The organism is Neorhizobium sp. SOG26 (assembly GCF_003491345.1).
GTDB lineage: Bacteria > Pseudomonadota > Alphaproteobacteria > Rhizobiales > Rhizobiaceae > Neorhizobium > Neorhizobium turbinariae.
The window spans coordinates 1,110,836-1,168,307 of the sequence record NZ_CP025513.1; the positions used below are offsets into that span (position 1 = coordinate 1,110,836).

A 57,472-nucleotide genomic window follows, 5' to 3' on the forward strand; every position below is an offset into this window, starting at 1 on the left:
AGCGCCAGTTCAAGGTTGTCCCAGACCGTATGGCTTTCGAAGACCGTCGGCTTCTGAAACTTGCGCCCGATACCTAACTGGGAGATGTCAGCTTCGTCCTTCTTGGTGAGGTCGACTGAATCTTCGAACAGCACGGCGCCGGTATCCGGACGCGTCTTGCCCGTGATGATGTCCATCATCGTTGTCTTGCCGGCGCCATTCGGCCCGATAATCGCGCGAAGCTCACCGGGCTCCACCACGAAGGAGAGCGCATTCAATGCCTTGAAGCCGTCGAATGAGACGGAAACGTTGTCGAGATAAAGCAGGCTCTTGGTACGGGTTTCGGCAATCGTCGTCATGATCCTACTCCGCCGCCTGCGGCAGGAGGGCGGTGCCCCTGCCCTTTTCTTGATCCGCTGCAGCTCTCAAAGTCTTTCGCGATGTCCAGCCCTGCCGGATCGTGCCGACGATACCCTTGGGTAGGAACAGCGTGACCGCAATAAATAGCCCGCCCAGTGCGAACAGCCAGATTTCCGGAAATGCGCCGGTAAAGAAGCTCTTGCCGGCATTCACAAGAATCGCACCGATGATCGGGCCGATCAGCGTGCCGCGCCCACCGACGGCCGTCCAGACGACGACTTCGATCGAGTTGGCCGGCGCGAACTCACCGGGGTTGATGATACCGACCTGTGGCACGAACAGCGCCCCCGCAATTCCCGCAAACATCGCCGAGACGACGAAGGTGAAGAGCTTGATGTTTTCCACCCGGAAGCCGAGGAAGCGGACCCGACTTTCGGCATCACGAACACCCACCAGCACCTTGCCGAACTTGGAGTGGGTGATGGCGGAGGCGACGAGAAGGCAGAGCGACAACATGATCGCCGACATGGCAAAGAGGACCGCGCGCGTTCCATCAGCCTGGACCGGGAAGCCGAGGATGTCCTTGAAGTCGGTCAGGCCGTTATTTCCGCCGAACCCCATGTCGTTGCGGAAGAAGGCAAGCATCAGCGCGTAGGTCATCGCCTGGGTGATGATCGACAGATAGACGCCGTTGACGCGGGAGCGGAAAGCGAACCAGCCAAACACGAAGGCAAGCAGACCAGGCACGACAAGCACCATCAGCATGGCGAAGGGGAACCAGTCGAAGCCGTACCAAAACCACGGCAGTTCCTTCCAGTTAAGGAAGACCATGAAGTCCGGCAGTTCCGGATTGCCATAAACGCCGCGCGAGCCGATCTGCCGCATCAGGTACATGCCCATCGCATAACCGCCGAGAGCGAAGAAGGCGCCATGGCCAAGCGAGAGTATTCCGCAGTAACCCCAGACGAGGTCGAGAGCCAAGGCCAGGAGCGCGTAGCAGAGATATTTTCCCATCAGCGACATGGCATAGGTGGGGATGTGGAGGGCACTATCCGGCGTGGTCAGGAGATTGAGCGCCGGCACCAGGGCTGCGACGACAAGCAGGATTGCGACGGTAAGGGTGATCTTGCCGTCCAGCGCGCGCAGAATGAAGTTGGTGATCATGCTTCCACCGCCCTTCCCTTGAGCGCGAAGAGGCCGCGCGGACGTTTCTGGATGAAAAGGATGATGAGGACCAGCACCAGGATCTTTCCGAGCACGGCGCCGACCGATGGTTCGAGGAACTTGTTGAGGACGCCGAGCGAGAGGGCGCCCACGAGCGTACCCCAGAGGTTGCCGACCCCGCCGAAGACTACCACCATGAAGCTGTCGATGATGTAACTCTGCCCAAGGTTGGGCGAGACGTTGTCGATCTGCGACAGTGCGACGCCCGCAATACCCGCGATCCCCGAACCGAGCGCGAAGGTGAGCGCATCGACCCAGGGTGTTCTAATCCCCATGGAGGACGCCATGCGGCGGTTCTGGGTGACGGCGCGCATGTTGAGCCCGTAGGCCGACTTCTTCATCAGGAAGAGAAGCGCAAAGAAGATCGAAAGCGAGAAGAGGATGATCCACATCCGGTTCCAGGTGATCGTCATGCCGCCGAGCGGGAACGATCCGGTCATCCAGGACGGGTTGCCGACCTCCTGGTTCGTCGGGCCGAAGATTGAGCGGATCGCCTGCTGAAGGATGAGGGAGACGCCCCAGGTGGCGAGAAGTGTTTCAAGCGGGCGTCCATAAAGGAAACGGATCACGCCGCGTTCAATGAGGAAGCCAACGGCGCCAGTGACGAGAAAGGCGACAGGCAAGGCGATTGCAAGCGACCACTCAAAGAGGGCGGGCGCGCTGTCGCGTATCACCTGCTGCACCACGAAGGTCGAGTAGGCTCCGAGCATGACCATCTCGCCGTGGGCCATGTTGATGATGCCCATGACGCCAAAGGTGATCGCAAGGCCGATCGCAGCCAGGAGAAGGACAGACCCCAAGGACAGGCCGTACCAGATATTCTGGGCCATATCCCAGAGCTGCTGCTCGCTTTGCAACGCTGCGACGGCGGCCTCCACATCGGCCGTGAGTGCCGGATCAATGCTGCCGGAGATCGTGTTCAGGATGCCCAGCGCGTTGCGTCCACCCAGATCCTTGATCGTCTGGATGGCATCGCGTTTCTCCTCGACGGACCGATCTGAGGAGAGGACTGAGACGGCGCGCGCCTCCTCCATCCGGGCCTTCACCTCGGCATCTGTTTCTTTGGCAAGTGCGGCTTCGATGAGTTCCAGGTTTTCAGAACTTGGAGAGCGCATTACGGCATCTGCCGCCTGCAGTCGCACGCTCCGGTCGGGGCTCAGAAGCGTGAGACCGCCCATTGCGGAACGGATGGCGCGACGCAGGCTGTTGTTGACCTTGATCTTGGTGACGGCATTCTTGGCTACCTGGCCAGCGCTCTCGCCGGTGAGCGGCTCGACGAGTTCGAAGCCGTTTCCCGCGGTCTTTCCGATGAACACAAGATTATCTGTCTTGCGCACATAAAGATCACCGTCGGTAAAAGCCTGAAGCACCGGCACGACACGAGCGTCACCGGCCGCCGCCATCTTGCCGATCAGATCCTCCGCCTGGCTGAAGTTCGCCTTGGCGAGTTGATCGATCAACGGCTTCGGATCGACCGGCTGCTGGGCGAAGGACGGCGCGGCAAGGGAGACAAGGAGAAGAGCGAAGAATGCTGCGAACAAGCTTGTTATTCTCATAACCTCGCCTCCTGGTGGTTGGTGCTTCTGAGTGAGAGACGGTTTTCGGACTGACCCCTTTGCCTCGCACATGCGACGCTGCGGGACCCTGCGGTGCGCGCAGGGATAAGGGAGGAGGATGGCCATCCCCCTCCCTCAAAAGATACGCGTGATCAGCTACCCTTGCCGCCGCACTTGCCGGTGTCGACGTTGAAGTTGCCGCACGACATGGGTTTGCGCCAATCGGAGATCAGGTTCTTGGAGTCCGGCAGGTAGTCGGACCACTCGTCGCCAACCACCGACGGCGTCTGCTGTACAATCTCGAACTGACCGTCGGCCTGGATCTCGCCGATCAGCACCGGCTTGGTGATGTGGTGGTTCGGCATTACGGTCGAGGTGCCGCCCGAAAGGTTCGGGACGGAGACGCCGATGATGGAGTCGAGCACCGCGTCGGTGTCCGTGGTGCCGGCGGCCTCGACCGCCTTCACCCAGGCGTTGAAGCCGATATAGGCGGCTTCCATCGGGTCGTTGGTGACGCGCTTGTCGTTCTTGGTGAAGGCATGCCACTCCTTGATGAACTCTGCGTTCACTTCGGAATCGACAGACTGGAAGTAGTTCCAGGCGGCCAGATGCCCTACGAGCGGCTTGGTATCGAGCCCGGCAAGCTCTTCTTCGCCAACGGAGAAGGCGACGACCGGGATGTCTTCAGCCTTGACGCCCTGGTTGCCGAGTTCCTTGTAGAACGGCACGTTGGCATCGCCGTTGATGGTGGAAACGACGGCCGTCTTCTTGCCGGCGGAGCCGAACTTCTTGATGTCGGAAACGATCGTCTGCCAGTCGGAATGGCCGAACGGCGTGTAGTTCACCATGATGTCGGATTCGGCCACGCCCTTCGACATCAGGTAGGCTTTGAGGATCTTGTTGGTCGTCTGCGGATAAACGTAGTCGGTGCCCGCCAGCACCCAGCGCTCAACGCCTTCTTCGTTCGCCAGGTAATCTACAGCAGGGATGGCCTGCTGGTTCGGGGCAGCTCCGGTGTAGAAGATGTTGCGCGAGGATTCTTCGCCCTCATACTGGACCGGGTAGAAGAGGATCGAGTTCAGCTCTTCGAAGACCGGCAGGACCGACTTGCGGGATGACGACGTCCAGCAGCCGAACACCGCGGCGACCTTGTCCTGGGAGATCAGCTGGCGGGCCTTTTCGGCAAACAGCGGCCAGTCGGAGGCCGGATCAACCACGACCGCCTCGAGCTTCTTGCCAAGAAGGCCGCCCTTCTTGTTCTGCTGCTCGACGAGCATCAGCATGGCGTCCTTGAGCGTCGTCTCGGAGATCGCCATCGTGCCGGAGAGCGAATGCAGGACGCCGATCTTGATCGTGTCGTCGGCGGCAAAGGCGCCGGAAAGCGCCGTGGCGGACATGGCAGCAGCCAGCAGCGCGCCGCCCAGTTTGGAGCTAAATTTCATCGTGCGGACCCCTCTTGTGTTTGGTGCAACGAAGATTTGGCCGTTGCTGAGGGAACTATCCTGCGCTGCAGTGCAAAACCACATACGCAAAATGACGTATGACGCGGGGGCAAACGCCCCCACCAACGCTTCGGATAACGCGGCAACTCCGTTACACGCGCATCGCTTCACCACTTGCAAAACATCGAGCCACGGTAGAGACTGCTTAATCTAAAGACGGTCCTCTTGAGTGCTGAAAATATAGGCATGGCAGCGCGCCAACGCATCATCCCCGTCCGGCGAGATTATAATCGCTGGGTGGCAAACCAGACGCTGGAAGATTATGCCTTGCGCTTCACCGCCAAGAGCGCCCGTCGATTCTCGTCAAGCCGTATCTCGCATACCGCGATTGGCGCCATCTCGTTCCTGGCTTTGGAAGCCATTGGGGGAGCAATCACGCTTTCCTATGGCACCACCAATGCGTTCTTCGCGATCATCGCTGCTGCCGTGTCAATGCTCGTCATCGGACTGCCGATCAGCCGATATGCGATCCGCCATGGCGTCGACATCGACCTGCTCACCCGCGGCGCAAGCTTCGGCTATATCGGCTCGACCATCACCTCGCTGATCTATGCCGCCTTCACCTTCATGCTGTTTGCGATCGAAGCCTCGATCATGACCGGCGCGCTGGAACTCGTTTTCGGCATCCCGCCCTGGATCGGCTATATCATCAGCGCAGTGGTGGTGATCCCGCTCGTCATCTACGGCATTCGGTTGATCTCGCGTTTCCAGCTCGCCACCCAGCCTTTCTGGATCGTGCTCAACATCCTGCCCTTCGTGTTCATCGCCTTCCTCGACTGGGAAAAGTTCGATCTCTGGCGTGCGTTTGCGGGCATAGACCATTCCAATGCTGAAGTGGCGGGTGCGGCGCCATTCGATCTCCTTGAGTTCGGCGCCGCTTCCGCGGTCATCCTTGCGCTGATGCCGCAGATCGGCGAGCAGGTCGATTTCCTGCGTTTCCTTCCGCCAGACGGCGTGCAGAAATGGAGGCACAGGATTTCGGTTTTCCTGGCCGGCCCTGGTTGGGTGATTGTCGGGGTACCTAAGTTGCTTGCGGGTTCCTTCCTCGCCGTGCTGACGCTTGCGACGGGTACGCCGGCGCGCGAAGCCGCCGATCCGGCGCATATGTACCTCACAGCCTTCGGCTACATGATCCCGAACGAGACGGCAGCGCTGTTGCTGATGGCTGCCTTCGTGGTGATCTCGCAGCTCAAGATCAACGTGATGAACGCGTATGCCGGGTCGCTCGCCTGGTCGAACTTCTTCTCCCGTCTCACCCACAGTCACCCGGGTCGCGTCGTCTGGCTCGTCTTTAACGTGGCGATCGCGCTGCTGTTGATGGAGCTCGGCATCTATCGCTTGCTCGAAGCCACACTTGGTATCTTCTCGATCATTGCCATGGCCTGGCTCTGCACGATCTCGGCGGACCTGTTCATCAACAAGCCGCTCGGCTGGTCGCCGGAGGGAATCGAGTTCAAGCGGGCGCATCTCTACGACATCAACCCGGTCGGTCTTGGCGCGATGTTCGGGTCCGCCTCGGTAGCGCTTGCCGCCCATTTCGGGCTGTTCGGCCCGACAATGGCGTCGCTTGCGACTTATGTAACGCTGATCGCATTCCTGCTTTCGCCGGCCATCGCCTTCGCAACCAAGGGCAAGTTTTACCTCGCCCGCAAGCCGCGCGAGGCCTGGAAGCTGCGCAAATCGATCACATGCTCGATCTGCGAACATCCCTTCGAGCATGAGGACATGGCCTGGTGCCCGGCTTATGCAGCCCCGATCTGTTCGCTCTGCTGCACACTCGACAGCCGTTGCCATGACATGTGCAAGCCTCATGCGCGGCTGAACAATCAACTGGCCGTCATCGCGGGAACAGTCTTGCCAGATACGGTCATGGCGCGGTTGCGCACACGGCTTGGGCGCTATGGGTTGACCGCGCTCCTGTCGATCTCGCTCATTGGGGCGATCCTGGGGATGATCGCCCACCAGGTTGGACGGGCAACACCGGCGAACGCCGAGGTGATCTACGGCACGGTGCTGATCGTCTTTTTCGTTTTCGCGATCATCGCGGGCGTCGTGTCCTGGTTCTACGTACTTGCCCATGACAGCCGCGTCGTGGCGGAAGAAGAGTCTTCGCGCCAGAACACGCTTTTGCTGAAGGAGATTGCCGCACACAAGAAGACGGATGCGGCCCTGCAGGAAGCCAAGGAAACAGCTGAGGCCGCAAACCGCGCCAAGAGCCGCTACGTTGTCGGCCTGTCTCACGAGTTGCGCACGCCGCTCAATGCCGTCCTGGGTTACGCTCAGATCCTGGAGCGTGACGAAACGATTCCGGCACCTCGCCAGCCCGCGATCAAGGTAATCAAGCGGTCGGCCGATCATCTCTCAGGCCTGATCGATGGACTCCTCGATATCTCGAAAATCGAGGCCGGGCGGCTTCAGGTTTATTCCAACGAGATCAACATCCAGGATTTCCTCGACCAGATTGTAGAAATGTTCCGGCTTCAGGCGCAGGCGAAGGGGCTCGTCTTCGAGCACGAACGTGCCCACGCCCTGCCCCAATATGTCCGTACGGACGAAAAACGCCTGAGGCAGATCCTCGTGAACCTGCTGTCCAACGCGATCAAGTTCACCGACGAAGGCAAGGTCCGGTTTGACGTCTCTTATCGCAGCCAGGTGGCGACCTTCACGGTCTCTGACACTGGCCGCGGAATTGCGGAGAAAGATCTTGGCCGCATCTACGAACCTTTCCAGCGTGGCGAGGCAGATAGCATTCGGCCGATGCCCGGGCTCGGGCTAGGCCTCACGATCACTCAACTGCTGACGAACACGCTTGGCGGCGAGATCGCTGTTGCCAGTACCAAGGGTGAAGGCTCGGTCTTCAAGGTGCGACTGATGCTTTCCGCCGTCGAACGGCCCAATACTGCACCGGCGCCTGAAAAAACGATCATCACCTATAGCGGCCCGCGCCGCACGATCGTTGTCGTGGATGACAACGAGGATCACCGTGACCTGATGCGCGAGGTCCTGGTGCCGATGGATTTCGTGGTGCTGACTGCAAGCAGCGGGACGGACTGCCTGACGTTGATCGAGGGCGTGGTGCCGGACCTTTTCCTCATCGACATCTCGATGCCCGGCATGAACGGGTGGCAGTTGGTGGAAAAGCTACGTGATCTCGGCCAGACCGCGCCCATCGTCATGCTTTCTGCCAATATCGGTGACGGAGTGGTGAGCAATCCGGGCACGGACGGCCATAACGATGCGATCGCCAAGCCCGTGGATCTTCGCAGGCTCTCCGACAAGCTCGCCGTACATCTCGGGCTCTCCTGGATCTATGAAAGTGACGCGGCGCCTCCCGTTGCAACGGATCCGCGACCGGCGGTAAAGGCGCCTGCGCCGGACCATCTGCAGGATCTCTTGCGGCTCGGTGAGATCGGTTATGTTCGCGGAATCGAGGCCAAGCTTCACGATCTGGCGCAGAGCGATGATACCCGCGCCTTTGCCGAAGAAGCGAGCACATACGTCAAGGCATTCGACCTGGCGGGTTACATGAAATTCGTGAGTGACACTGACATGCAAAGGGCAAGCGATGCCTGAACGTCCCCTGCCCCGCGACATCGTTCTTCTGGTGGACGACAGCCCCGACGCGCTGGGTTTTCTCACCGAGGCGCTCGAGGCGTCCGGGTTTTCCGTGCTGATCGCGACGTCCGGCAAAGCAGCGCTGAGCATCGTCGAGCGCATCACCCCGGACATCATTCTGCTCGATGCGGTGATGCCTGGCATGGATGGTTTTGCGACCTGCCGAAAGCTGAAGTCGAACACCACCGTGCCGCAGGTCCCGGTTATCTTCATGACGGGGCTCACGGATACCGAACATGTGGTCCATGCGCTCGATTCCGGCGGCGTTGATTACCTGACTAAGCCGATCAATATCGATGAACTGCGGGCGCGCATCCGCGTTCACCTGTCCAACGCCCGCTCGACACAGAGTGCGCGGGTGGCTCTTGATGCTGCGGGCCGTCATCTTCTGGCCGTGAGGGGTGATGGCACGATCCGGTGGTCGACGCCCCAGGCAACGCGCCTCATTGAGACGAACGATCTCGATCACCTGTCCCGGCAGATCTCCGCATGGCTTAAAAGCTTCGACAGGAGTGGCTCGGGCAGTGACGTGCCTTTGTCCTACAGGCTTTCGGACGCCAATGTTCTGCGATTCAGCTTCGTGGGAAGCATCGGTGCTGACGAAATTCTGCTCCGGGTGACGGGCTCCAGCGAGCGCTCCGCAGCTGAAATTCTTAGACAGCATTTTGCGCTGACGCTGCGGGAATCGGAGGTTCTCGAGTGGATCGCCAAGGGCAAGTCAAACCGCGATATTGGCGATATCCTTGGCCTTTCCGCACGTACCGTGAACAAGCACCTCGAGCAGATCTATGTGAAGCTCGGCGTCGAGAACCGCGCCTCGGCTGCGGTGCGTGCCATGCATGTCGTTCATGCGATCTGACACACAGCCGAACGTCCTCATCCTCCATCGGGCTTGCGAGTCATTGAGTTATCAGTTCTCTGTCTGGCCTCGCGCCTGGCTTTAGAAGCCGGGGAAAGCAGTCGTAAGCTTGAGGAGTGAAGCATGAAGGCCATCCAGTATAGCGAGCACGGCACGACAGACGTGATGCAGTATGTCGACCTGCCGGATCCGGTTGCCGGTGCGGGCCAGATCCTCGTCAAGCTGGAGGCCGCAAGCGTCACGCCGTTCGACTGGAAGCTGCGCGCCGGCCATCTGCAGAATCATTTCACGCTTCCGATGCCGAGCGTGCCGGGACGCGATGGCGGCGGCACAGTCGTTGCGGTGGATGAGGACGTCAGCGAGTTCCAGGTCGGGGATCGGGTTGCCGTCATGGCTTCCGTTTTCGCCCAGGGTGGGTACGCCGAAATGATCGCCGTGGGTGAAAAGAATGCGGTGAAGATCCCGGAACGGCTTTCGACGGTTGAAGCCGTTGCGCTCACCAATGCGGGCTTGAGCGCCTGGCTTTCGGTGCAGACGGCGGAGGTCAAATCGGGCGAGAAGGTGCTGGTGCATTCCGGCGCCGGTGCCGTGGGCGGGCTCCTGATCCAACTCTGCCATCATCTTGGCGCCGAAGTGGCGACGACCTGCCGTTCAACCAATCAGGACTATGTGAAGAGCCTCGGCGCCGACCACGTCATCGCCTATGACGAGGAAGACTTTTCAGGTCTGCTGAAGGACCACGACGTGGTCTTCGATCTGATGGGCGGTGAGGTTCACGACAGGTCATACCAAGTCCTGAAGCGGGGCGGACGCTTGGCTTGGCTGGTTGCCGATCCGATCACCGATCGAGGTGCGGAGTTCGGTGTTACCGTAACACGCGTCATGGTCTCCGATGACAAGGTTGCGCTGCAAGCCATGATGGATCTGGCCGGCGGCGGCGTGATCAAGCCGCAGGTTGCGCGCACGATGCCGCTCTCGGAAGCTGCCGAGGCGCACCGGCTCATGGAGAAGGGCGCGGTATCGCGCGGACGGCTGATCCTGACGATGTGACGCTCGGGCGTCGGGTGTCAGGTGCCGCTTGGGAAAAGCGGCGCACCTCGACCGTTGGCGACAAAGTTTCGGAAATCCTCAACCGCATGTTCATTGGCGAGCGAGCAGAAGGGGCCGCGGCTGACTTCGATGCCGTCGATCTTCTGAAGCCGCACATCCATCTCAGCGCTTTTCAAGGCAACGGCCGCCGTGTTGATTACCGGGGCGTGCAGCACCTTGAAGCCGTATTCGCCGCCGACCAAGAGCCCTGGCAGCACACCCGCAGGCACGACCACGTCGGCTCCATCCCGAACCAGCGGCTCGGCGCACGCTGTGAAACCCGCCAACATCCGCTGGCGCGCCTCGCTATCACCCGCGAAGGCCGCGCTGAAATCGGACGGTTCGCAGTTCATGCCAACAACGTGTCGCACCCGGCTGCCGAGACCGTAAAGGTCGGCCTGCTCATAGTGCCAGACCTGGAAAACATCATCGAGGGTGACAAGCGCCAGCCGTCGACCAAGGCGGGCGGCATAGTGCATGCACACCTCTCCGGTGCCGATGACGGGAATCTTGACCGACGACTTCAGTTCGTAGAGGCCCGGGTCCTGGAAATGCCCAATCACGACGGCATCGTACCCGCGCGCGGCAGCCTCCAGTCCGTTGTCAATGGCGATTGCAGCACAGCGAAATTCGGCGAGGCGCCCGAAGTGGCGGTCGGGCGGGCTTATGCCGAAGACATCGACCGTCGTGCCAGGCTCGGCAATGCCGTTCAGGTATTCCGAAAGCCGCGCCATGTACGCCGCACTTGCGGTTGCGTCGATGAAGCTTTGCCAGAAGATGCGCATTGAACCCTCGTTTGCTCTATTTGCGCGTGAAATTTGCGCTCGCCATGATTAGAATTTAAGGCTTTACTCTCGCCTTAGATGCGTGACCGGAGAGCCTGATGACCATGACCGAGACACCCTTGAGTGACGCCTCCGTTGAAATTTCGGAAGCGGCGCTGACTGAATTCGAATGGTCCCTCTGGCGCATTTCAGCAGCCTTTCTACGCTGGCAATCAGAATGTTCGAGCGAGCTTGCGGGCGCGGGCCTGAGCGGTCTCGACACCGCAATCCTGCACACGATTCGCTATCGCAACAAGCCGAAAGGGTTGAGCGAAATCTCCCGCCTGCTCGGCCGCGACGACACGGCCAATATCCAGTACGCGATCAAGAAGCTGCAAACGCTGCAGCTTATCGAACGTGTCAAGGGACGTTCGCGGAAGGACACGCTCTACACCCCGAGCCGCAAAGGCACGAAGCTGACCCAGGATTACCGCGCGCTGCGCCGGCACCTGCTTGTCTCGCTGATCCAGAAGATGGAGCAGGCTGAGAAGGGGCTTGGCGGCGCGACCGAGATGCTGGAACTGCTGACCAGCTTCTACGATACCGCCGCCCGACGCGTCGTCAGTGGTGCTCATTCAGTTGAACGTTCCTGAGCAAGCCATTTCAGGCGACGGTCAGCTTCACGTCCACATTGCCACGCGTTGCGTTGGAATAAGGGCAACGCTCGTGAGCGCCCGCAACTATCTCTTCAGCCTGAGCGCGCCCCATGCCCGGCAGGGACACCACCAGTTCGACGGCCAGCGCATATCCAACGGGGACAGGGCCGATCCCGACCTTGGCGGTGACTGATATATCATCGGACAGCGCGACTTTCCTGTTCCGGGCAACGAGTTTTACCGCTCCGAGAAAACAGGCTGCGTAGCCAGCCGCGAAAAGCTGCTCCGGGTTGGTGCCCTCGCCGCCCGGCCCACCAAGGCCTTTCGGCACCGAGAGGTTGACGGAGAAGCTGCCATCCGTGCTTTGCGCCTTCCCGTCACGCCCTCCCTGAGCCGTGACGGCAGTCTCGTAAAGTATTTTCTCGGGTGTCATTCCGTCTCTCCCTTTGTCATTTGGCAATCCGTCTTTGATCCGACTGGCGGATCAACCTGTCTTCGGATCGATGCCTTGAGTTTTCGCAGGTCGATCGACGACCCCTCGGCCACCACCTTCGCCGCCATCGCCTTGATCTCGCCGCGCTGCAGCTTCTGCGTCGAACTGACGGGAAGCTTTTCGATGAAGGCGATGAAGCCTGGCAGCTTGTGGTACGCGATGTGCTGAGCGGCTGCCTCGACGAGGCGTTTTGCCCTCTCTTCAGGAACTGCCGTTCCCGCCGCTTCGTTCTCGACCACGAACGCGAAAACTTCCTCGCCACGCAGATCGTCGGGCACGGGTGTGACAGCAGATGCCTTGACGGCTGGATCCTTGGCAAGTGCCGCCTCTACCTCCAGCACCGCGATGTTCTCGCCGCTGCGTCGCACGATGCTCTTTTTGCGGTCGAAGAAGTAGAGGAGACCTTTCTCGTCGGCGTAGACGACATCGCCGGTATGGAACCAGCAGCCTTCCCAAGCCTCCTCCGTCGCCTTCTCGTCCTTGAGATAGCCGCTGAAGAAGCCGTTGCGCGGGTTCGGACCCTCGGCACGCACCAGAAGCTCGCCAGGCTTGCCGAATTCGGCATCATTGCCGGCGTCATCGACGATCCGGAACTGCATCCCCTTGCGCGGCCGCCCGATGCAGCGCTGGCCGGGTGCATAGTCGTCAGCAGCGGTTGTCGTCACCGCGCGACCACCGGTTTCCGTCATGGCCCACGCTTCAACGATCGGGATGCGGTAACGCTTCTCGAACTCGATCTTGTGGCGCGCGTCGACACCAGGTCCTAGCGCAAACTTCACCTGATGCTGCCGTTCGGCCTCTTCCACAGGCAACTGCAGCAGGATGGCTGGAATAACGCCCAAGCAATGGATGATGGTTGCACCGGAATCCGCGATCGATGCCCACCAGGAACTGGAATGAAACCGGTCAAGCGGAACGATGGCCCCGCCCTTCATCATCATGCCAACGGCGGTGCATCCGAGCGCGTTCATGTGGAACATCGGCAGTGGCGTGAGCGCCACCTCCTCACCCTCGACCATTTCGGCGATGCCCCCCTGGGTGGTGTACCACTCGGCGAGGCAGAGGAAGTAGGCATTGGAGAGGATGCAGCCTTTCGGCTTGCCCGTACTACCGGAGGTGAAAAGCAGCGCGCATTCGGCATCCGGCTCGCCCGGGCGCGCTTCCCATGCCTTTGGTGATGGCGGGATATCATCGCCCGGCGCGACGACAACCAGCGTCTCCGGCTTGATATTGCGCAGCTCCTCCAGCCGCTCGGCAATCACCACCATCAACGACGCCTCTGCCATATCGAGCTGGAAGAGCAGTTCATCGCGCCGCAGGTCCGGGTTGATCGGAACGATCGAGACGCCGATGGCATTCAAAGCGAGCCAATACTCGAAGAACTCCGGCCGGTTCTCGAGCAACAGGGCCACCCGGGCGCCAACGCCATAGCGCGCCTTCGCGAACGCCTGCTTCAGAAGCTCCACCCGCGCATGCACATCCCCGTAGCTGTAGCGGAAGCCTTCCGGAGCATAGGGCAACTTGGCGCTCTTCGGGGCGATCAACATCGGCGCTTGCGGGTTCTTCAGAGCCTGATGCTCGAAAAGCAGATATGGAGAATGCATTTGCCTACCTATTCCCGCTCGAGCAGGCCCTTCATCAGGAGCATGAAGCCAACGTTATGTCCGGAGCAGTTCAAAAGACGTTTTAAGAGTAAAATAATGTTAAACCGCGTCAACCCGTTTTTCGTGACACGTTGGCACGAAAACTCCAGCGTGACGGCAGAAATGCAACCAGGAGGTTCGGTTTACTGGCTCGTTGACTGCCTTCCGCAACTCAGCATCAGGCCTTCATTTTTCCGATCAGCAGAAAAATTTTAGGCTTGAAGTAACCTATGCCTCGAATTACCATCCGCTCAATGTCAAGGGGACGACCGCAAAAGCGGGACTGAAAACCGAAGCTCCTGGCAGGATTGCAGGCTTGCGTTCAACAACCGCCGCAAGCCCGTCGCGTGCATCGACGGGTGAACCAGAGGGATCGTCATGACTTTTGAAATCGACCGCAGAAATCTCTTGCAGATGCTCGGCCTCGCCGCGGTCAGCGGCTCCGTGCTGTCGCACGCCAGTTTCGCCTTTGCCCAGGATTCCGACAGTGTCACCATCGGCTGGCCGTCCGACGTGCCGTCCTGGGACCCTAACCTGCGCTTCAACCCTGATGCGCAGCCGATCTTCAAGCTCGTCTTTGACCAGCCGCTCGACCAGTCGCCTGACCTGAAGCTGATCCCGAACCTCATCACTAAATGGGAGCTGAAGCCGCACGGTCTTTCCATGCCGTTCGAGATCCGCGACGACGTAAAGTTCCACAATGGCGACCCGATGACGATGGAGGACTTCCAGTACACCTTCATCGACCGTGTGAAGTCAGGCTTGAAGCTCGACATCGCCAACTCCTGGCGCACGCTGACGGAAATCGAGGTTCTGTCGCCGACCTCCGGTGTGATGAAGTTCTCCGCTCCGACCCCGACCGCGCCGCAATGGCTGGCCTTCCTTGGCAGTTATGTGGTGCCGAAGAAGTATGTCGAATCTGTCGGTGCGGAGGAGTTCGCCAAGAAGCCTATCGGCTCCGGCCCATACAAGCTCGTTGACTACCAGATGAACTCCCGCATCGTGCTGGAGCGCAATGACGACTACTTCGGCGAGAAGCCGAAGATCAAGCAGGTCACGATCGACATCATCAAGGACCCGTCGGCACGTACCGCGGCGATCCAGTCCGGCCAGGTCGACATCACTGTCAACTTGCCCGTTCGCGAAACGGAACGGTTAGGCAAGACCGAAGGCCTGACCTCCGAAATCAACCCCTTCACCCGCATCATCATCCTGCAGATGCGCAACGACAAGGGCTTCGAGGACAAGGCCGTGCGCCTTGCCGCCCACCATGCCATCGACAAGGCCGCGCTTTCGAAGGCCTTTTATGGCGGCGCGGCCGTGCCGCTTTCGGTGCCCGCAACGCCGGGAACGCCTGGCTTCGTGGAAGACTATAAGTTCCCGTATGATCCGGAGCTTGCAAAGAAACTTCTGGCCGACGCGGGCTACACCGCTGACAAGCCGGCCACCTTTACGCTCGCAGCAACCAACGGCCAGTTCCCGAGCGACTTCGATATCGCGCGTGCGCTCGTGCAGATGTGGCAGAAGGTTGGCCTGAAGGTCGAGCTGCAGCAGATTGAGTATTCGAAATATTTCGAGTTGAACCGCGGCGGCCAACTGCCGGAGGCGACCCTCTACAGCTTCGACAACGCGACCGGCGACCCGGAAATTTTCGCCGGTTACCTCATGAACCCGAAGATGCCGTTCGGCGCCTGGAAGGGTCAGGAAATTGGCGACAAGATCCTCCAGCTCTTCACGGAGCCGGTGTATGAGAAGCGGGTCAAGGGGTATCAGGATCTCGCCAAGGAGATTGTCGACACCGGTGCAAACATTCCGCTGCTGCAGAGCGTGCAGACCGTCGTTCGCAAGAAGAACCTCAACTACGTGAAGTACGGCAACGCTTGGGTTCTCGGCAAGACCATGTCCTGGTCTTAGAGCGTAGGATACTGCTTTGGGGGTTCGGGTACGCCCGGCCCCTCTTCCTGACATTTCTCATACGGGGCATGCGCATGTTTGCGACCATTGCCAAGCTGTTGGTAAAGCGCGTGCTGACCGCGATACCGATCCTGCTCGTTGTGTCCGCGCTTCTCTTCTGCATCCTGCGCATCCTGCCGGTGGATCCGGCCGCGATGTCGCTGCCGCCCAACGCGACCCTGGAGGAGATCGAGACGATGCGGTCGGAGATGGGACTCGACCGGCCGCTCTACGAACAGTACGGCATCTGGCTGAACCAGCTTCTGCACGGCAATATCGGACGTTCCATCCACTTTCGCCAGGATGTGACATCGCTGATCGGTAATACCTTGCCCGCCACGATCGAACTGGCTGTGATTGCGATGATGGTCGCGACCGTCTTCGGGCTCGCAGGCGGGCTGTTCCTCTTTTATGTGCGCGGCACCCGCCTTGAGGCCGTTACCGACTTTTTCTCGATCCTGCTTCTCTCCTTGCCCGAGTTTCTCTGGAGCCTCTTCCTTCTCCTCATCTTCGGTGTCTTCTTTGAGGTTCTCCCCTTCACGGGACGCCTGAGCCCAGGCTTCGAGCGCCCGGTGGTGACAGGCTTCTTGCTGCTGGACAGCCTGATCACCGGTAATATCGCGACCTTCTTCAACGCGCTGCAGCACATGATCCTGCCCTGCCTGGCGCTCGGCATCGCACTATCGCCGTCGCTGATGCGCGTGCTACGTTCCAGCCTGCTCGATGCCTACCAAGACGACTACATCCATCAGGCACGCCTGCGCGGCCTCTCCGAAAAACGCATCCTCGTCCGTCACGGACTGAAAAATGCGATCCTGCCTACGCTCAGCCTGATGGGCGTGCAGTTCGGCTTCCTGTTCGGCGGCACGCTATTGGTGGAGATCATCTATTCCTACCCTGGGATGGGCAACCTGATGGTCGATGCGATCCGCAATGCCGACCTGCCGATCATCCAGGGCGCGGGCCTAACCTATTGCATCGCCGTGCTGGTGATCAGCATCATCGTGGACAGCCTCTACCTGATCCTCAATCCGAAACTGAGGGTACGCTGACATGGCGAGCACTGAGAGAAAAGCGCTTCCGCTCTGGCTGAAGTCCGGCCGTGTCCAGACCGGTCTCGTCATCATCCTGATCCTCGGCATCTGCGCGGTATTCGCCCCGTATCTTGCGCCGAACGATCCCAACGAACAGGACCTGCTCGCCATCCTGATCCCTCCGGCCTGGGCAGATGGCGGTGATGCGATGTATCCTCTTGGAACCGACAGCCTCGGTCGCTGCGTGCTTTCGCGTCTCATCTTTGGTGCACGGGTCGCCCTCACCGTCGCGTTCACGGCATCGGTGGGCGCCATGCTCATCGGCGCCTTCTTTGCCCATGTGGCCGGCTATTTTGGGGGCTGGGTTGACTGGGTGATCGGCCGCGTGGTGGAAATCTGGCTCTCCTTCCCGCCGGTCATCCTATCCTTGATCCTGATGGTTGGCTTGGGCACAGGGCTCAGAAATGTTGTGCTGGCGATTATCCTCGTCGACTGGACCCGCTTCTGCCGCGTCTTGCGAAGCGAAGTGATCGTGCTGCGGAGGCGTGACTATGTATCTGCCGCGCAACTCGTCGGCTTCTCCCACTGGCGCACCATCACCCGCGAAATCCTGCCGGGCACGTTGCCACTCCTCATTACTCTGATGAGCCTTGAAATGGGTGTTGCCGTCATCGTCGAGGCGATCCTTTCCTTCGTCGGCATGAGCGTCGGTTCGGAAACGCCTGCCTGGGGCCAGATGATCGCGGATGCGCGCCAGAACATCTACGAGGCGCCCTTCAACCTGATCGCACCGATCCTGGCGATCTTCTTTGCCGTGTTCGGCTTCAACATCCTAGGCGACGGCCTACGCCGCACGCTTGATACCCGCCTCACGCAGACGGAGCGCACCTGATATGGCCAATCGTCACTTGTCAGGTCCCATCCTTTCGGCGCGGAACCTCAGCGTCGAGTCGCTCGGCGGCAAGGAACGGTTCCCGGTCCTGACCGATCTCAACTTCTCGCTGGAGCCGGGCAAGATCCTCGGCCTTGTCGGGGAATCCGGCGCCGGCAAGTCAATGATCGGCCGCACCATCTCGCAGTTCCTGCCGCACGGTTTCGCGGTCACAAAAGGTACCCTGGAGTTTGGTGGCGAGGATCTGGTGGGTATGGCTGCCGAGCGGCGCCGCAATCTGCTCGGCCGCGAGATCGCCTTTATTCCGCAGGAACCGCTATCGGGCCTCAACCCGGTCTTGAGTGTCGGGCAGCAGATGAAGGAGCACCTGCTGCGCATCGGGCTGGCGCCTGGCGAAAACTGGAAGCAGCGGGCACTGAAGGAGTTCGAGGCAGTCCATCTGCCGCATGGTGCGGCGCTGCTGGACAGATATCCGCACCAACTTTCCGGCGGCATGTGCCAGCGCATCCTGATCGCGATGGCATTTGCCAGCCGCCCGCGCCTGCTGATTGCTGATGAGCCGACAACGGCGCTGGACGTCACCATCCAGGCGCGCATCGTCAAGCTGATCGCCGAAATGCAGAAGCGCGACGGCACGGCGGTGATCTTCATCACTCACGACCTGCGCCTTGCATCGCAAATCAGCGACGAGATCATGGTGCTTTACGCTGGTCGCCCGGCGGAGCGTGGTCCCGCGAAACAGCTGTTCTCTGCGCCGGCACATCCTTATACCCGCTGCCTGCAACTCGCCAACCCGACGATCACCGGTCCACGGCGAGGGCTATACATCCTGCCCGAACGCATGCCGGGCCTACGGGTTCTGAAGGACCTGAAAGGCTGCCGCTTTGCGTCTCGCTGCCCGAACGCGGTGGAAGCCTGCACCTTAACGGAACCGCCGCTGGTGGATATTGGGCCAAACCACATCGCCGCCTGCATCCGCACGGAAAAGACTCCGGAGATCGTGCCTCCGCCGCTCGCGCCTGGCCGAGAGGTCACAACTGGCACGACGCAACTGCGCGGGGAGAAGCTGACCAAGGCCTACACGACAGCCTGGAGCCCGTTCGCGTCGCGCACCAGCTTCAAGGCGGTGAACAGCGTCGACTTCACACTCGGCGAAGGGGAGTTCGTCGGCATTGTCGGGGAAAGCGGTAGCGGCAAGAGCTCGCTCGCCCGCCTCGTAGTAGGTCTGGACACGCCGACGGATGGGAAACTTACCCTTGCAGGTCGCGATGTCACCGCCAATGGCAATGCCGATAGAGCCTACCGTCGCGACTACATCCAGATGGTCTTCCAGGACCCGCAATCGGCGCTCAACCCACGGCGCCGGATCGGCAGCATCGTGACGCAAGCCAATGAGGCGACGGGTGCCTACAACAGCCAGCAGGAACGGATGAACCGAGCGTCCGAGCTTCTCAAGGAAATCGGCCTGCCGCCGGACGCGGCGATGCGCTTCCCTTCGCAGCTTTCCGGCGGCCAGAAGCAGCGTGTGAACATTGCCCGTGCGCTCTGCACCCTGCCGAAGATCCTTGTCGCCGACGAGATCGTTTCGGGGCTGGATGTTTCCGTCCAGGCGCAGCTTCTCGACCTTCTCCTGAAGCTTCGCGACGAGCACGGCTTCTCCATGCTCTTCATTAGCCACGACCTCTCCGTCGTCCGCTACCTCTGCGACCGCGTGATGGTCATGTACCGGGGCGAGGTGGTGGAAAGCGGCCGAACGGAGGCCGTTTTCTCCGAGCCCCAGCACCCCTACACCCGCAGCCTGCTGGCCGCAGTGCCGCCGGATGACGTGGAGAAGGAGTGGTCGCCGGTTCTGGCTGAGGCAGGATATCAGGTGGAATGAGCGCCTGCCCCACCTCCCAGGCTTACCTTCAAGAAAGCCATGGCGAAGGTGACCGACAGGAGGAGAACAATTGTTGGCGCCGGAGCGCTGTCGATGAAGAACGACAGGTAGACGCCGAGGAACGAGGCGGTGACCGAGAGTGGCACTGCGATAAGCAGCATGATGCTGAACTTGCGGCTTAACAGAAAGGCGATGGCGCCCGGCGCGATCAGCATCGCGATGGCGAGAATGATGCCCACAGCCTGAAGCGCTCCCACAATCGTCAACGAGATGAGGCCGAGTAAGCCGTAATGCAGGAGATTGACCCGCAGACCGACGGCGCGCGCCTGTGCCGGGTCGAAGGCGTGCAGCAGGAAGTCCTTCCACTTCAGCCCAATGATACCTGCCGTGAGGACAGCAATCCCGGCCGCCTGGGTGATGTCGCCCCATGAAACGCCGAGCATGTCACCAAACAGGATATGGTCGAGATGCACGTCGGATTGGATCTTCACGTAGAGCACCAGACCCAGCCCGAACATGCCGGAAAACACGATGCCCATGACGGTGTCCTGTTTGATGCGGCTGTTATCCTCGATGAAGCCGGTCGCAACGGCGCAAAACATCCCGGCAATGAAGGCGCCAACTATATAAGGGATGCCGATGATGTAAGCGAGGACCACGCCCGGAAAGACGGCGTGGCTGATCGCGTCGCCCATCAGCGACCAACCTTTGAGCACGACAAAACAGGACAGGAGCGCCATCGGGATTGCAACGACAACCGCGATCATCAGCGCCGTAACCATGAAGTCGAACGCGAACGGTGCGAGCAGCGTATCCACGAGGTTCACGGTCGGACCTCCGTCGTCTCGGTTGCCCGGCGGCGTGCAGCGAACATGCCGTGCTTGGGCGCGAAGAAGAATGTGGTCAGAAAGACCAGCGTCTGCAGCACAACGATGATGCCGCCTGTCGCCCCATCCAGGAAATAGCTGGCATAAGTGCCAATGAAGCTCGTGCCCGCGCCAATGGCAACGGCAAGGAGGAGGAGACGAGGAAACCTGTCGGTCAATAGGTACGCGGTCGCACCCGGCGTTACCACCATGCAGATGACCAAGAAGGCGCCGACAGTCTGAAGCGCCGCCACCGTCGAGGCGGACAGAAGCGTGAAGAACATGGTCTTCAGCAGAGTCGGATTGAGCCCGATCGATCGCGCATGGCTTTCATCGAAGAATACCACCATCAGGTCTTTCCATTTTGCAAGCAGGATTGCCAGCGACAGGAAGCCAATGACTGCCAGTTGCAGCGTATCGCCCGGCGTTATGGCGAGGATGTTGCCGAGCACGATGGTCTGGATGTTCACCGATGTCGGCGAGATCGACACCATGAACAAGCCAAGGCCGAAGAAGGCTGAAAAGATCAGGCCGATGATGGCGTCCTCCTTCAGCTTGGTCCGCTGGTTGAGGAATAACATCACGCCTGCGGCGAGCCCTCCTGAAAAGAACGCGCCCACCGAGAACGGCAGGCCGAGCATGTAGGCGCCGGCAACGCCGGGAACGATCGCGTGCGACAAGGCGTCGCCAATGAGGGACCAGCCCTTCAACATAAGATAGCAGGACAGGAAGGCACAGACGCCCCCGACAAGCGCCGAAACCCACATGGCGTTCAGCATGTAGCTGTAGGTGAATGGCTCGAGCAGGAGGGCGCTCATCCGTGCCCCAACTTTTCCATGGCGCGCCCAGGAGTGTCGTCAACTTCCACTGGTGCATGCCCAAATTCGAGATGACGCAGCACACCGCCGAAAGTCTGGTCCAGATTCTCCCTTGTAAAGGTCTCCGCGATTGGACCCGAGGCAAGCACTGTTCCCCTGATCAGAACGGTGCGGTCACAGAAATCTGGCACGGAGCCGAGATTGTGGGTTGAAACGAGCATTACCCTGCCCTCATCCCGCAGCTCACGGAGAAGCTGGATGATCTGTTCTTCCGTCTTGACGTCCACGCCCGTGAATGGCTCGTCGAGCAGGATGATCCGGCTGTCTTGCGCGAGCGCGCGGGCAAGGAAGACGCGCTTCTTCTGGCCGCCGGAGAGTTCACCAATCTGGCGTTTGCGGAACTCGGTCATGCTGACCCGTGCAAGCGCTGCGGCAACCGCATCATGATCGGCCGCTTTCGGGATGCGCATCATCCCCATGTAGCCGTAGCGCCCCATCATCACGACGTCCTCGACAAGGACCGGAAAGTTCCAATCCACCTCTTCCGCCTGCGGAACATAGGCGACGAGGTTCTTGCGTAGCGCGTCTTTCACCGGCATGCCGAGAATGGAAATCTCACCCTTAGCGAGCTTCACAAAACCCATGATCGCCTTGAATAGGGTTGATTTTCCGGACCCGTTTACGCCGCTGAGTGCCGTGATCGTCCCGGTTGGCACTGCGAAGCTCGCATCTCGCAGGGCGGTATGACCGTTGCGATAGGTGACCGTGGCGCCGCTAACGAGGATCCCGGCGCCGTCCACCTCTGCCGCAGGCAAGTTCACTGATGGAGGATGCGCGGTCATTCGGTATTCCCTTCTATCGATGAGCGGCATGAATGCGTGCGGTCAGGACGAGGATGCCAGACCCTTGGCGATGGTTTCGGACGTGACGCGCAAGAGGTCGAGGTAGGTCGGCACGGGGCCATCGGCTTCGGTCAGAGAATCCACATAGAGCACGCCGCCGTATCGGGCGCCGGTCTCGCGGGCGACCTGCTCGGCCGGAGCGGATGAAATGGTGCTCTCGGAGAAAACGACCGCAATGCCGTTCTTGCGCACGGAGTCGATGACCTTGCGGACCTGCTGCGGCGTTCCCTGCTGGTCGGCGTTGATCGGCCACAGGTAAAGCTCCTTCAGGCCGAAATCGCGCGCCAGGTAGGAGAAGGCGCCTTCGCTGGTCACCAACCAGCGCTTCTCTTCCGGCAATCTGGAGAGTTCAGCCTTCGTGGGCTCAATGACCGCCTTGATCCTGTCTTTATAGGCCTCGGCGTTCTTCTTGTAGATCTCCGCATTGGCGGGATCGTGCTGCACGAAAGCGTCGCGGATGTTATCGACATAGATGAGTGCCGCAGTGGGCGACATCCAGGCGTGCGGGTTAGGCTTGCCTTGATAGGGACCTTCCGAGATGCCCATTGGTTCGACGCCCTGCGAAACGACCACGCTCGGCACGTCCTTCAGGTTCCTGAAGAACCTCTCGAACCAGAGCTCGAGGTTGAGCCCGTTCCACAGGATGAGTTGCGCGCCCTGTGCGCGCCTGATGTCGCCAGGCGTGGGTTGATAGTTGTGGATCTCAGCGCCGGGCTTTGTGATCGACTCCACAATCGCGGCGTCACCCGCAACGTTCTGCGCAATATCGGCAATGACGGTGAAGGTCGTGACCGCTTTGAATCTCTCCTGCGCGAAAGCGGGTGCAGAGGACAGTGCGGCCGCGAACGCTGCTCCCATCATTCCTAGCATGGTCTTCCGTCGCACACTGTCGAACATCCATTCCTCCTCAAGAATGCACTCGTCTCGCGAATGCAACTCATTCGCAATTACGACAACCTTAACAGCGGTTCTCGTAAATGCAACTGCGAATTATTCGCATCTGAATGCGGTGCGCCTATCGCCACAGGTGGCCTGGATCATTGGTGACGTTTGATGCGTTCACCATAAGATCCCAATCATGGAGATGCGCAGGATGACGTCGCTATCGGAGTTGTATCGCGCTTACATCGCCTGCTTAAACCGCCGCGACTGGGAACATTTGAGGGACTACGTTGCGGAGGGCGTGCAGCACAACGGGCGGGATTTCGGGCTCTCAGGCTACCGTGACATGCTGGTCAACGACTTCGAGCAGATCCCGGATCTTGAGTTCAGGATCGGCCTTCTCGTCTGCGAGCCGCCGTTCATTGCGGCCCGGCTCGACTTCGATTGTTCGCCGAAGGGCGCCTTCCTCGGCCTAGCGGTCAACGGCCGCAGAATCTCATTCCCAGAAAACGTATTCTATGAGTTCCGAAACGATAAGATCATGTCAGTCTGGTCGGTGATCGACAAGGTGGCCGTAGAGGCCCAACTGGCGACTTAGTCAGGAGTGTCCGGCTTCTTTGACGGCAAGATCCGCCAGCGCAAGCGCGGCTTCACGCGTGGCAGCTGCGGCAATGAAACGCCCATTGTGGCAGAAGCTTGCGCCTTTCACGCCGCTTGCGGCCTCAAGTTCCGCGCCCGTCAAGCCCGCCCAACTGGCCGGAAGATCGGCACGAAGCTCAAAACCTTCATCGCTGCGGCGAATGCCAGTGACGCACCAATCGGTATCACGCGGATGAACGACGAACAGGAGGTGATCGGCGCCCGCCTTCACGATGGCTGGGCGGAAGGGCATGCCCATAGGCAATTCAAGAACACGCTCGTTTCCCGCCTTGGTGATCGCCGCCAGCACCAAGGCTTCTGCCCGCAGCTTGGCGTGGATCTGGCCAATCTTTGCTTCCGCGAACCGGCGAGCGACCGCCAGTGCATCATGAAAGGCGCGGTCGGTGGCCGTGCGGTCCGTCTCGTCAAAAGGTGGCTTCAGAAGCTCCAGCAGCGATGGCAGGGTAAGCCCGGCCAGCACGCCGGCGCTGTCGGGGCTCAGCGCGCCGTTGTCGACCAGGTCGACCGGCAGGACGAAGCTGGTATCGAACGACGCGTGCACACTCTCGATGAAGGCATCCGGCACGGCAAGTTCTGCGAGGTAGGCGCGGCCGAAATGTTTCCAGATCAAACCAAACGAGCTGTAGGGTTGGCCGTCATCTCGCTTCGGCGCCGCGCGCTGATGGTGATCGAACAGGCGCGCCTCGGCATCGTAGCCACCGCCGACGTCATAAACGATGCGGTCGTCACCCGGGGTGATCCATTCCGGCGCCCTGCTCCGCACGATCTTGGCCTCGGGAAAAAGCCGGGTGAGGATGACGCTCGACAGCAGTTCATCGGCATGGAAGCCACCGGAATGGGTGACGAGGTAATCTGGGATCATGACCGGCTGCCTTGCGCGCGAAAACGGGAGAGGCCGCAATAACCGTTTCCCTGCGTCGGCTCAATCGACATCTCGCCGCAGCTCAGAATGCAACCGGCCTACTCACACGACTTCAAGCAATTGGTTCGGCCTGCTTCAGAATGCCTCTGAAGGTGAAACAAGTTTCCTGCTCATCCGATGACACATCGATCATGCCGCCATGCGCCTTGGCGATCTCGGAGGCAATGTATAGACCAAGGCCAAGCCCCTGCACGCCGGGACGTCCTTCGCCGCGCTTGAACGGCAGGAACAGCTTGCTGATCTGCCCGGTAGGTATTGCGCTCCCGCCATTGGTGACGCTGATTTCGAGAACCTGGTCACGCAAATGAGCCCGGATGAGCACCGGTGTGGCGGATGCGCCATGAGTAACCGCGTTGAACAGCAGGTTGGACGCCATCTGTGCAATCCGAAGGTGATCGACGGTGAGGCTGCGCGGCAGGTCGAATATCGCCGAGATCTCCCGCTCCGGATGCGCCACCCGCAACTCATCAACAACATGCTGGAGCGTGTCGGCAAGATCAGCGTCGGTCATGGTAAGCGAAATGCCGCCACCCATGCGGGCACGAGCAAGATCCATGACGTTGTCAACCAGACCCGCCATCCGCGTGACACTCGTCTTCATCAGCTTGAGGATCAGCGGGCTCCGCTCGGTCCAGCCTTCCTTCAGCAGGCGTGCCGTGCCGGCATCGATCGCGGCAATCGGATTGCGAAGGTCATGTCCGAGCACCGCGATAAACTGCTCCCGAAGCTCGGCGAGCTCGCGCTCCCGTTCCAGCGACGCCTGCGCCGATCGCAGCCGCGTCTCAGCATCGAGATGATAGGCAATAAGCTCGGCGAACAGCTTGAAGGCGCCGAGGACCTCCGGGTTCTTCACCTTTGCCGGGTTCGGATCAATGGCGCAGAGCGTGCCCCAGAAGGTGCCGTTGGCAAGGATGATCGGCTCCGAGATGTAGCTCCTGAGCCCGTAGATACGTGGTGTATGGTGGTCGCGATATTGCGGATCGTCCGCGGCATCATCAAAAACGATCGTCTGCCGGTGCCCCCTGATTTCGTTGCAGAGCGTGCTTTCGATCGGCAGTTCGTCACCCGGCTTCAAGCCGAAGCCGATCGGATCGAGCACCTGGCAAGCGATCCACCGCGCCTCCGTGACCCGCGCCACCGCCGCGAAGCCCATGCCGGTCATCCGCAACACGACATCGAGGATAGTCGGGACGGCAGCGATGGCCGAAACGCGGCTCACATCAAGCGCGAATTCTTCCGGAGAACCGGAAGTCGAGCTGAACAAAGCGGCCATGTGTCTGGCGAGCGAAACATGCGCTTCCAGGTTCTGAAGCGCCGTCGTCGCAGCGTCGGCCAGGGCTTCCAGCGTCTCGATTTCCCAGTCGTCGGGCGTGTAGGTCTGCGACCAGTAGGCGCCGATAGCCGCAATCGGATCCTCTCGACGCACTGGTGCCATGGCCAAGGCTTTCACGAATGTCTCGCTGTAAAGCGCGTGCGGGATGCGCGCGTCCGTCGAAATGTCCGGCACGACCGCCGTCTCGCGGTTGGCCATCGACCAGCCGCTGATGCAGATGGAGGCCGGAAACTTCTGTCCTTTCCAGAGGGGGCCAATCGCATCTTCTTCCACGTAGTGGCAGAGATCGCCCTCTTTGAGGATCACGGCGACGCCTTCGCAGCCGATCAGAGACCGGGCGCTGGTGCGGATGGTGTCGACGATCTCGTCAAAGCTGCGGGCGCGAGAAATCTTCGCAAGCGACCGGGTCAGCGTAGCGAACGGGGTGGAACTCCTGGTACGCTGATCCATGATCACCGTCCTTTCCGGCGATGATGCCTTTAGCGATATCTAAGTTTCTGCAATTTCCGCGTGCTTTTGCAAGCGAAACTTCGTTTGCCGGCCGGAAGCGTACGGTGGTCGAACGGCTTAGGCGCCCTAATTTCTTGCGATCAGGATGAACGGGACCAACGCAGTTGAACGGATCTGGATGAGCGGCGGGGCAGAGAACATTCCAACGACTCGAGCGATCTCCAATCATTCCAACGCCCGCTGGGTGATGCTTTCCTGTATTGCTATTGCTGTCCAGATCAGCGCACTCTCGCTTCTTGGTCGTCATTGGTTCTGCGGTTGCGGAACGATCGAGTTCTGGCAGGGGACGCTGGACCCGATGCAGAACTCGCAGCAACTCACCGATCCTTACAGCTTTCTGCATTTCGCCTTCGGATGCGGCCTGTTTGTCTGGCTGAAGATGATCCGGCCGCAATGGCCGCTCATGCGCCGCGCCACCTATGCCATCATCAGCAGCATGATCTGGGAGGTGATGGAGAACCTGCCTTTCATCATCCAGATCTTCGGCGCGGAAGGAAGCGGGATGGACTATTACGGCGATAGTATCGCCAACTCACTTGGCGATACTGCTGCCGTGCTCGTTGGTTTTCTTGCAGCCTCGCGCATGCCAACTCCCGTCACAGTTTCAGCCATCGTCGCGCTCGAAATCGTGACCTTCATCATGATCGGCGACAGCGTGATTGCGGGCCTGCTTCGGATCACCACCTCGACAAGTATGATCTAGATACACCGGTTCGTTGTCGCCTTCTTGAAGACGAAGGACCGCGGGCCATTTACCTTCGCCTGAAACCAGGACGCTTCCCTTGCACTTCGCGCTGATCTGCCCACCGTTCAAGAGCCATATCGCAGTCTTCGAAACGCTCGGGCAAGAGCTTCTTCGGCGTGGCCACCGCGTCACCTTTCTCGTCAACAAGGGTATAGACCACGAGGTCTCATCGCAATTTGACGTTCAGCCGGTGGAGGGAACAGATCGGCGTCAGTTGGACGGCATCATCAAGCGTGCGTCGCGGCCAAGCGGTCCGCTTGGCATCCTGCGAACGGTTCATGACACGGCGGTACTGTCCGAAGCGTTCTGCAGGCACGGATCGGCTCAACTGCGGCAGCTTGGCGTAGACGCAGTGCTCGGCGACCAGATGGAACCGGCAGCCGGGCTTGTTTCTCGCCATCTCCGGCTGCCGCTGATCTCGATCGCCTGTGCTGTTCCTCTGGAACGTGACACGGGAATCCCGCTTCCCTTCCTGTCGTGGCCGTACGACCCGAGCCCAAAGGGGATCAAGCGGAACGAGGGAGGCGAACGCGTGTCGCGCCTGCTGCTGACCGAGCAACGTCGGCTGATCCAGCGCTGGTCCAAGTGCTTCCGCTTGGGTGCGGAATTTGATGATCTTCAGTCCTGCCTTTCGGATCTCGCGACGATCGCCCAGACAACGGAAGGCTTCGATTTTCCGCGCGCATCGCATAACAAGCGGCTCCACATGGTCGGCCCCATTCGGGGGGTGCAGAAAGCGGCTGGTGTCCCCTTCCCCATCGACCCGCAGAGGCCCTTCGTCTTCATGTCGCTCGGCACACTGCAGGGTCACCGGTTCCGGCTCTTTCGAACCGCCGCGCGGGCCTGCCGCGAGCTTGATGTGCAATTGCTTGTTGCGCATTGCGGCGGCATGAGCAAAGGCCAGGAAAAGGCTTTGGGCGCCAGCTGGGTGACGGATTTTGCTCCGCAACGGGAGGTGTTGGAGCGTGCAGACCTCTGCATCACGCATGGCGGGATGAATACGGTCATGGACGCGCTGGAGTTCGCGACGCCGATGATCGCGCTGCCGATCGCCTTCGACCAGCCCGGTGTGTCCGCCCGCATCGTCCACCACAGGGTGGGCTTGCGTCTCTCGCCGCATTTCCTGACCACCGCGAAGATGAAACAGGCAATCCAGACGCTGCTTTCCGATTCCACCTATTCCGAAAAAGCTAAGGCTATGGACCAATCCATTGCCGCGGCCGGAGGTCTCAGGAAGGCTGTTGATATCATTGAGAGCACCGTCTCTGGAAAGGTGGGAGCCGACGGCGCACCAGAGGCGAAAGTCGCAGGCGCGAGTTGATCCCGTCGGCCCACAGGAACTTTACTCAGTTCGAAACGGCTTGATGATCCTCGTCCTGCAAGGCGCGCGGATCATATTTTCGCTTGTTCTCCTGGAGCTTCTTCACAAGCCGGTCCGCTGGTTCGGCATACACGAAACCGAAGGAAACGCAGCCATCGCGGCCTTCCACCGCGTGGTGCAGGCGATGCGCCTGGTAGACGCGCTTCAGGTAACCCTTTCGCGGCACATATTTGAATGGCCACCGCTGGTGCACGAGGCCATCGTGCATGAAGAAATAGAGCACGCCGTAAATCGAGATGCCGACGGCGATCCACCACAGCGGCCATAACCAGGCTGAACCGATCCAGAAGAGCGCGACCGCAAAGCAGGCGAAGATCACGGCGTAGAGATCGTTCTTCTCCAGAGTTTCATCATGTGGCTCATGATGCGACTTGTGCCACTTCCAGCCCCAGCCGTGCATGATGTGCTCGTGCGACCATGCCGCGAACCACTCCATGAACACGACGGTGCCGACAACCAGTACGGTCGGGACCAGATAAGACAGTATGACTTCCATTCTCGACCTCAGTTCGTTTTCGCGCGCAATGCGAGTTGACGCTGCGCGGGCAATTTCCACCACGGCACCCAAGGCGCGTCATGGTGTTCGTGGTGATACCCGAAGTGGAAACACGTCAGCAAAGACAGGATGGGGGAGAAGTCGTTGCTGCGCGCCCGGTGTTGATCGGTAAAGGTTTCCTCGTCAATCCTGTGGGGTCGGTAAGTCCCGAAATAGAAGAGCTGTATTGACGACAGGATGCCCGGCAACGCCCAGAAGACCAGCATCGTCGGGAAGCGCTCCTGTAGGATGACCAGGTAGATGACGACGGCGACCGTCAAGGTGCCGAATTCGCGCCAGCCGAAGTAGTGCCGGAAGAACTTGAGGTACCAAGGCAAGAAGCTCGATGGATGCTCGACATCGAAATCCGGATCCTCGGCCGTTCCCGCATGCCTGTGGTGAGCATGGTGGTTCTTATAGAGTTTATCGTACGAGAACCCGGCATAAATGAAGACGCAGAACCGGCCGATCGCCCGGTTCAGCTTCGGGTGTCGCGGCGCGAGCGAACCGTGCATGGAGTCATGGGCGATGATGAACAGGCCGACGCTCAGCCAGCACTGCAAGGCGATGACCAGTGGAGCCGCGAGGAGATGAGACGTAACGCTCCAGTCGACAAGGAAAATCGCGCTGATATGGACGGCAAGCCAGGCGAGGATGACGAGGCTCGCCAGGACCAGGCCGATGGTTGTGTGACTGCGGCCGATCCGGGCATCAGTGGTTGGGGCAGCCATTGTGCATTTCCTTTTAGAACTGCAGGCGCCGTCGAGCCAGCATCAATGCGACCAGGGTTCCGACAGCAGCCATCGCTAGCAGGCAAAATATCTCCGGAAGGATGTCCGACAAGCCCTCGCCCCGCCACAAAGTGCCGTAATAGGCCTCGATGACCCAGGTATTGGGGGTATAGTGCCCGAGATCCTGAAGCCATTGCGGCATCATGAATCGCGGCACCATCGAACCTCCGATAGCCGAACAGATCAGCACCACAAATGTGGAGATAGTTTGCGCCTGGTGCCGGGTCGTACTGGCACTTGCGACCGCCAGTGCCAGACCCGCGGCCCCCAGGGAAGCAGCAATCGACGTCAGCAGCCAAAGCCCGATCTGCTGGGTCAGGTCGAGATGGTAGACCAGCGCAGCAACAGCGAAGATCACGCCGACCTGCAGCAGGCCTTGGATCGTGACGAACAGGAACTTGCCGAGCACGACCGCATCCGTTCCCGCGGGCCCGACGGCGATCCGATCCAAAATCCCAGAGTTGCGCTCCTCGATCAGCGTCGCGGCGCTTTGCAGGGCGGAGAACAGCAGGAACATGATCGCAACGGCGCCGGCGTAATAGGTGATGCTCGCGTTGGAGCCAACTGACGAACCGACCGAAATTGTCTTGATCAGGTTGCCCGAGCTCCTATCATTGGTTGTATCGCCATCGCCCTGACGTGCCAGCGCCTCCACGGTTGCAGAAAGCCGGGCAAACTGCTCCGGTGTTAAGGCTCCAACGACGCTCTCGAAGGTCGATGCTGTCCTCAGCAGGGCCAGATCCGGCAGCTCGGTTTGGACAAGCGCCTGAATGCGACCGGCCAAAATTGCACCAGCCATGGTCTTGCTCGGCTCCACCAAAACCGTCACCGGTGGTGCGTCGACATCTTCCAGGCGGCCGCCAATGAAGACCCCCACATCCGCCTGCCCCCGTTCAACCCGCGCGGCGACATCATCTCGATTCGCGAGTGACGGAGAAACATGCAATGCCGGGTCGCTCCGCAGCGCCCTTTCGAAGGCTTCGGTCGAGGGCGTGGATGAAGCCGCCCCGAAAGCTACCTTCAACTGCAGCTTGTCGCTTGCTGTCGCCGCAAAAATGGAAGCAAGGATCAGGAATATCGCCGCCGGCAGCACGAATGCCAGGACCAGAGCACCCCGATCGCGCAAAAGGCTCAGGGTCATCACACGAAGCATGGCGAAGATCATGCAGCATCTTCTCCGGCGGTCCAGCCGACCGGATGGGAGAGTTGCAGCAACAGGCTGTCCAGCCCGGGCCGCCTCAGGCGGATCTCCCGAGGCGAAAGGCCTGCATGCTGCAGAACTGCAGAGACTTCAACGATGGATCCTTCGCCGACCCGACTCCAGTTAGGCGCGCCACCTGCGGATGAGAAACCAAGTTTATGAAGTACCTTTTCCTGCACCGGCGACAGACGCTGCCCGAACTCCAGGATAATCTCGCTCTGCGCTCCAAATGCAGCGTCCAGCAGCGCACGCGGCGCTCCTTGTGGGGCAATCACGCCGTCGTGGAGAAACCCAACGCGATCGCAAAGGCTCTCCGCCTGCTGCAGGTCATGCGTGACCAGCAGTATGCCCATTCCACGGGTGCTCAGCCTCTTGATGAAGCTTTCGAGGCTGTTGCGGGCATCAAGATCAACGCCCACCATGGGTTCATCGAGTATCAGCAAGGCGGGGTGGTGCAGGATAGCCGCTGCGATGTTGGCACGTCGCTTCCAGCCTCCAGACAAGGTCTCAACGAGATCGTTGCCGCGCTCATGCAGGTTGGAAACGTGCCCCACCTCTTCGATCGCAGCTTTGGTTTGGGCTCGAGTGAGCCCCGAGATGCGGCCGAACACTTCGAGGTTCTCGTAGACCGTAAGGTGTGGGTAGAGCGCGATTTCCTGTGGCACGAGCCCGATTGACCGCGACAGATCCTGCCGCTTGCTCTGGCCGGCAATGTCAATCGTACCCGCTACGGGCCGTAAGCGTCCGCAGATGGTGCGCACGAAGGTTGTCTTCCCCGCGCCATTGCCACCCAGCAGACCGAAAATTTCCCCAGGCTCCACGGTGAGATCAATCCCTTTCAGGACGTTTTTATCACCGTAACGGGCGCGTAGGTCACGGACCTCAAGGGCAGCGGCGCTCTCTATCATGGCGCACCACTATCACCCACCAAGGCTGCCGTCCATTTACAGCGGTACGTTAAAGCCCCAAGCTGACCAAATCGCACCCGATTACGGCGTCTGGATCGGTGCGGTCAGGACGACGCGCAACCCCGGCAGATTGTCTTCCTCGTCGAGATGCCCACCGAGCCGTTCAACGATGGCCTGCAGCATCCGTGAACCGAAACCGCCGGATCCCGTATTCTGCTTGCCCTTGCCGCGATCGGCGACGATCAGCCGCAGCATTCCGCGATGTTGTTCAAGCTTGATCCCGAGTGGACCGGCCCCGCCGCCATAGGCGTATTTCTGGGCGTTAATCACCAGTTCCGTCAGGACCAGACCAACATTCACCGCCTTGTCGGTGGCAATCAGGATCGGCGCGAGATCGAGATCCAGTTGCTCCTGCCAACTTGCATCCATGCCCTGCGTCATATCGATGAGAAGCGTCTCGATATAGCGGGAGAGATCGATCACCTCGACGCTGTCGTCCTGGTACAGCCGGCGATGGACGAGAGCGACTGCGTTGAGGCGCTTCTGCGCCTCGTCGAGCGTAGCCTTGACCTCCTGGGACGCCGCATCACGGGACTGGAGGCGCAGGAATGCCGACACGAGCTGGAGCGAGTTCTGGACGCGGTGGTTCACCTCCTTGAGGAGATAATCCTTCTGCCCGAGCAGGCTCTGGTTTTCACGCAGGCTTGTCGAAAGCTCCCGGTTCAGCTCTCGCATGCGCTGGTTGTTGCGTTGCTCGAGCATCAGGCGAACGATGCGACCTGCCGCTTCGACCTCCGCGAGGCTCCATGGGGGTGCCTTGCCTCGCACGCTCTCCGTCCAGGCCTCGAAAGATGCGCGCGGCTGCAGCGTCGCATCCGGCTCCAGCGATACGCCCTTGTGCGGATTGCCGGCCCATTTCACGACCTCGATCTGCTCCGCCCGGAACCACATGAGGATCGTCGGGACCTCGGTCGACATTGTCACCGCAAGCAGGCCGCTCACCTGTTCACGGAACGCTTCCGCTTCCGGCCACTGGTGCGACAGGCTGGAGCTTGCGAATGGCTGGCGCGCCGCTGGAAGCCGCACGTGATCAGCAATCCTGCGAAGGTCGATCTTGTCCGGCACCTTGCCGAAGACGAACAGGTCCCTGCCCTGGGCAGCGGCAAAGCCGTCCGCGGTGAGAAGACCTGCAATGGCCGGACCGGATTTTTCAAAGAAGTCGTGAAGCGAGCCGTCGCTTCCCAGTTGCGCCAAGACTGCGTCCTCCTGCGACCGCAACCGGATGCGCTCCCGGTAGAGCTCGGCCTCCTCCTTTGACCGGATCTGCCTCGAAAGTGCATTCGAAAGCGCCTGACATGCGGTGCGCGTCGCCAAGGGGATCGATCGAGGCTGGCTGTGGTGGCAGGCGATAAGCCCCCAGAGGATACCGTCCTTGACGATCGACACTGAAGCGGAGGCCGCAACGCCCATGTTCTTGAGATACTGGACGTGAACCGGCGAAACGCTGCGCAGCGTCGAATCGCTGAGATCCAGTCCGGTCAGATCAACGTCGGATCGGATGGGCTGCGGCACGTAACCGACGTCCGGGATGACCCGAGACCGGTTCCGCAGGTAAAGCGCGCGCGCCTGCTTGGGGATATCTGAGGCTGGGAAATGATGGTTCATGAAGCTCGACATGCCGTCGGCCGTACTTTCAGCAATGACGACACCGGCATCATCGTCGAGAAACTGGTAGATCATCACCCGGTCGTAACCGGTTAGCTCGCGGAAGATCGCTGCGCCTTCGCGACAGAGATCGGCCACACTGGTCGTTCGCTCGAAGCGCGAGCTCGCCGCGTCCAGCGTCGTGAGGAATGGCACGGCCTCCACAGGTTCGGCTTCCGCGGGCTCGAACTCGAGAACCAGAAAGGCGCCGGATCGATAGGCAACGACGTCTGCGGCACCAGCCGGCGTATCAATACGCCCAAGCGGGGTCAGCTTTCCGGTCGTGGCGCCTTCAAGCCTCTGGCAAAGGCGTTCACTGAGAAAGGCGGAGACTTCCGTGCCGCGGCTATAGGCAGGGATGAAGCGCGAAACTTCGCCCGCTTCTCCGACTGTTCGCAGCGACGCCGGCTCGACGACGAGAAGCACACCATGGGGCTGGATGGAGCCCGGGATATGGATCGGCTCCCGGTCGCACGAGGTGATATCTGGCACTGCGTAACGCTGTTCGTTCATCTATTCCTCTCGACCCGGAGACCCGGGCCACCGTTTCCGAACTTGCAATCATACGGCCCCAATCAGTGACCACTCGAATGCGGTATAACCGGAAAATTCCCGTATGGCGAACATGACCAGCTGTCAGGGAGCGACAGATCCGGCGCCATTACGCTTCTGCTAGAAAAACGGGAGAGGTCGAGCAGCGGTTGCTCGCAGCCAAGGGCGATAGTCGAAGGGGCAAAGCGCTGGAGAAAATGTAACAAAAGGGCGGGAATGACCCGCCCTCCGTTTGTTTAAGCCGATACTGCCTTACGGATGCCGGCCTGTTCCAGAATCGGCAGAACTTCATCGCGGAAGTACGGGAACTCCTCCGCATAGTCCACGAAGGACAAGGTGGTGCCGTTGAAGCCGGCGGCATGAAGCGCAAGAATGCCTTCGGCTACCTGCTGCGGTGTGCCGACGAGCGGGAAGCCGCCATGGCCCATCGCCATGCGATCCCGGATCAGCGAAAGCAGATCATGCGGGAAAGAGTGCGCATGGGCAAACTGCAGCCGCACGAGATTGTCGACTGCTTCCCAGTCCGCGTTCGCCTGGCCGAAATGCTGGACGTAATCCTTGGCTTCCTTTTCCGTCGGACGGCAGACCACGTGACTGAAGGTTAGAACGCCAACGTTGCGTTGCGCGTCAGCCCCCTGCTTCTTGAGCGCTGCGACCTCTTCCTTGGAGCGGCCGAGATCGATCGCGGGTGTGAAGAGGAAATCGGCATTTCGAACTGCGAATCCTCGTCCCTCGCCCGAACCGGCAGCGTTGAGGATCGGGACCTTGCGAGATGGCCGCGGATCGCCGAGGACGTTCTTGAGGTTGAAATAGTTGCCGGACCAGTCGAACGCCTCTTCCCGCTCCCAAAGCGCCTTGACGATGTCGAACCACTCCTGCGCGTAAGCGTAACGTTCTTCATGACCGGCGACGAGTTGAAGCCCAAGCGCGTCGTATTCCGGCTGGTTCCAACCCGCGACGATATTGAGCCCGACCCGCCCCTGGCTGATCTGGTCGATAGTGGCGATCTGCTTGGCAGCGACGACCGGGTGGTTCGCCGCCACATGAATGGTGGCAAAAACATTGATGTTCTGGGTCTTTGCCAAGAGACCGGCAGCCCAGGTCATCGTTTCGAGCACGCCGCCGTGGAAGTTGGTTTCACCGCCGTAGCCGATCCAGCGGGCGATCGGCAGCATGAAATCGATGCCTGCGTCGTCCAGCATGGTCGCCAGCCGGAGATTGTTTTCCCAGGAGTTTACCCAGCGCTCCGGCACCTTTGTCACGGACATGCCGCCCGAGCAGTTGGAAGCGAAGGTGCCGAGCAGGAACTGGTTGTCGGCGAACATGCTGTTGGTCATTTGGAGCCCCTCTTTTGATAGCCTTTATGATAGAAATTCTATCTGAAATTCGAACTTGTCAATCGGGAATGTTTTCTCCACCTTCGCCTTGACGCGCCACGTCACGTGATGGTCGCTTGGAGCAACGAGATGAAGAAAGAGACGAACACGGCCACACCTTCGGAGGACGCTAGCCACCGCGTCTGGCACTTGGCGCGCAACGAGCTCGAAGAGGATGTTGCTGGGCTCGAATATGCCCTGATGCGTGGCTTCGAGGCCTTTGGCCGCTGGCAAGGCGAATGTCTGGCATCCGTGATGGATATCTCCGCAAGCGGGCCTGAAAACGCCATGCTGCATATCATCCGCATGCACGACCGCCCGAAGACGATCAAGGAACTTGCGCGTCTGACCAATCGCGACGATATCCCGAACATGCAGTACAGCCTGCGCAAGCTCGTAGCCGCTGGACTTGTGTCCCGTCACGGGAGCGGGCGATCAGGCGTGACTTACACCGTGACGGAACAGGGGCGACAGGTGACCGATCGGTATGCCGATGTGAGGGCTACACTGTTCATCACGGCAATTCAGTCGATCCCGGAGTTGCGAAACCGGCTCAAAGACGCCGCTGCGACGATCGATCTGCTGACCGGCATTTATGAACAAGCGGCGCGCCATGCCGCCACCCAGCGGCACTTCAATCAGTCTTCATGACTGGCAATAGAGACCGTTCTTGGAGAACTTCGCGGAAGCGAGCTTCCAGACCGGTGAGGCGGAGCGGACAGGAGACGCTTGGCTGTAGCCAGTCTCCTTAAGAACTTGGTTCGGCCAATGTTTCCCGATCCAGCCACTCCGGATCAATCTCCGGAAGCGGAATGGCATCGAGCAGCGCGCGCGTATAGCCGCTTTGGGGAGCCGCGAAGACCTGCTCGCATGGCCCCTCCTCCACCACCTTTCCGAAACGCATGACGCAGACCCGGTCGCAGACCGCACGAATGACCGATAGGTCATGGCTGATGAAGGCGAGCGCCAGGCCAAGCTCTCTCGACAGATCCTTGAGCAGGTTCAGAACTTGCGCCTGAGTTGACACGTCGAGGCCCGAAACGATCTCGTCCGCCAGCACGAAATCCGGCTCAAGCAGCGCCGCGCGTGCAATGCCAATCCGTTGGCGCTGGCCGCCGGATAGTTCATGGGGATTGCGGTCGAGAACGATCTTCGGAAGCGTGAACCGGTCCAGGATGCTCATTACCCGCGCTTCGGCGTCGGCGGCATTCGACGCCACCCGATGAAACAGCAGCGGCTCGACCAGGATGCGGCGAATGGAATGGCGCGGGTTGAGCGACGCCATCGGGTCCTGGAAGATCATCTGCATGCGCCGGCGAAGCGGTCGCATCTGCTCATCCGGGAGATGGGTGATGTCCATGCCGTCGAAGTGGATCGTTCCAGCTGAGGTGTTCACCAACCGCAGCAGCGCGCGTCCGAAGGTGGTCTTGCCGGATCCGGATTCGCCGACAATGCCAATGGTCTCGCCGCGCTTGATGGAAAGATCGACGCCGTGCAGCACCTTGTGGCCCCGACTGCCGAAAAGGCCGCCACCGCCATAGGTGACTTCGATACCCTTGGCGACCAGAAGATCCTCAGCCATCACATGATCCCCATTTCGGCGCGCAACTGGTCGAAGATCGCCTGCGGCACCGGCTCGAGGCCTGCGGTCGGCCTGTCATAGCGCGGTCCTGCTGCGAGCAATGCTTTGGTATAGGCGTGCTTTGGTGTCGCCAGGACTTGCGCGGTGGGTCCCGCCTCGATCACCTTTCCAGCGTAAAGCAGCGTGACCGTATCGCAGATCTGCGCAACAACACCGAGATCGTGGGTCACGAAGATCATGCCCGTGCCGTGGGTTTTTTGCATGCCGCGGATCAGTCGCAGAATCTGTTTCTGCACCGTGACATCGAGTGCTGTCGTCGGCTCGTCCGCCACAACCAGTTTCGGCTCAAGTGCGAAGGCGGCCGCGATGAGGACGCGCTGGCGCATCCCGCCCGACAGTTCGTGCGGATAGGCTTTGAGCACGCGCTCCGGATCTCGAATATGCACCTCTTCGAGCAGCTTCAGCGCCTTGTCGTGCGCCGCCTGGCGGGACAAGCCGCGCCGCATCCGCAGCCCATCCGTCAGTTGGGACTCGACCCGGCGGCCGGGGTTGAGTGCAGTCTGCGGGTCCTGAGGGATCAGAGAGATCTCGCTTCCCATGATGTCGCTCAACTGCTTTGGCTTCAGTGTGAGGAGGTCTTGCCCCTCGAAGCGGATGGCGCCGCCCGTCACCCGCACCGTGCGCGGCAAGATGCCAAGGAGCGCCTTGGCGATGGTTGATTTGCCGGCGCCACTTTCGCCAACCAGACCGCGAACCTCGCCACGTTCCAGCCTCAGCGACACATCACGCAGGATCGGGGCACCATTCTCGCGGTCCGAGACGGCGGACAGGCCGGTGATGGAAAGAAAAGGTTCTGTCATCGACGCATCATCGGGTCGAGTGCGCGGCGCAAGCCATCGCCGAGCTGGTTGAACGCAAGAACGGTAAGGAACAGCAGCACCAGAGGTGCCACCAGCACCCACCAGCCTTGATAGATGATCGCGCGGCCTTGAGCGATCATGCCGCCCCAGGTGGGCGTGTCGGAGGAGACCGAAAGCCCCACGAAGGAGAGGATGGCTTCAACGATGACCGCTATGCCCATTTCGAGGCTCAACAGCGCCACAATCACCGGCGCCACATTGGGCAGGATCTCGGAGAACAATATTCGGGCTTTGGGAAAGCCGATGGTCTGCGCCGCCGTGACATAATCCATCTGTGCCTGCGCCATCGTCTCGGACCGCACGACGCGGCAAAAGCGGGTCCAGTCGATGATGACGATCGCTGCGATGACCGAATGCACCCCGGACCCGAGCACCGCGACAAGCAGGATCGACAAGAGCACCGGCGGAAACGCCATCCAGATGTCGACGAGGCGCGAGATCACCACATCCACCCAGCCGCGATACCAGCCGGCCAGCAGGCCAAGCATCGTGCCGAGCAGTGCCGCAAGACCCGCGGCGACGAAAGCGACGATCAGCGCGGTCCGGCTGCCGTGGATGAGACGTGAGAGAACGTCGCGCCCGAGATCGTCCGTGCCCAGCCAATAGCCGGGTTCCGTCCCTTCGTAACCAGTTGGAGGCAGGGTGCCGAGCATCAGGTCCTGTTCCAGCGGATCCTTTGGTGCCAGCCATGGGGCGAAGACGGCGGCAATGAGCAGCAGCAGGATGAAACCTCCTGCCAGGACGACCTTCGGCTCCGAAAGAGCGGCCTTGAGCGACTTACGCATGACGAAGCCTCGGATTGAAGGCTGCCACAAGCAGGTCAACGCCAAGATTGATAAGGATGAACAATGCGCCAAAAACCAGGACGAGCCCCTGGATCAGCGGCAGGTCGCGGTTGATGACGGCGTCGATCGCCATGTTGCCGATACCCGGATAAGCAAAGATGCGCTCAACGATGACGGTGCCACCAATCAGGAAGGTGAATTGCACGCCGGTGAGGGCAACGGTTGGGCCGATCGCATTGCGCAAGGCTTCCTGCATGATGAGGCGCAGGTTCGACTTTCCCTTGAGCTTGGCGAGCAGGATGTAATCCTGAACCATCGCCTCCAACAGCGCTTCCTTGAGCACCCGGGCGATGATGGCGGCGAGCGGCAGGCCCAGCGCAAGCACTGGCATGATCATGTGCGAGGAAATGTCGACAATGGCCGAAAGGCGCAGCGTCAGCAGGCTTTCGATAAGATAGAAATAGGTGAAGAAGTCGTTCTGCACCGACGGATCAACCCGACCGGATAGTGGGAAGACGGGGAAGAAGACACCGAAGACCGAGATAAGCGCCAGCGCCCAGACGAAATCCGGCACGGCTAGGATCGTGCCGTTCACTGTGTCGAGGACAGGCTCAAGAAAGGTCCGGCGGACAAGCGTGCCGATTATGGCGATTGCACCACCGAGCAGCACTGCGAAAACGAGCGCTGCAACCGCAAGTTCGAGCGTTGCCGGCAGCCGTTCAGCGAGAAGCTCCAGCACGTTGCGGCGCAGCGAGATGGATGTGCCGAAGTCGCCTAAAAGGATCGCCTTCAGCCAGATCCAGAATTGCGACAGGATCGAGCCATCAAGCCCGTAGTTTGCGCGCATCTGGGCAATCTGCTCGGGCGTCGAGCCGGGCGAGATCATCATGGCAATCGGATCGCCCGGCACAACGCGGAGCAGCACAAAGACGACAACGGCAACGCCGAAGAGCGTGACGGCCGCCAGTGCGATCCTGTTGAGGGCTGAGAGTAAAATCAGGGGCATGAAACAAGGCCTCACGCGCGGAAGCCGAGGCTATCCGAGCGGTTTGCGGCGAGCAAGCGAAGAAAGATGTAGGAGAGGCGGGCGTACAGGCACCCGCCCCTTCGTATTTCAGGCCTTGGCGACCAGGGTCGGCTGGAGCGCGCCGGAGACGTTCGGCGTCACCTTCAACGAAGACTTGTAGACGATCGGCTGGGCATATTGCAGTAACGGGATCACGTATCCCTGTTCGGCGATATATTTGCAGACGGCCTTCCAGCCGGCGATACGCTTTTCCTCGTCCTTCTCACCCCAGAGCGGGCCGATCATGTCATCGAGGTCCTGGGTGTTCCAGACCGAGTGTGGTGATGGGCCGAACATTGCGAAGCCGGTCGATGTCGTTGGGTCGCCGATTGCGTTACCCCAGTTGTAGAACGCGGCCGGCGCAAGCTGGTCAGCCGCGCGCAGTTCGTAGTGCTTGGCGATCTCGTAGACTTCGATCTCTGCCTCGATCCCGACCTTGCGCCACATGCCGACGATAGCCTGGACCATTTCGTAGTCCTTCGGCTTGAGGCCGCGCGTCGTCTGGATCTTGAACTTTGCGGGCTTGTCGGTGGAGTAGCCGGACTCAGCGAGCAGTTTCTTCGCGAGTTCCGGATCATACGGCACCTTGATCGACGGATCGTAGGCCGAATATTCCGGGGCTTCCAGCGTATCGAGCGGCACGCCATAGCCGCGCAGCAGGCGCTTGACGATGGCTTCCTTGTCAATTGCGTGGCAGGCGGCAAGACGCACGTTCTTGTCGTTCATCACGTCGATATTATTCAGGAAGATCATGCCGATATCGGAGATCGGTGTCGCTACGCCGGCCAAGCCATCCTTCTGCTTCAGGCGGTCGAACTCCTCATAAGGGACTTCCAGCGTGATGTCGGACGAGCCGGATTCGATCTCGGCAACGCGGCTGGTGCCGTCCGGCACGAACTTGAAGATGACCGTTTCGAATGCAGGCTTGCCGCCCCAGTAGTTCGGGTTGGCCTTCAGGCGCAGGAAGGCGTTGCCCTCATAGGCATCCACTATGTACGGGCCCGTTCCGATTGGCTTCTTTTCGAAGCCGTCGGCGCCTGCCTTCTCGTAGTAGGCCTTGGGCAGGATATAGCCGGTGAGGAATGCCATCCACATGAAGTAGGTTGGCTCGAAACGCAGCACATCGCCGGTGATCTTGTTGCCTTCGATCTTGTAGTTGCCGACGGTGGACCAGATGAACTGGATCGGATTGCCGGTCTTTTCGTCGGCAGCGCGTTCAAGCGACCAGACAACATCTTCCGGCGCGAACGGGCTGCCGTCGTGCCAGGTCACACCCTCGCGAACATCCATCCAAACCTTCGTCTTGTCCTCGTTCCAGCCCCAGCCGGTCAGTAGACCCGGCGCGAACTTCAGGTCCGGGTCCTGGCCAATGTACTGGTCGAACACCGAGCGATAGATCGCCTGGATCGTCGGATTCACCGCCGAAGGACCGACGGTTGGGTCGAAGGACGGTAGGTTGACGTTGAAGGCGATGGTGAGCGTGTCGGATTGGGCGGCTTGCACCGGCATACGCCCGGCGAGAACGCCGGTTATGAACGCAGCAGCACCCAGACCCAACGACTGGCGGCGGGTAATATTGGTCATCGTGAACTCCGTCGTTCCCCTTGTTCAGCGGCAGTTCAGGCTCCCGGCCCTGCCGCTGATTTATTGATCGGAATACTTTAACCCTAAAATACAGGCGGTCGCCTCGCAAGTGGATTCTCACGCATCACACAGTTTGGGGCGGCGATATATCCTGTGGCGGCTAATTTAGGTGACGATAGCAAAAGCAACGGTTGCTCCACTGAAGTAAAGACACCAGCGCAAGCTGCATAAACCTTTAGGCTTCAAACAATTGGCTTGCAGCGCTTGCGGCGTGATGTAGCATGTGACGCAAGGAACTCATGTCGCGCATTGGGAGCAATCATGAACTACGACGCCGTCGTCATCGGAGCAGGCCACAACGGGTTGGCGGCTGCGATCGAACTTGCTTCCAAGGGCTGGTCCGTGGCTGTCGTCGAGGCGAATGTCGAACCGGGCGGCGCGGTTAAGACGCGTGAGCTCACCCTGCCGGGCTTTCGGCACGACCTGTGCGCCATGAACCTTTCCATGTTCGCGGGCTCCGCCTTCTTCAACAAGAACAAGGACGATCTCATCGCGCACGGGCTGGGCCTCGTTCCCGCACCGAACTGCTTCGCAAGCGTCTTCAGGGACCAGACCTGGCTCGGCGTCAGCACCAATCTCGAAGATACGGCCGCACGCATCGCTGCACTCTCTGAGAAGGATGCTGCGGCCTGGCGGACGATGCTTGCTGAATTTGGCGCCGATGCACCGCATATCTTCGGGCTTCTCGGTTCGCCCATGCCGTCGCTTGCCTCGGCGAAGGTTGCCTGGAAGGCCTGGAGGAGCCGCGGCACGCGCTGGCTCTATGACACGCTGAGACTGCTTGTCGGCTCGCCTCGCGACTTTCTCGACTCCCGGTTCGAAAATCCCAAGGTCAAGGCAATGATGGCAGCCTGGGGTCTTCATCTCGATTTTTCACCGGATGTCGCGGGCGGCGCGCTCTTCCCTTATCTCGAATCCATGGCGAACCAGGCATTCGGCATGGTAATCGGGCAAAACGGAGCCGATACGATCGTTAAGTCGATGGTGTCGCTCTTCAAGGCAAAAGGCGGGGAGCTGATCCTCGGAGCCGCTGTCGATCGGGTTATCACCGAGGGCGGCAAAGCCACGGGTGTCAGGCTCGCTGATGGGAGGACATTATCGGCGCGCAAGGCAGTAATCGCCAACGCGCATCCGCAACTGGTGTTCGGCAAGCTGCTTCCCGCTGACCCTGCGCGAGCCGAATTCGACGCGCGGCTTTCCAAGTACCGTGCCGGTCCAGGCACGATGATGATCCATCTGGCGCTGGACAGCCTGCCAGATTGGACGGCAGGCGAGGAGTTGAAGACGTTCGCTTATGTCCACCTGGCGCCGGACCTAGAGATGATGAGCCGCGTCTATACGGAAGCACTGGGTGGCTTGCTGCCGGTTGAGCCGGCGCTGGTTGTGGGGCAGCCAACCGCGGTGGACCCCGGCCGTGCGCCTGACGGCAAGCATGTTCTCTGGGTGCAGGTACGCGTCCTTCCGGCGGAGATCCGGGGCGACGCTGCGGGCGAAGTCACCAGCGCCGACTGGGATCAGGTCAAGGATTCCTATGCCGATCGCGTCATGAACATCCTGGAAGGTTATGCGCCGGGAATCGGCGGCAAGGTGCTCAGCCGCTCGGTCTTCTCGCCGATCGATCTGGAGCGCGAGAACCCTAACCTCATCGGCGGCGACAACCTCGCTGGCTCCCATCACCTGGACCAGAACTTCCTGTTCCGACCGGTGCCTGGTTACTCCCGCTACAAGACGCCGGTCCCGTCGCTCTATCTGTGCGGCGCCTCCACCTGGCCCGGTGCCGGAACCGGTGCGGGTTCGGGCTTCATGCTGGCACAGATGCTGGGCGGCAAATAGGGCCGCCCCTCCGAAAGCCTTCAAGGGTCGAGAGTGGTGACCGTCATCTGAGCCACCGTCTCTGCCACCTGGCGGGCCTGCACACGGATGTCAGGCACGGCGGTGATTTCCCAGAACTGGCCGGCCGCCAGAGCCCCAACGACAAAAATGTCGGCGCGGGACGTTCGCGCCCCGCCCGTGGCACGTGACTGGTCATCGACCTGAACGCCGAGCCCGAGGGGATCTGCCGTTATGAACTGCTGCGCCGCCATCTCTTTGAGAAGTGGCGAATGCTTGATGCCGGCGCGTTCCATGCCTGTGCAGTTGATGAGCCAGCGGCACTGCACGTCCTCTTCAACCGGCGTGCCTCGCTTCCGGTACCTGATCACCAAGTCGCCGTCCGAAGCGCTCAGATCCTTGATGTAACCGGCCTGGATGCGCAGCGTCCCGTCTTTCACGAGCGGGTCGAACATCGCGAAGACGTCCGGCGCAACACGATGGCGATGGATATTCCACCAGGGCAGCGCGTGGCGCAGGAAGCGGCTTCGTTCTGCCAGGGGAAGCTTCTTCCAGAGCTTCTGGGTGACCGGGCGCAACCCGTCCATGACCGAGCGCCAGTCCGACACGCTCGCCGCCTGTCGGCGAAGCTGCCGGAGAATGCCGCTGATCGACGGCGGTAGGGCATCGACATCAACCTTCACTGCCGGAGCGGGCTGTGCGAGATGCGGAAGTGGCGCCAAGCCGCGCCGGGAGAGAACGGTGATCGGGCCGCGATGTCCATGCGTACCCAAGCTGAGCACCTGGTCGATCATCGTCAGGCCCGAACCGAGGATACAGACGTGATCCTGCCGTCCAACCCGGTTCATCCAGGACAATCGCCACGGGTTTTCCACAATGCGAGACTTTGCTGACCCCGGCAGCGCACTTGTGTCTATCGGCAGGTCGGCGCTGCCAACACCTAGACAGAAGATGATACTGCGGCCGGCGATCTGGTCGCCGTTGTGCAGCTGAAACGCCAGGCTTCCGTTATACTGCTCGACGCAGCCGGTCGCTTTGGCCCGGATGAAATCGACACCGCAGCGTTCGTTGCGCTTGCGCAGAAGTGAAGCGAGGTTGTCGCGCAGATAGAGGCCGTAGTCGCTTCGTGAAGCAAAATCCCCGGTGGAGAGCGGAATATTGCGCGTCTTCAGCCACTCGGAAAAGTCGTCCGGCCGGTCTGCGAAGAGGCTCATCCGACCGGCCGGCACGTTCAGCCGATGGAGGTACAGTTCGCTGCGATAGGCGGTGCCGCGGCCGAAACCCGGATCGTCGCCGATCACGGCTACACGAGCTTCGCGCGGCAAAAGCTCCAGAAGATTGCAGGTCACTGCAATCGCCGAAAAACCTGAACCGACAACAACGACGTCATAGATCAAATGGCACTCCTGGGTGATCGGGTCCAATCATGGGCCAATGTGCCGGGGCTTATACGCCCGGCCGCTGAGGCTTCGGCTTCTGGCTCTGGCAATCCGCAATCGGCAGCTACCGCGCCAGCGCCAAGCTGGACGGTTCGGATTGCGGCGGAGTCTGCTGCTTGGACGGCAGGACATAGGATGCGGCGATGGCCAGTGCCACGACTGCGGCGGATGTGGAGAGCAAGGTCGTCTTCATCAGGCTTCCTCCGTCTTCATCGACCGAACGCAACTGCGGCATTGAATAAGCGTTCCGCACGCGATCGAACGTGGTGATCCTCGCGACGTGCGCCAGCCGCGCCTTCTTCGTTCGCACCCACAGTTAAATGTCGATCGACGTCCTGTCCACCCGGCCGCGACGTGATACACTTTCTCAGTCGCAACCGTTACCCTTCAAGGATGTACGCGCTCGACCTCCCAGTGCGCCACATGAAATTGCGTTCGCGGCTTCATTCAAAGTTTAGTCGTCCGATGACTGGGGAGCATCAACAAGAGAATAATCTTCCTTCTCTACTTATCCGGTAGTCAATAGCCTTTCTCCCAATACGGTCGATGGGAGAAACCGATGACGACTATCGGACGCGACGAACCACTGAACTTCTTCTGGTTCATTCCGACACATGGCGACGGCACCTATCTCGGCACCGACCATCTGAGCCGACGCCCGGAATTTCGCTACTTCAAGCAGGTGGCTATGGCTGTCGACGAGCTGGGTTATGAAGGCGTCCTGCTGCCGACCGGACAATCCTGCGAAGACTCCTGGATTACGGCAACCGGGCTTTCGGTGATCACCGAGCGGCTGAAATACCTCGTCGCGCTGCGCCCCGGCGTCACCTCCCCCACCTTCGCGGCACGACAGACGGCAGCACTCGATCGGTTGAGCAACGGTCGCCTGCTCCTCAATGTCGTTGTCGGCGGCAATCCGACCGAACTTGCGGGCGACGGCATATTCCTCAGCCACGACGAACGGTATGAGCAGGCCGGTGAGTTTCTCGATATCTGGAAGCGGTTGCTCACCGGCGAAACCGTGAATTTCAAGGGCAAGTACTACGATCTGAAGGGCGCTCGTTCTGACTTTCCGACGGTCAGCCAGCCGCACCCGCCACTCTATTTCGGCGGTTCCTCCGAGGCGGGCCAGGAACTCGCGGTAGAGGCGACGGATATGTACCTCACCTGGGGCGAGCCGCTCGAGCAGGTGAAGGAAAAGCTCGATGCCGTTCGTGCCAAGGCGGCCAAGGCCGGTCGCAAGATCCGCTTCGGCATGCGCATCCACTTCATCGTCCGCGAGGACGAAGAGGATGCCTGGCGTGCAGCAGACAAGCTGATCAGCAACATTTCGGATGAGCAGATCGAGCGCAGCTGGCAGCGTTTCCAGAAGGAAATGGATTCTGTTGGTCAGCGACGGCAAGCCGCGCTGCATGGGGGGCGCCGCGACAAGCTGCTGGTCGCGCCGAACCTCTGGGCAGGCGTCGGGCTCGTGCGCACCGGCGTCGGCACCGCACTCGTCGGCACGCCGCAACAGGTCGCGGACCGCCTGCGAGAATACAAGGCACTCGGGATCGATACGATCATCGGCTCCGGTTATCCGCATCTCGAAGAAGCCTATCGGGTGGCTGAACTCCTCTTCCCGCTTCTCGGCATCGACAAGCACCGCCGCCAGGGCTTGCGCGACAGCGTCGCAAACGAGTTTGCCGTGGGCGACTACGGCGGCACCAGGCTCGCCAGCGCAGCCGGTTGACCTCCAATTTCCGTAAACAAGTCACGCCATCTCCGAAAGGTCCATGCATGCTGAAACACATGAAGCTCCTTGCCGCTGCGGCCGTGGCGCTCACCACGCTTCTTCCTTCGACCGGCGCTTATGCGGAAGGCCTGATCCGCATCTCCCAGCAGTTCGGAACGCTCTACCTGCCGCTGCACGTGATCCGCGACCAGAACCTGCTTGAAAAGCATGCGAAGGCTGTCGGGCTCGATGAGATCAAGGTGGAGTGGGCGCAGCTTTCCGGCGGCGACGCTATCAATGCCGCGCTGCTTTCCGGCTCGATTGACATTGCTGCCGCAGGCATTGGGCCGTTCCTGACCCTTTGGGGACGGACTGATGGCTCTGTAAAGATCGTCGCCGGCCTTGCCAATCAGCCCAACTATCTCATCAGCAGCAATCCGAACATAAAGTCCCTGGCCGATTTTACTGCAAACGACAAGATTGCCCTGCCGGCCGTCGGCGTGTCGGTCCAGGCGCGCATCCTGCAGATGGCGGCCGAAAAGCAGTTCGGCGAAGGAAACCACAACAAGCTCGACAACAACACGGTGAGCCTCCCGCATCCGGATGCAACGGCCGCGCTTCTTTCCGGCTCGACCGAACTCACCTCGCACCTTTCCAACACGCCGTTCCAGGAGCAGGCGCTGAAGGACCCGAAGGTGCACAAGATCCTGTCGTCCTATGACGTGCTGGGCGGACCCGTAACACCAACCTATCTGTATGCCACCACTGACTGGCGCGAGAAGAACCCGAAGACCTTCCAGGCGTTCTTCGAGGCGCTGAAGGAAGCATCCACCTGGATCGAAGCGAACAAGAAAGCCGCTGCCGAGACCTACATCCGCGTCGAAAAATCCAAGCTCGATCCAGCCTTCGTCCAGTCGCTGATCGAATCCCCGGACAACAAGTTCACCGTGGTCCCGACGCGATCCTTCGCTTTCGCCGATTTCCTGTACCGGACGGGCGCCATCAAGAAGAAGGCTGAGAGCTGGAAGGATTACACCTTCGAGGAACTGCATAATGAAGATGGGAGCTGAGCGATGCTGGCACGCGAACCGCTTCCGCCGGCCGTTATCGAAACAGACCGCCTGACGTTGGAATACGGAACGGATGCAGGCGTCGTGCGAGCGGTGGAGGACGTCTCGTTCCGAGTTGGGGAAGGCGAGCGACTGGTCCTGCTCGGCCCCTCAGGCTGCGGCAAATCCTCAATCCTCAAATCCGTCGCCGGCTTCGTGAAGCCGGCCTCCGGTGTCATCAGGGTGCGCGGCACGGAGGTCAAAAGCCCCGGCCCAGATCGTATGGTCGTGTTTCAGGAGTTCGACCAACTCCTGCCCTGGAAGACGGTTCGGCAGAATGTCGAGTTCCCGTTGCGGATCGTCGGCAAGCTGTCGCGAAGCGAGATCCGCGAGCGAACGGAGACGGCATTGCGGAAGGTTAGCCTCGAGCGGGTGATAGATAGCTACCCGCACACGCTTTCCGGTGGCATGAAGCAGCGCGCGGCAATTGCCCGGGCCTTGGTAACGGACGCCGATGTCCTCCTGATGGACGAGCCGTTCGCGGCGCTCGATGCGCTGACCCGTACCCAGCTCCAGACTGAACTTCTCGATCTGGCGCAGGAGCTTGGCTTCACGCTGCTATTCGTGACGCATTCGATCGACGAGGCGATCCTCATCGGTACAAAACTGCATCTCCTCTCGCCTCATCCCGGCCGGACGATCACCAGCCTCGACACCGACGACTTCGGCCGCGGGGACATCGGCAGCGCGCGCCTCGAAAGCATGTCTCGTGAGGTGCACGACCTCTTGTTTGCGCCGAGTGCCCGAAAGGACATCCTCGAGCATGTCTGACCTGTCCCTCAACCCGTCCACTTCAGCGGCTGCCTGGAAGAGCCTCCGAAACTATGCCTGGAATTCACCGGCGGTTCGGAAGATTCTGGTGCTGGCGCTGCTCGCGCTGACATGGGAACTTGCAGCACGCTTCAATGCCAAGCCCATCCTGTTCCCGAGCTTCGTCGAAACGATGACAGCGCTCTGGCAGGCGATCACAACCGAGAACCTTCTCCAGGCATCCTGGGTATCGATGTCGGTCCTGCTGAAGGGTTACGCCATCGCGCTGGCCCTGGCGCTCGTGCTCGTGTCCCTCGCCGTTGCCAGCCGGTTCGTGCGCGAACTGCTGCAGACGTTGATCTCGATGTTCAACCCACTTCCCGCAATCGCGCTCCTCCCGGTCGCCATGTTGTGGTTTGGCCTTGGCGAAAAGAGCCTTCTGGTCGTTCTGGTTCATGCGGTGCTCTGGCCTTTCGCGCTGGCGGCGCTGACCGGCTTCGACAGCGTGCCCGAAACACAGCGCCTCGTTGGCCGCAACTATGGTCTGCGCGGCCCGTCCTACGTGGCGCGCATCCTCATCCCCGCTGCCCTTCCATCCATCCTCTATGGACTGAAGATCGCCTGGGCTTTCGCCTGGCGCACCCTGATCGCTGCCGAACTCGTCTTTGGCGTCAGCTCGTCGAACGGCGGCCTCGGCTGGTTCATCTTCCGCAATCGCAACGAGCTGTTCACCGACAAGGTATTCGCGGGCCTCGCGATGGTCATCATTATCGGCCTTGCCGTCGAGGGCATCGTTTTCCGGATCATCGAAAGCGTCACCGTCCGTCGCTGGGGCATGCAGCGCTAACACTCCACATTCACACAGAGACACTTTAAGAGCATGGACAGTAAAACAGAGTTCCTATGGTACATCCCGAACGACGTCAGGGCCGGGCACCGCGGTGACGCGGCGGTCGACGGGCACAACAGCCTTGATGCGCTGACGACCCAGGCAAAGGCGCTGGAAGACAACGGCTGGAAGGGCGCGCTCTTGGGCACGGGCTGGGGACGTCCGGACACCTTCACGGTGGCAACAGCGTTGACCGCGCGCACCTCCACATTCGAGCCCTTGATTGCCGTCCGACCGGGCTACTGGAAGCCCGCAAACTTCGCGTCGGCCGCGGCAACGCTAGATCAGCTGTCGGGCGGTCGTGTACGGGTGAATGTCGTTTCCGGACTTGATGATCTTGCAGCCTATGGCGACAGCGAAGGGGACCAAGCGCAGCGTTATGCCCGCACGAAGGAGTTCATGCGGCTGGTCCGTCGGCTCTGGACTGAGGAGGCTGTCACCTTCGAGGGCGACTATTTCTCCGTCAGGAACTCAACAGTGGAGCCGCGGATCGGCGCAGGCCCCGCGCGCCCACACCCGAAGCTCTATTTCGGCGGCGCGTCCGAGGCCGCCGAACGCGTCGCCGCCACGGAAGCCGATGTGCAGCTCTTCTGGGGCGAGACCTATGACGGCGTCCGGCAGCGCATCGAACGGTTGAAAGAACTGGGCAAGTCGCTCGATCGCGATCTTCCGCCTCTGGAATTCGGCCTGCGGATCACGACGCTGGTGCGCGAAACCAGCGAAGAAGCATGGCGAGATGCCGAAGCCAAAGTTGCAAAGATGGCGGAGGGCAAGGCTGGCAGCTGGCACGACCACCGGACGGCCGTCGCTGTCGGCCAGCAGCGTTTATATGACCTCGCAGCAAAGGGCGACGTGGTTGATGACAATCTCTATACGGCACCCGGCAAATACGGCGGCGGTGGTGCCGCAACGACCTGGCTTGTCGGTTCTGCGGAGGAGGTGGCGCGTTCGCTCCGCAAGTACCGCGACCTCGGTGTGACGCACTTCATCCTGTCGGACACGCCCTACCTCACCGAGATCAAGAGGCAGGGCCAGCTTCTGCTGCCGCTTCTGAAGTAGTGCACTGGACGGTTCGTCTCGACCGGCAGGAGCCGATCAGTTCACCACCATCTGGAACCAGGTGTCGAGGAACTTGCTGCGCTTGATCGTGTCCCGAAACACCAGAAGCTCCGGGCCGAGCTCGATCCGCTGGAGGCTCTCCAGGTCAGCGAAATCCGCAGGATAGGTGAAACCGACCGCCGCAAGGGCTGGCTTGGTCTCCGGCGACTGGAGCACGTTGAGCACAATACGCGCGCCGCGCAGGTTCGGCGCGCCTTTCGGCACAAGGACCGTCCACGGTACAGTCAGCACATAATCCTGCGGGACAACAATCTGCACGTCAGCGGGCATCGCGCCGCTGGCCAGCAGCGCCGACAGCGGCGCGTTGTACACCACATCGATCTCGCCGACACGGAACGCCGCAAGGAGATCGTCCGTCGTGTCATAGATCCGCGCATCCGCTGCGCCGAACGATTGCATGAGCCGCCAATATAGCGATGTGCGGATCGAATCTTGCGAAGCAAGCAGGTAGCTGACATCGTCGATGCCGATATTGACGATGCCAACGCGGCGGGAAAACCGCTGGGTGTTCTGTTCCAGCGCGCGAACGAGTTCGATGCGGGTCCGAGGCAAACGATCCACGAAGGCGCCTTGCCGCAGAACCATGACGGCAGGATCTGACCAGAAGCCGAACACTTCCTCGCGCCACTGCGTCTCCGCCGCAGCACCCGCGGCCGCGTCGCGCGTGGCGAAACCTTCATTGGCAATCGAAACGGCTATGTCTGGCGAAGCCAACAACGCGATGTCAAAGGGCGCCACGGTGCGTTTTGCATCAGCGGCGATCTGCGCAGACGACAGTCGCACATAAGAGAGTTCCGCGCCGGGCAGACGGGCCGCCAGCGCCGTCATCAGCGGTTCTATCCGTTCCTCGGACACCACTCCTGCGATCCGAACTGCCCGCTCCTGTGCCGCAACAGCGCCGGGAATGAGCCACACGAGCAGCAGGCACGTGACGAGATTCCGCAAACTTATCCCGAACATCAATCTCCCTCCCCGCGCGTCACCGGCAGAACGACCTGCACGATCAGCCCGCCGCCTTCGCGGTCCGCGACTGAGATGCTGCCGCCAAAGGCGACGGCGACATCCTTGGCGATCGCGAGGCCAAGCCCGGTTCCGGGGTGACGGGCGTCGACGCGCGCAAACCGCTGGAAGATCTTCCCCTTCGCGGCGTCCGGAATGCCCGGACCACGATCCATCACCCGCAGAATCGCCTTTCCGTCCTTCACCGAAAGATCGACGTCCGTCGGCCCCGGCGCATGAATGAAGGCGTTTTCCACGAGGTTGCGCACCATCTCCTTCAACACGACAGGCTCCGCAACAACAGGAACGGGTTCCTCCTCCACCACAAGATCCAGGGATTGGATCAGGCGCGCGTAAGCGCTTTCCGCCCGCAACATTCGCAGGGCAGCGTGAATGGCATCACGGAGATCAACGACCTCGCGCTCCTGGGTCTCCAACCGGTGCATGGTGGTCGCGTCCGAGAGCAGCAGGTTCGCCAGCAGGCTCGCGTCGCGCGCATTGTGATGGATCCGCGAAAAGCGGCGGCGCGCGCTCGGGTCCTGCGCCTCCTCCAGACCCACTTCCGCCTGTGCCTGGATGGCCGCAAGCGGTGTCCGCAGCTGGTGAGCGGCGTCGGCTGTCACACGCTTGACACCGTCCAATACCGAGCCCAGCCGCTCCATGAATTCATTCAGCGCCGCCACCAGCGCCGAAACCTCAGTGGGTACCTCACGATCGATGCGGCTGAGGTCTGACGGGCGTCGCGCCCTCAGATCGCTTTCGATGAGCCTCAACGGCGAGAAAGCCGAACGGACGGAAACAAGAATCAGGCCGCCCGACAGAAGTGCGATGGCGACTGCGGGAAGCATGCCGTTGAATGTCAGTTGCGCGGCAAGTTCCTGGCGGGCCTCTCTGGTTTCGGCCACCATCACTCCGATCCAGCCGCCCGTTCCCGTCACCGTGTCGACGCGATACCGCTGAACCGACGCGATTCGCACCGGATCACCCCGGTAATCGGCGTCGTGGATCTGGAGACTGGCGTCCTGCGGTGCGGGAATGTCGAGCCCCAGCGTGGGAGCGCCGCTGACCAGCGCGCCATCCGGCCCGGTAACGCGGTAGAAGACCCGGTTGAGGCGGGAGGTGCCAAGGATGGCGAACGCGGAGTAAGGGATGTCGACGGCGACCGCTCCCTCCTCAATGCCCACCGTATCAGCGATCGCCAGCACCGATGCCGTTAGAACCCGATCGAACGCTTCATCGGCTGCGCGTGTCGCATAAGCGCGAACCATCACCACCAGCACACTGCCGATCACCAGGAAGAGACAGACGGTGGTGATGAGGAGCCGACGCTCGATCGACATTCGTGCCATCAGACGACCGCACTGGATTTAATGCGCAGCATGTAACCGACCCCGCGATGCGTGACGATTTCGACATCCACTTCATCAAGCTTCCTGCGGACACGGGAAACGAGCAGTTCCACCGCATTCGGGGTCCCGGCGTCGTCGTGACCGAAGAGCTTCAGGTAGAGGCGCTCCTTGCTGACGGTAATGCCTGCATGAGACGCCAGCGTTTCCAGCACCTCGAACTCCCGGCGGCCCAGCTCCAACGGTCGACCATCGACGCGCGCGGAACGCGAGGAAAGATCGACTTCCAGTCCGCCGACGCGAATGAGGGACTTGGCGAGCCCCTGGTGGCGACGTGTCACGGCCCTTAAGCGGGCTTCGAGCTCTCCAAGATCAAACGGCTTGACGATGTAGTCATCCGCGCCGAGGTCGAGCAGGCTTATCTTGTCGTCAAGCTGGTTCCTGGCCGTGATGACAAGCACCGGCGTGGGCGAGTTCTGCTGGCGCATGTGCGCCATAACATCAAAACCGCTCCGGCCGGGCAGATTGATATCGAGCACGACGACGTCGAACTCGCCGTGGATCGCCAGCTCCTCCCCAGAAATTCCGTCCTGCGCCAACACCACGTGGTGCCCCGCCCGCGTCAGCTTTGCTTCGACCGCTTCGGCGATATCGACGGAATCTTCAATAACAAGGACGCGCATGGGCTGACAGGACTCTGACAGGAACTTTCTGGATAACTGCGATCCTACAGCAAGGGCTTTACCAAACGCGAGACGGTAAAGCCTGCGGGAGGAGAAAATGAAACATCACCGCATCCTTGTTGCGTGCGGCATCCTCGCAGCCTTTTTTTGGATCGGCAGCACCGAAAGCCGTGCAGAGACGTGTGTCCAGCGCGGCGCGCTCGACGTGGCCTATTGTGACGCCGACGGCGATCTTGTGGCCGATCCCCCGACTGACCCCGCAAAGCTGCGGAATCCGACGACGCTCGTCTGGGCCTTTGCGCCGATTGAGGACCCTGCCGTTTACGCGCAGCTGTTCCGGCCGTTCACGAAGCACCTCTCCACATGCCTCGACCGGCAGATCGTTTATTACCCGGTCCAATCCGTTGCCGCCGAAATCGCCGCCATGCGCGCAGGACGCCTGCATTTTGCAGGTTTCTCCACCGGGCCAACGCTTGAGGCCGTCAACCGTGCGGGTGCAGTGCCCTTTGCAGCGAAAGGACAAAGTGGTGAGGTGCGCGGCTATCGCCTGATCGCAATCGTACGGGCGGACTCACCGTTTCAGACGCTGGCAGACCTGAAGAGCAAGCGTGTCGCCCATGTTTCCGCCGCCTCCAACTCCGGCAATCTTGCGCCTCGTGCATTGTTTCCCGCCGAAGGCCTGACGCCGGATGTCGATTATCGCCCGATCATGTCGGGCGCGCATGACCGGTCGGTAATGGGCGTGCTGTCGCACGACTACGACATGGCGGCCGTCGCATCGGACGTACTCCAGCGACTGGTGGAGCGCGGTGCGGTCGATTGGACCGCGATCCGAACCCTCTACGAAAGCCCGCTCTTTCCGACCTCGGCCTTCGCCCATGCCCACGATCTTGATCCGGACCTGACGGAGAAGCTGAAGGCCTGCTTCTTTTCATTCCGCTTCCCACCGGAAATGACAGCCGCCTTCAACGGCGACGAGCAATTTCTTCCCGTCCGCTACGACGAGGCCTGGAAGGCCGTGCGCGCAGTGACCGACGTTGTCGGCGCTTTGCCCGACTGATGCGCAAAGACAAGAACATAAACAGAAGTGATGCCATGACCCTGCAAACTGATTCGTCCGAGGACACCCAGCGTCCTCAGCCAGCAACGAAACGACTGTCGTATCTGCTGCGCGTCAACAGCGCCGACCCGACGCTGATGCTCGCTTTGTTGCTGCTGGTCGTGTTCGGTTATCTGATCTTGGCACCCGTCGTGCTTTTGCTCATCGATGCCGTGACCGTGCATTTCGCCGATATCGCCCGCACCAAGCAGGATCTTGGTGACTTGACGTTTTATTACCTGAACCGCGTGCTTGTCTCGCCCATTTCACGCGATCTGTTCTGGTGGCCGCTGGCCCACACCGCGATTATCTCGGTTGCCGCGATCGTTATTTCCTTCCTCGTCGGCGCCCCGATCGGTTGGCTGCTCAGCCGCACCGATCTGATCGGCAAGAAGTGGTTCTCGACAGCACTGCTTTTGCCCTACATGTTACCATCCTGGACCTTTGCGCTCGCTTGGCTCACCCTGTTCAAGAACCGCACGACGGGTGGCCAGCCCGGATGGATGGAGACCTTTGGCTTCAATCCTCCGGACTGGTTGGCGTACGGAGCGCTGCCGATCTCGTTGATCCTGGCGCTGCACTACGCGCCCTTCGTGATCCTGCTTTTCGGCAATGCGCTGAAGCAGTTCGACACACAGCTTGAAGACTCCGCACGAAGCCTCGGCGCGAGCCCGGCAACTGTTGCCCGGCGGATCATTCTCCCCTTGATGATGCCGTCGCTCGTCTCGGCCGCGACGCTCATTTTCGCGAAGTGCCTCGGCGATTTCGGCGTCGCCTACGTGCTTGGCGCGCCGGTCGGTTTTGACGTATTGGCAACCTCGCTCTTTCGCGCGATCTCGACCAGCCAGGCAGGCGCTTCGGCGGTTCTTGCCGGCGTCATCGTCCTGCTCGGGACGATCTCCATCATCATCGACATGCGCCTGCTGAAGGAAGCCAAGCGTTTCGTCACCATCGGCTCGAAAGGCGCGATGGTTCGCCAGACGCCGCTTGGCAAATGGCAGGCACCGGCATTCGCCTGGGCGCTTCTCGTCTTCATCATCAGCGCGGGTATCCCGCTCCTGGCGCTGACACTGACGACAGTGATGCGTGTCCCGGGCTCATTCAGCCTCGACAATTTCACGCTGGACTACTGGATCGGCACCGACCTCGGCACCACGGCATTGCGTCAGGGCATTCTGCTGACCGGCGAGTTCTGGCTTGCACTGTGGAATACGGTCTGGATGGTGGGGCTTGCGGCGATTGGCGCTGGTGTACTCGGCCTCCTCGTCGGTTATGCCGTCGTGCGTTCGCCTTTCGCGTCCGTTTCGGTCGCGCTTCGCCAGATCACCTTCCTTCCCTATCTCGTTCCCGGCATCGCGTTTGCGGCGGCCTACCTCTCGATGTTCGCGGTCGCTCGCCCTCCCCTGCCGGCACTCTATGGCACGCCGATCATCCTCGTGCTCGCGATCCTCGCAGACCAGATGCCGTTTGCGTCCCGCGCCGGCATATCCTCGATGATGCAGCTCGGCCGTGAACCGGAAGAAGCAGGCCAGATCGTGGGTGCCGGCTGGTTCCGCCGCATGCGTTCCATTGTCCTGCCGATCCAGCGCAATGCTCTCGTTTCGGCGATCCTTCTGCCCTTCATCTCCGGCATCAAGGGTCTGAGCTTGGTCGTCGTTCTGGCGGTACCCGGCACCGACCTCCTGACAACCTACGCAATCCGCCTTGTCGACTATGGCTACAGCCAGGCCGCGAACGCCGTGGTCGTGATGCTCTGCGTCGTTGCCTTCACCGGCACGATGCTCGTCCAGAAAATCGGCAAGGCCAACCTCTCAGACGGCATGGGAAGCAAATAATGTCCAGCATCACCTTGGAAAACATCCGCAAGAGCTATGGCCGCAGCGGCCCGGCCGCGATCGCCAATCTCAGCATGGAGATCGGCGCATCGGAATTCCTCTGCCTGCTTGGCCCCTCCGGTTGCGGCAAGACCACTACCTTGCGAATGATCGCCGGCCTCGAACACCCAACGGATGGCCGTATCCTGGTCGACGGCAAGCCGATCGTCTCGGTGGCGGACGGCATTTTCACCGTGCCGGAAAAACGCAACATGGGTCTCGTGTTCCAGAACTACGCGCTCTGGCCGCACATGACGATCCGCGACAACGTCGCCTTCGGCCTCACCTTGCGCAAGACGCCTGACGCTGAGCGCGATGCGATCGTCAACCAGGTCATGACAAAGCTCGGAATTGCCAAATATGCCGATCGCTATCCGGCGCAGCTGTCTGGTGGACAGCAGCAGCGCGTGGCACTGGCGCGTATGCTGGCGCTGAAGCCATCCGTCATCCTGCTCGACGAGCCGCTGTCGAACCTCGACGCCAAGCTGCGTCTCGAGATGCGGGCCGAGCTGAAGCGCATCCACGCCGAAGCGGGCTCCACCATCGTCTTCGTCACCCATGACCAGTGGGAGGCCATGACGCTTGCCACCACGATCGCGGTTATGAGCGAAGGTGAGTTGCAGCAGGTGGGCACGCCGGACGACATTTATGAGCGGCCCGCGAACCGCTTCGTGGCCGAGTTTGTCGGCAGCCTGCCGATCAACATCATTAACCGGGGTGCAGTCGAGACAGGGCCCTTGGTTGCCTGGCTCGATCAGGTTCTGACGCACTTCGATATTGATGCAGCACCGGTAGCATCTGCGGGCATCCGGCCGGAAGCCACGCGACTTGGCCGACTTTCCGAGGACGAGGCTGCGAGATGCGCAGCAGGTTATGGTTCCGTGGTGGATGTTGTTCCGACTGGCGGAAGCTGGATCGTTGAAATCGACGTCCAACGCACCCGCTTCTTCGCAATCGCGACCGAAAACCCACGACTTTCGGCGGGGGATACCACCCATTTCTGGGTCGAACGGCAACATCTGCACCTTTTCGACCGGGAG

The 57,472-nt window shown here is 60.7% G+C and carries 51 protein-coding genes (2 of these 51 cut by a window edge); 21 read left to right on the forward strand and 30 right to left on the reverse strand.

From position 1 onward, the window contains the following. From urtD to urtA, 4 genes are all read right to left on the reverse strand, one after another. Positions 1-338: the start of an urea ABC transporter ATP-binding protein UrtD gene (gene urtD / locus CYG48_RS21895; RefSeq protein WP_118852756.1), read on the reverse strand. The gene continues 424 nt to the left of window position 1, outside the view; only the first 338 of its 762 coding nucleotides appear in the window; it begins with the start codon at positions 336-338; the stop codon falls past the left edge of the window. A 4-nt stretch (positions 339-342) separates the two neighbouring features. Then, positions 343-1,503: an urea ABC transporter permease subunit UrtC gene (gene urtC / locus CYG48_RS21900; RefSeq protein ID WP_118852757.1), complete on the reverse strand. Its 1,161-nt coding sequence runs from the start codon at positions 1,501-1,503 to the stop codon at positions 343-345. After that, positions 1,500-3,119: an urea ABC transporter permease subunit UrtB gene (gene urtB / locus CYG48_RS21905; RefSeq protein ID WP_118852758.1), complete on the reverse strand. Its 1,620-nt coding sequence runs from the start codon at positions 3,117-3,119 to the stop codon at positions 1,500-1,502. The genes urtC and urtB overlap by 4 nt, the downstream gene beginning before the upstream one ends. Positions 3,120-3,271: 152 nt before the next feature. Next, positions 3,272-4,561, reverse strand: a complete 1,290-nt coding sequence (gene urtA, locus CYG48_RS21910; RefSeq protein ID WP_118852759.1) for an urea ABC transporter substrate-binding protein — start codon at positions 4,559-4,561, stop codon at positions 3,272-3,274. Between the two features lie 246 nt (positions 4,562-4,807). Here urtA and CYG48_RS21915 point away from each other — a divergent pair, with 246 nt between their 5' ends. The 3 genes from CYG48_RS21915 (at position 4,808) to CYG48_RS21925 (ending at position 10,145) form a co-directional block, all read left to right on the forward strand. Then, positions 4,808-8,194, forward strand: coding sequence for a hybrid sensor histidine kinase/response regulator (locus tag CYG48_RS21915; protein WP_118852760.1), 3,387 nt, complete (start codon positions 4,808-4,810; stop codon positions 8,192-8,194). Beyond that, on the forward strand, positions 8,187-9,095 hold the full coding sequence (locus CYG48_RS21920) for a response regulator transcription factor (protein WP_118852761.1): 909 nt from the start codon (positions 8,187-8,189) through the stop codon (positions 9,093-9,095). The genes CYG48_RS21915 and CYG48_RS21920 overlap by 8 nt, the downstream gene beginning before the upstream one ends. A 123-nt stretch (positions 9,096-9,218) precedes the next feature. Then, positions 9,219-10,145, forward strand: coding sequence for an NADP-dependent oxidoreductase (locus tag CYG48_RS21925; protein WP_118852762.1), 927 nt, complete (start codon positions 9,219-9,221; stop codon positions 10,143-10,145). A gap of 17 nt (positions 10,146-10,162) precedes the next feature. Here CYG48_RS21925 and CYG48_RS21930 read toward each other — a convergent pair whose 3' ends face one another. Beyond that, the gene (locus CYG48_RS21930) at positions 10,163-10,969 is read right to left on the reverse strand and encodes an aspartate/glutamate racemase family protein (RefSeq protein ID WP_118852763.1); all 807 of its coding nucleotides are present in this window, start codon (positions 10,967-10,969) and stop codon (positions 10,163-10,165) included. Positions 10,970-11,067: 98 nt separating this feature from the next. On the opposite strand from CYG48_RS21930, the gene CYG48_RS21935 reads away from it, so the two are divergent. Continuing rightward, positions 11,068-11,601, forward strand: a complete 534-nt coding sequence (locus tag CYG48_RS21935) for a winged helix DNA-binding protein (RefSeq protein WP_118852764.1) — start codon at positions 11,068-11,070, stop codon at positions 11,599-11,601. 10 nt (positions 11,602-11,611) lie between these two features. Here the strand turns inward: CYG48_RS21935 and CYG48_RS21940 are convergent, their stop codons facing one another. After that, entirely contained in the window at positions 11,612-12,037 is a 426-nt protein-coding gene (locus tag CYG48_RS21940; protein WP_118852765.1) for an organic hydroperoxide resistance protein, read from the reverse strand. Then, positions 12,034-13,701 (reverse strand): AMP-binding protein, encoded by a 1,668-nt coding sequence (locus CYG48_RS21945; RefSeq protein ID WP_118852766.1) that lies wholly within the window; start codon positions 13,699-13,701, stop codon positions 12,034-12,036. Before CYG48_RS21945 ends, CYG48_RS21940 begins: the two co-directional genes overlap by 4 nt. Before the next feature lie 417 nt (positions 13,702-14,118). Between CYG48_RS21945 and CYG48_RS21950 the strand changes: the two genes are divergently transcribed. The 4 genes from CYG48_RS21950 (at position 14,119) to CYG48_RS21965 (ending at position 19,498) form a co-directional block, all read left to right on the forward strand. Next, entirely contained in the window at positions 14,119-15,654 is a 1,536-nt protein-coding gene (locus CYG48_RS21950) for an ABC transporter substrate-binding protein (RefSeq protein WP_118852767.1), read from the forward strand. Positions 15,655-15,728: 74 nt separating this feature from the next. Next, positions 15,729-16,745 (forward strand): ABC transporter permease, encoded by a 1,017-nt coding sequence (locus tag CYG48_RS21955; protein WP_118852910.1) that lies wholly within the window; start codon positions 15,729-15,731, stop codon positions 16,743-16,745. A gap of 1 nt (position 16,746) precedes the next feature. Next, complete coding sequence (locus CYG48_RS21960) at positions 16,747-17,619, forward strand: ABC transporter permease (protein WP_118852768.1); 873 nt, start codon at positions 16,747-16,749, stop codon at positions 17,617-17,619. Position 17,620: 1 nt separating this feature from the next. Continuing rightward, positions 17,621-19,498 (forward strand): dipeptide ABC transporter ATP-binding protein, encoded by a 1,878-nt coding sequence (locus tag CYG48_RS21965; protein ID WP_118852769.1) that lies wholly within the window; start codon positions 17,621-17,623, stop codon positions 19,496-19,498. Here the strand turns inward: CYG48_RS21965 and CYG48_RS21970 are convergent. From CYG48_RS21970 to CYG48_RS21985, 4 genes are read right to left on the reverse strand one after another with little or no spacing between them, the layout of a single operon-like run. Then, positions 19,486-20,325, reverse strand: a complete 840-nt coding sequence (locus tag CYG48_RS21970; RefSeq protein ID WP_118852770.1) for a metal ABC transporter permease — start codon at positions 20,323-20,325, stop codon at positions 19,486-19,488. The genes CYG48_RS21965 and CYG48_RS21970 overlap by 13 nt on opposite strands. After that, positions 20,322-21,182: a metal ABC transporter permease gene (locus tag CYG48_RS21975; RefSeq protein WP_118852771.1), complete on the reverse strand. Its 861-nt coding sequence runs from the start codon at positions 21,180-21,182 to the stop codon at positions 20,322-20,324. Before CYG48_RS21975 ends, CYG48_RS21970 begins: the two co-directional genes overlap by 4 nt. Continuing rightward, the gene (locus tag CYG48_RS21980; RefSeq protein WP_118852772.1) at positions 21,179-22,024 is read right to left on the reverse strand and encodes a manganese/iron ABC transporter ATP-binding protein; all 846 of its coding nucleotides are present in this window, start codon (positions 22,022-22,024) and stop codon (positions 21,179-21,181) included. Before CYG48_RS21980 ends, CYG48_RS21975 begins: the two co-directional genes overlap by 4 nt. A gap of 42 nt (positions 22,025-22,066) precedes the next feature. Continuing rightward, positions 22,067-22,981 carry a metal ABC transporter substrate-binding protein gene (locus tag CYG48_RS21985; RefSeq protein ID WP_118852773.1) on the reverse strand — a complete coding sequence of 305 codons (915 nt, stop codon included), beginning with the start codon at positions 22,979-22,981 and terminating at the stop codon, positions 22,067-22,069. 196 nt (positions 22,982-23,177) lie between these two features. Here CYG48_RS21985 and CYG48_RS21990 point away from each other — a divergent pair, with 196 nt between their 5' ends. After that, a complete protein-coding gene (locus CYG48_RS21990) occupies positions 23,178-23,564 on the forward strand; it encodes an ester cyclase (protein WP_118852911.1) in 387 nt (128 codons plus the stop codon). Here CYG48_RS21990 and CYG48_RS21995 read toward each other — a convergent pair whose 3' ends face one another. Beyond that, complete coding sequence (locus tag CYG48_RS21995) at positions 23,565-24,488, reverse strand: MYG1 family protein (RefSeq protein ID WP_118852774.1); 924 nt, start codon at positions 24,486-24,488, stop codon at positions 23,565-23,567. It abuts the gene before it with no gap. Positions 24,489-24,600: 112 nt separating this feature from the next. After that, entirely contained in the window at positions 24,601-26,331 is a 1,731-nt protein-coding gene (locus CYG48_RS22000) for a sensor histidine kinase (RefSeq protein ID WP_118852775.1), read from the reverse strand. 145 nt (positions 26,332-26,476) lie between these two features. Between CYG48_RS22000 and CYG48_RS22005 the strand changes: the two genes are divergently transcribed. Next, positions 26,477-27,094, forward strand: coding sequence for a DUF2585 family protein (locus tag CYG48_RS22005; RefSeq protein ID WP_118852776.1), 618 nt, complete (start codon positions 26,477-26,479; stop codon positions 27,092-27,094). A 208-nt stretch (positions 27,095-27,302) separates the two neighbouring features. On the opposite strand, the gene CYG48_RS22860 is transcribed toward CYG48_RS22005, so the two are convergent. Next, the gene (locus CYG48_RS22860) at positions 27,303-27,536 is read right to left on the reverse strand and encodes a hypothetical protein (protein WP_340162650.1); all 234 of its coding nucleotides are present in this window, start codon (positions 27,534-27,536) and stop codon (positions 27,303-27,305) included. Between the two features lie 132 nt (positions 27,537-27,668). Between CYG48_RS22860 and CYG48_RS22865 the strand changes: the two genes are divergently transcribed. Continuing rightward, entirely contained in the window at positions 27,669-28,457 is a 789-nt protein-coding gene (locus tag CYG48_RS22865) for a glycosyltransferase (RefSeq protein ID WP_340162651.1), read from the forward strand. 25 nt (positions 28,458-28,482) lie between these two features. Here CYG48_RS22865 and CYG48_RS22015 read toward each other — a convergent pair whose 3' ends face one another. From CYG48_RS22015 to CYG48_RS22040, 6 genes are all read right to left on the reverse strand, one after another. Further along, on the reverse strand, positions 28,483-29,013 hold the full coding sequence (locus CYG48_RS22015; protein WP_118852778.1) for a sterol desaturase family protein: 531 nt from the start codon (positions 29,011-29,013) through the stop codon (positions 28,483-28,485). Positions 29,014-29,021: 8 nt separating this feature from the next. Beyond that, positions 29,022-29,783, reverse strand: coding sequence for a fatty acid desaturase (locus CYG48_RS22020; protein ID WP_118852779.1), 762 nt, complete (start codon positions 29,781-29,783; stop codon positions 29,022-29,024). 13 nt (positions 29,784-29,796) lie between these two features. Next, the gene (locus CYG48_RS22025) at positions 29,797-31,008 is read right to left on the reverse strand and encodes an ABC transporter permease (protein WP_118852780.1); all 1,212 of its coding nucleotides are present in this window, start codon (positions 31,006-31,008) and stop codon (positions 29,797-29,799) included. Next, positions 31,005-31,952 (reverse strand): ABC transporter ATP-binding protein, encoded by a 948-nt coding sequence (locus CYG48_RS22030; RefSeq protein ID WP_118852781.1) that lies wholly within the window; start codon positions 31,950-31,952, stop codon positions 31,005-31,007. Before CYG48_RS22030 ends, CYG48_RS22025 begins: the two co-directional genes overlap by 4 nt. A gap of 81 nt (positions 31,953-32,033) precedes the next feature. Next, a complete protein-coding gene (locus CYG48_RS22035; protein WP_118852782.1) occupies positions 32,034-34,169 on the reverse strand; it encodes a histidine kinase dimerization/phosphoacceptor domain -containing protein in 2,136 nt (711 codons plus the stop codon). Between the two features lie 275 nt (positions 34,170-34,444). Further along, positions 34,445-35,545 (reverse strand): LLM class flavin-dependent oxidoreductase, encoded by a 1,101-nt coding sequence (locus CYG48_RS22040; RefSeq protein WP_118852783.1) that lies wholly within the window; start codon positions 35,543-35,545, stop codon positions 34,445-34,447. A gap of 129 nt (positions 35,546-35,674) precedes the next feature. Between CYG48_RS22040 and CYG48_RS22045 the strand changes: the two genes are divergently transcribed. Continuing rightward, positions 35,675-36,235, forward strand: a complete 561-nt coding sequence (locus CYG48_RS22045; RefSeq protein ID WP_118852784.1) for a winged helix DNA-binding protein — start codon at positions 35,675-35,677, stop codon at positions 36,233-36,235. A gap of 97 nt (positions 36,236-36,332) precedes the next feature. Here CYG48_RS22045 and CYG48_RS22050 read toward each other — a convergent pair whose 3' ends face one another. The 5 genes from CYG48_RS22050 to CYG48_RS22070 all read right to left on the reverse strand — a co-directional run bounded on the left by CYG48_RS22050 (position 36,333) and on the right by CYG48_RS22070 (position 41,521). Further along, positions 36,333-37,166: an ATP-binding cassette domain-containing protein gene (locus CYG48_RS22050; protein WP_118852785.1), complete on the reverse strand. Its 834-nt coding sequence runs from the start codon at positions 37,164-37,166 to the stop codon at positions 36,333-36,335. Then, the gene (locus tag CYG48_RS22055; protein ID WP_118852786.1) at positions 37,166-38,026 is read right to left on the reverse strand and encodes an ABC transporter ATP-binding protein; all 861 of its coding nucleotides are present in this window, start codon (positions 38,024-38,026) and stop codon (positions 37,166-37,168) included. The genes CYG48_RS22050 and CYG48_RS22055 overlap by 1 nt, the downstream gene beginning before the upstream one ends. Next, entirely contained in the window at positions 38,023-38,871 is an 849-nt protein-coding gene (locus CYG48_RS22060) for an ABC transporter permease (RefSeq protein ID WP_118852787.1), read from the reverse strand. Before CYG48_RS22060 ends, CYG48_RS22055 begins: the two co-directional genes overlap by 4 nt. Further along, positions 38,864-39,871, reverse strand: coding sequence for an ABC transporter permease (locus tag CYG48_RS22065; RefSeq protein ID WP_445304371.1), 1,008 nt, complete (start codon positions 39,869-39,871; stop codon positions 38,864-38,866). The genes CYG48_RS22060 and CYG48_RS22065 overlap by 8 nt, the downstream gene beginning before the upstream one ends. A 114-nt stretch (positions 39,872-39,985) precedes the next feature. Then, positions 39,986-41,521, reverse strand: a complete 1,536-nt coding sequence (locus CYG48_RS22070) for an ABC transporter substrate-binding protein (protein ID WP_118852789.1) — start codon at positions 41,519-41,521, stop codon at positions 39,986-39,988. Positions 41,522-41,830: 309 nt separating this feature from the next. Here CYG48_RS22070 and CYG48_RS22075 point away from each other — a divergent pair, with 309 nt between their 5' ends. Next, complete coding sequence (locus tag CYG48_RS22075; RefSeq protein WP_256371652.1) at positions 41,831-43,414, forward strand: phytoene desaturase family protein; 1,584 nt, start codon at positions 41,831-41,833, stop codon at positions 43,412-43,414. Between the two features lie 20 nt (positions 43,415-43,434). Here the strand turns inward: CYG48_RS22075 and CYG48_RS22080 are convergent, their stop codons facing one another. Continuing rightward, entirely contained in the window at positions 43,435-44,808 is a 1,374-nt protein-coding gene (locus CYG48_RS22080; protein WP_118852790.1) for an FAD/NAD(P)-binding protein, read from the reverse strand. A 106-nt stretch (positions 44,809-44,914) separates the two neighbouring features. Next, entirely contained in the window at positions 44,915-45,043 is a 129-nt protein-coding gene (locus tag CYG48_RS22800) for a hypothetical protein (RefSeq protein ID WP_256371653.1), read from the reverse strand. A gap of 366 nt (positions 45,044-45,409) precedes the next feature. Here CYG48_RS22800 and ssuD point away from each other — a divergent pair, with 366 nt between their 5' ends. Genes ssuD through CYG48_RS22110 form a run of 5 tightly spaced genes read left to right on the forward strand, consistent with a single transcriptional unit; the run spans position 45,410 to position 50,371 of the window. Then, complete coding sequence (ssuD, locus tag CYG48_RS22090; protein WP_118852792.1) at positions 45,410-46,582, forward strand: FMNH2-dependent alkanesulfonate monooxygenase; 1,173 nt, start codon at positions 45,410-45,412, stop codon at positions 46,580-46,582. A gap of 47 nt (positions 46,583-46,629) precedes the next feature. Next, on the forward strand, positions 46,630-47,634 hold the full coding sequence (locus tag CYG48_RS22095) for an ABC transporter substrate-binding protein (protein WP_118852793.1): 1,005 nt from the start codon (positions 46,630-46,632) through the stop codon (positions 47,632-47,634). A gap of 3 nt (positions 47,635-47,637) precedes the next feature. Next, entirely contained in the window at positions 47,638-48,444 is an 807-nt protein-coding gene (locus CYG48_RS22100) for an ABC transporter ATP-binding protein (protein ID WP_118852794.1), read from the forward strand. Further along, on the forward strand, positions 48,437-49,270 hold the full coding sequence (locus CYG48_RS22105) for an ABC transporter permease (RefSeq protein WP_118852795.1): 834 nt from the start codon (positions 48,437-48,439) through the stop codon (positions 49,268-49,270). The genes CYG48_RS22100 and CYG48_RS22105 overlap by 8 nt, the downstream gene beginning before the upstream one ends. Before the next feature lie 33 nt (positions 49,271-49,303). Further along, complete coding sequence (locus tag CYG48_RS22110; RefSeq protein ID WP_118852796.1) at positions 49,304-50,371, forward strand: LLM class flavin-dependent oxidoreductase; 1,068 nt, start codon at positions 49,304-49,306, stop codon at positions 50,369-50,371. A 36-nt stretch (positions 50,372-50,407) separates the two neighbouring features. Here CYG48_RS22110 and CYG48_RS22115 read toward each other — a convergent pair whose 3' ends face one another. Genes CYG48_RS22115 through CYG48_RS22125 form a run of 3 tightly spaced genes read right to left on the reverse strand, consistent with a single transcriptional unit; the run spans position 50,408 to position 53,459 of the window. Then, positions 50,408-51,391, reverse strand: coding sequence for a substrate-binding domain-containing protein (locus CYG48_RS22115; protein ID WP_118852797.1), 984 nt, complete (start codon positions 51,389-51,391; stop codon positions 50,408-50,410). Beyond that, positions 51,391-52,779 carry a sensor histidine kinase gene (locus CYG48_RS22120; protein WP_118852798.1) on the reverse strand — a complete coding sequence of 463 codons (1,389 nt, stop codon included), beginning with the start codon at positions 52,777-52,779 and terminating at the stop codon, positions 51,391-51,393. Before CYG48_RS22120 ends, CYG48_RS22115 begins: the two co-directional genes overlap by 1 nt. Next, positions 52,779-53,459, reverse strand: coding sequence for a response regulator transcription factor (locus tag CYG48_RS22125; protein ID WP_118852799.1), 681 nt, complete (start codon positions 53,457-53,459; stop codon positions 52,779-52,781). The genes CYG48_RS22120 and CYG48_RS22125 overlap by 1 nt, the downstream gene beginning before the upstream one ends. A 97-nt stretch (positions 53,460-53,556) precedes the next feature. On the opposite strand from CYG48_RS22125, the gene phnD reads away from it, so the two are divergent. The 3 genes from phnD to CYG48_RS22140 all read left to right on the forward strand — a co-directional run. Next, positions 53,557-54,519 carry a phosphate/phosphite/phosphonate ABC transporter substrate-binding protein gene (phnD, locus tag CYG48_RS22130; RefSeq protein ID WP_118852800.1) on the forward strand — a complete coding sequence of 321 codons (963 nt, stop codon included), beginning with the start codon at positions 53,557-53,559 and terminating at the stop codon, positions 54,517-54,519. 137 nt (positions 54,520-54,656) lie between these two features. Beyond that, entirely contained in the window at positions 54,657-56,393 is a 1,737-nt protein-coding gene (locus tag CYG48_RS22135) for an ABC transporter permease (protein ID WP_245450628.1), read from the forward strand. Beyond that, positions 56,393-57,472: the 5' portion of an ABC transporter ATP-binding protein gene (locus tag CYG48_RS22140; protein ID WP_118852802.1), read on the forward strand. The gene runs 21 nt beyond the window's last position; the window shows 1,080 of its 1,101 coding nt (coding positions 1-1,080); it begins with the start codon at positions 56,393-56,395; the stop codon falls past the right edge of the window. The genes CYG48_RS22135 and CYG48_RS22140 overlap by 1 nt, the downstream gene beginning before the upstream one ends.

Excerpts from the sequence above, each read along its gene's own strand:
- urtC (WP_118852757.1), bottom strand. The coding sequence starts at position 1,503 with ATGATCACCAACTTCATTCTGCGCGCGCTGGACGGCAAGATCACCCTT.
- urtB (WP_118852758.1), bottom strand. The coding sequence starts at position 3,119 with ATGAGAATAACAAGCTTGTTCGCAGCATTCTTCGCTCTTCTCCTTGTC.
- urtA (WP_118852759.1), bottom strand. The coding sequence starts at position 4,561 with ATGAAATTTAGCTCCAAACTGGGCGGCGCGCTGCTGGCTGCTGCCATG.
- CYG48_RS21915 (WP_118852760.1), top strand. The coding sequence starts at position 4,808 with ATGGCAGCGCGCCAACGCATCATCCCCGTCCGGCGAGATTATAATCGC.
- CYG48_RS21920 (WP_118852761.1), top strand. The coding sequence starts at position 8,187 with ATGCCTGAACGTCCCCTGCCCCGCGACATCGTTCTTCTGGTGGACGAC.
- CYG48_RS21925 (WP_118852762.1), top strand. The coding sequence starts at position 9,219 with ATGAAGGCCATCCAGTATAGCGAGCACGGCACGACAGACGTGATGCAG.
- CYG48_RS21930 (WP_118852763.1), bottom strand. The coding sequence starts at position 10,969 with ATGCGCATCTTCTGGCAAAGCTTCATCGACGCAACCGCAAGTGCGGCG.
- CYG48_RS21935 (WP_118852764.1), top strand. The coding sequence starts at position 11,068 with ATGACCATGACCGAGACACCCTTGAGTGACGCCTCCGTTGAAATTTCG.
- CYG48_RS21940 (WP_118852765.1), bottom strand. The coding sequence starts at position 12,037 with ATGACACCCGAGAAAATACTTTACGAGACTGCCGTCACGGCTCAGGGA.
- CYG48_RS21945 (WP_118852766.1), bottom strand. The coding sequence starts at position 13,701 with ATGCATTCTCCATATCTGCTTTTCGAGCATCAGGCTCTGAAGAACCCG.
- CYG48_RS21950 (WP_118852767.1), top strand. The coding sequence starts at position 14,119 with ATGACTTTTGAAATCGACCGCAGAAATCTCTTGCAGATGCTCGGCCTC.
- CYG48_RS21955 (WP_118852910.1), top strand. The coding sequence starts at position 15,729 with ATGTTTGCGACCATTGCCAAGCTGTTGGTAAAGCGCGTGCTGACCGCG.
- CYG48_RS21960 (WP_118852768.1), top strand. The coding sequence starts at position 16,747 with ATGGCGAGCACTGAGAGAAAAGCGCTTCCGCTCTGGCTGAAGTCCGGC.
- CYG48_RS21965 (WP_118852769.1), top strand. The coding sequence starts at position 17,621 with ATGGCCAATCGTCACTTGTCAGGTCCCATCCTTTCGGCGCGGAACCTC.
- CYG48_RS21975 (WP_118852771.1), bottom strand. The coding sequence starts at position 21,182 with ATGAGCGCCCTCCTGCTCGAGCCATTCACCTACAGCTACATGCTGAAC.
- CYG48_RS21980 (WP_118852772.1), bottom strand. The coding sequence starts at position 22,024 with ATGACCGCGCATCCTCCATCAGTGAACTTGCCTGCGGCAGAGGTGGAC.
- CYG48_RS21985 (WP_118852773.1), bottom strand. The coding sequence starts at position 22,981 with ATGTTCGACAGTGTGCGACGGAAGACCATGCTAGGAATGATGGGAGCA.
- CYG48_RS21990 (WP_118852911.1), top strand. The coding sequence starts at position 23,178 with ATGACGTCGCTATCGGAGTTGTATCGCGCTTACATCGCCTGCTTAAAC.
- CYG48_RS21995 (WP_118852774.1), bottom strand. The coding sequence starts at position 24,488 with ATGATCCCAGATTACCTCGTCACCCATTCCGGTGGCTTCCATGCCGAT.
- CYG48_RS22000 (WP_118852775.1), bottom strand. The coding sequence starts at position 26,331 with ATGGATCAGCGTACCAGGAGTTCCACCCCGTTCGCTACGCTGACCCGG.
- CYG48_RS22005 (WP_118852776.1), top strand. The coding sequence starts at position 26,477 with ATGAACGGGACCAACGCAGTTGAACGGATCTGGATGAGCGGCGGGGCA.
- CYG48_RS22860 (WP_340162650.1), bottom strand. The coding sequence starts at position 27,536 with ATGGCGAGAAACAAGCCCGGCTGCCGGTTCCATCTGGTCGCCGAGCAC.
- CYG48_RS22015 (WP_118852778.1), bottom strand. The coding sequence starts at position 29,013 with ATGGAAGTCATACTGTCTTATCTGGTCCCGACCGTACTGGTTGTCGGC.
- CYG48_RS22020 (WP_118852779.1), bottom strand. The coding sequence starts at position 29,783 with ATGGCTGCCCCAACCACTGATGCCCGGATCGGCCGCAGTCACACAACC.
- CYG48_RS22025 (WP_118852780.1), bottom strand. The coding sequence starts at position 31,008 with ATGATCTTCGCCATGCTTCGTGTGATGACCCTGAGCCTTTTGCGCGAT.
- CYG48_RS22030 (WP_118852781.1), bottom strand. The coding sequence starts at position 31,952 with ATGATAGAGAGCGCCGCTGCCCTTGAGGTCCGTGACCTACGCGCCCGT.
- CYG48_RS22035 (WP_118852782.1), bottom strand. The coding sequence starts at position 34,169 with ATGAACGAACAGCGTTACGCAGTGCCAGATATCACCTCGTGCGACCGG.
- CYG48_RS22040 (WP_118852783.1), bottom strand. The coding sequence starts at position 35,545 with ATGACCAACAGCATGTTCGCCGACAACCAGTTCCTGCTCGGCACCTTC.
- CYG48_RS22045 (WP_118852784.1), top strand. The coding sequence starts at position 35,675 with ATGAAGAAAGAGACGAACACGGCCACACCTTCGGAGGACGCTAGCCAC.
- CYG48_RS22050 (WP_118852785.1), bottom strand. The coding sequence starts at position 37,166 with ATGGCTGAGGATCTTCTGGTCGCCAAGGGTATCGAAGTCACCTATGGC.
- CYG48_RS22055 (WP_118852786.1), bottom strand. The coding sequence starts at position 38,026 with ATGACAGAACCTTTTCTTTCCATCACCGGCCTGTCCGCCGTCTCGGAC.
- CYG48_RS22060 (WP_118852787.1), bottom strand. The coding sequence starts at position 38,871 with ATGCGTAAGTCGCTCAAGGCCGCTCTTTCGGAGCCGAAGGTCGTCCTG.
- CYG48_RS22070 (WP_118852789.1), bottom strand. The coding sequence starts at position 41,521 with ATGACCAATATTACCCGCCGCCAGTCGTTGGGTCTGGGTGCTGCTGCG.
- CYG48_RS22800 (WP_256371653.1), bottom strand. The coding sequence starts at position 45,043 with ATGAAGACGACCTTGCTCTCCACATCCGCCGCAGTCGTGGCACTGGCC.
- ssuD (WP_118852792.1), top strand. The coding sequence starts at position 45,410 with ATGACGACTATCGGACGCGACGAACCACTGAACTTCTTCTGGTTCATT.
- CYG48_RS22095 (WP_118852793.1), top strand. The coding sequence starts at position 46,630 with ATGCTGAAACACATGAAGCTCCTTGCCGCTGCGGCCGTGGCGCTCACC.
- CYG48_RS22100 (WP_118852794.1), top strand. The coding sequence starts at position 47,638 with ATGCTGGCACGCGAACCGCTTCCGCCGGCCGTTATCGAAACAGACCGC.
- CYG48_RS22105 (WP_118852795.1), top strand. The coding sequence starts at position 48,437 with ATGTCTGACCTGTCCCTCAACCCGTCCACTTCAGCGGCTGCCTGGAAG.
- CYG48_RS22110 (WP_118852796.1), top strand. The coding sequence starts at position 49,304 with ATGGACAGTAAAACAGAGTTCCTATGGTACATCCCGAACGACGTCAGG.
- CYG48_RS22115 (WP_118852797.1), bottom strand. The coding sequence starts at position 51,391 with ATGTTCGGGATAAGTTTGCGGAATCTCGTCACGTGCCTGCTGCTCGTG.
- CYG48_RS22120 (WP_118852798.1), bottom strand. The coding sequence starts at position 52,779 with ATGGCACGAATGTCGATCGAGCGTCGGCTCCTCATCACCACCGTCTGT.
- CYG48_RS22125 (WP_118852799.1), bottom strand. The coding sequence starts at position 53,459 with ATGCGCGTCCTTGTTATTGAAGATTCCGTCGATATCGCCGAAGCGGTC.
- phnD (WP_118852800.1), top strand. The coding sequence starts at position 53,557 with ATGAAACATCACCGCATCCTTGTTGCGTGCGGCATCCTCGCAGCCTTT.
- CYG48_RS22135 (WP_245450628.1), top strand. The coding sequence starts at position 54,657 with ATGCTCGCTTTGTTGCTGCTGGTCGTGTTCGGTTATCTGATCTTGGCA.